The 56,480-nt window shown below is 68.9% G+C and carries 52 protein-coding genes, 1 tRNA gene and 1 pseudogene (1 of these 54 cut by a window edge); 38 read left to right on the forward strand and 16 right to left on the reverse strand.

Translation table 11 applies throughout. The annotated features are described in order from the left end of the window. The 16 genes from AB5G72_RS02770 to AB5G72_RS02845 all read left to right on the forward strand — a co-directional run. On the forward strand, window positions 1-118 hold the 3' portion of the coding sequence (locus AB5G72_RS02770; RefSeq protein WP_440220926.1) for a hypothetical protein. It extends 398 nt beyond the left edge of the window; the window shows 118 of its 516 coding nt (coding positions 399-516); its start codon lies off the left edge, out of view; it ends in the stop codon at window positions 116-118. 31 nt (window positions 119-149) lie between these two features. Continuing rightward, complete coding sequence (locus AB5G72_RS02775) at window positions 150-311, forward strand: hypothetical protein (RefSeq protein ID WP_440220927.1); 162 nt, start codon at window positions 150-152, stop codon at window positions 309-311. Beyond that, complete coding sequence (locus AB5G72_RS02780; RefSeq protein ID WP_440220928.1) at window positions 301-1,491, forward strand: hypothetical protein; 1,191 nt, start codon at window positions 301-303, stop codon at window positions 1,489-1,491. The genes AB5G72_RS02775 and AB5G72_RS02780 overlap by 11 nt, the downstream gene beginning before the upstream one ends. A gap of 65 nt (window positions 1,492-1,556) precedes the next feature. Next, on the forward strand, window positions 1,557-1,820 hold the full coding sequence (locus AB5G72_RS02785) for a hypothetical protein (RefSeq protein WP_440220929.1): 264 nt from the start codon (window positions 1,557-1,559) through the stop codon (window positions 1,818-1,820). A gap of 195 nt (window positions 1,821-2,015) precedes the next feature. Beyond that, a complete protein-coding gene (locus tag AB5G72_RS02790) occupies window positions 2,016-3,944 on the forward strand; it encodes a tape measure protein (protein ID WP_440220930.1) in 1,929 nt (642 codons plus the stop codon). After that, window positions 3,941-4,810 carry a phage distal tail protein gene (locus tag AB5G72_RS02795; protein ID WP_440220931.1) on the forward strand — a complete coding sequence of 290 codons (870 nt, stop codon included), beginning with the start codon at window positions 3,941-3,943 and terminating at the stop codon, window positions 4,808-4,810. The genes AB5G72_RS02790 and AB5G72_RS02795 overlap by 4 nt, the downstream gene beginning before the upstream one ends. Next, entirely contained in the window at window positions 4,807-5,871 is a 1,065-nt protein-coding gene (locus AB5G72_RS02800; RefSeq protein ID WP_440220932.1) for a hypothetical protein, read from the forward strand. Before AB5G72_RS02795 ends, AB5G72_RS02800 begins: the two co-directional genes overlap by 4 nt. Window positions 5,872-5,873: 2 nt before the next feature. Beyond that, window positions 5,874-6,383, forward strand: coding sequence for a hypothetical protein (locus AB5G72_RS02805; protein WP_440220933.1), 510 nt, complete (start codon window positions 5,874-5,876; stop codon window positions 6,381-6,383). Further along, window positions 6,380-6,871: a hypothetical protein gene (locus tag AB5G72_RS02810; RefSeq protein ID WP_440220934.1), complete on the forward strand. Its 492-nt coding sequence runs from the start codon at window positions 6,380-6,382 to the stop codon at window positions 6,869-6,871. Before AB5G72_RS02805 ends, AB5G72_RS02810 begins: the two co-directional genes overlap by 4 nt. After that, window positions 6,868-7,311 (forward strand): hypothetical protein, encoded by a 444-nt coding sequence (locus tag AB5G72_RS02815; RefSeq protein WP_440220935.1) that lies wholly within the window; start codon window positions 6,868-6,870, stop codon window positions 7,309-7,311. Before AB5G72_RS02810 ends, AB5G72_RS02815 begins: the two co-directional genes overlap by 4 nt. Window positions 7,312-7,340: 29 nt before the next feature. Then, window positions 7,341-7,586 (forward strand): hypothetical protein, encoded by a 246-nt coding sequence (locus AB5G72_RS02820; protein ID WP_440220936.1) that lies wholly within the window; start codon window positions 7,341-7,343, stop codon window positions 7,584-7,586. 719 nt (window positions 7,587-8,305) lie between these two features. Further along, a complete protein-coding gene (locus AB5G72_RS02825) occupies window positions 8,306-9,199 on the forward strand; it encodes a hypothetical protein (RefSeq protein ID WP_440220937.1) in 894 nt (297 codons plus the stop codon). Window positions 9,200-9,283: 84 nt separating this feature from the next. Further along, window positions 9,284-10,006, forward strand: a complete 723-nt coding sequence (locus AB5G72_RS02830; RefSeq protein ID WP_440220938.1) for a hypothetical protein — start codon at window positions 9,284-9,286, stop codon at window positions 10,004-10,006. Window positions 10,007-10,015: 9 nt separating this feature from the next. Next, window positions 10,016-10,261, forward strand: a complete 246-nt coding sequence (locus AB5G72_RS02835; RefSeq protein WP_440220939.1) for a hypothetical protein — start codon at window positions 10,016-10,018, stop codon at window positions 10,259-10,261. Between the two features lies 1 nt (window position 10,262). Continuing rightward, entirely contained in the window at window positions 10,263-10,505 is a 243-nt protein-coding gene (locus AB5G72_RS02840) for a DUF7427 family protein (RefSeq protein ID WP_440220940.1), read from the forward strand. Window positions 10,506-10,600: 95 nt separating this feature from the next. Continuing rightward, complete coding sequence (locus AB5G72_RS02845; protein ID WP_440220941.1) at window positions 10,601-10,951, forward strand: histone-like nucleoid-structuring protein Lsr2; 351 nt, start codon at window positions 10,601-10,603, stop codon at window positions 10,949-10,951. A 167-nt stretch (window positions 10,952-11,118) separates the two neighbouring features. On the opposite strand, the gene AB5G72_RS02850 is transcribed toward AB5G72_RS02845, so the two are convergent. Further along, window positions 11,119-12,048 (reverse strand): toll/interleukin-1 receptor domain-containing protein, encoded by a 930-nt coding sequence (locus tag AB5G72_RS02850; RefSeq protein WP_440220942.1) that lies wholly within the window; start codon window positions 12,046-12,048, stop codon window positions 11,119-11,121. Between the two features lie 61 nt (window positions 12,049-12,109). Between AB5G72_RS02850 and AB5G72_RS02855 the strand changes: the two are divergent. The 3 genes and pseudogenes from AB5G72_RS02855 to AB5G72_RS02865 form a co-directional block, all read left to right on the forward strand. Further along, window positions 12,110-12,226, forward strand: a pseudogene (locus AB5G72_RS02855) (DUF4244 domain-containing protein); the annotation flags it as partial. Beyond that, a complete protein-coding gene (locus tag AB5G72_RS02860; protein ID WP_167457848.1) occupies window positions 12,226-12,585 on the forward strand; it encodes a TadE family type IV pilus minor pilin in 360 nt (119 codons plus the stop codon). The pseudogene AB5G72_RS02855 and the gene AB5G72_RS02860, both read left to right, overlap by 1 nt. Next, a complete protein-coding gene (locus AB5G72_RS02865) occupies window positions 12,582-12,986 on the forward strand; it encodes an Rv3654c family TadE-like protein (protein WP_308203071.1) in 405 nt (134 codons plus the stop codon). Before AB5G72_RS02860 ends, AB5G72_RS02865 begins: the two co-directional genes overlap by 4 nt. Before the next feature lie 4 nt (window positions 12,987-12,990). Here the strand turns inward: AB5G72_RS02865 and AB5G72_RS02870 are convergent, their stop codons facing one another. After that, window positions 12,991-15,363 carry a DEAD/DEAH box helicase gene (locus tag AB5G72_RS02870; RefSeq protein ID WP_440220943.1) on the reverse strand — a complete coding sequence of 791 codons (2,373 nt, stop codon included), beginning with the start codon at window positions 15,361-15,363 and terminating at the stop codon, window positions 12,991-12,993. A 199-nt stretch (window positions 15,364-15,562) separates the two neighbouring features. Between AB5G72_RS02870 and AB5G72_RS02875 the strand changes: the two genes are divergently transcribed. The 3 genes from AB5G72_RS02875 (at window position 15,563) to AB5G72_RS02885 (ending at window position 17,306) form a co-directional block, all read left to right on the forward strand. Then, on the forward strand, window positions 15,563-15,766 hold the full coding sequence (locus AB5G72_RS02875) for a cold-shock protein (protein WP_067711447.1): 204 nt from the start codon (window positions 15,563-15,565) through the stop codon (window positions 15,764-15,766). An 88-nt stretch (window positions 15,767-15,854) separates the two neighbouring features. Next, entirely contained in the window at window positions 15,855-16,442 is a 588-nt protein-coding gene (locus tag AB5G72_RS02880; RefSeq protein ID WP_067712074.1) for a hypothetical protein, read from the forward strand. Between the two features lie 78 nt (window positions 16,443-16,520). Beyond that, window positions 16,521-17,306, forward strand: a complete 786-nt coding sequence (locus AB5G72_RS02885) for an NRDE family protein (protein WP_067711449.1) — start codon at window positions 16,521-16,523, stop codon at window positions 17,304-17,306. Between the two features lie 68 nt (window positions 17,307-17,374). Here the strand turns inward: AB5G72_RS02885 and AB5G72_RS02890 are convergent, their stop codons facing one another. Both AB5G72_RS02890 and AB5G72_RS02895 read right to left on the reverse strand, forming a co-directional pair. Then, window positions 17,375-18,445, reverse strand: a complete 1,071-nt coding sequence (locus AB5G72_RS02890; RefSeq protein WP_440220944.1) for a 2-oxoacid:ferredoxin oxidoreductase subunit beta — start codon at window positions 18,443-18,445, stop codon at window positions 17,375-17,377. Window positions 18,446-18,469: 24 nt separating this feature from the next. After that, the gene (locus AB5G72_RS02895) at window positions 18,470-20,473 is read right to left on the reverse strand and encodes a 2-oxoacid:acceptor oxidoreductase subunit alpha (protein WP_440220945.1); all 2,004 of its coding nucleotides are present in this window, start codon (window positions 20,471-20,473) and stop codon (window positions 18,470-18,472) included. A gap of 244 nt (window positions 20,474-20,717) precedes the next feature. On the opposite strand from AB5G72_RS02895, the gene AB5G72_RS02900 reads away from it, so the two are divergent. Then, window positions 20,718-22,424: an alpha/beta fold hydrolase gene (locus AB5G72_RS02900; protein WP_440220946.1), complete on the forward strand. Its 1,707-nt coding sequence runs from the start codon at window positions 20,718-20,720 to the stop codon at window positions 22,422-22,424. Between the two features lie 135 nt (window positions 22,425-22,559). Further along, a complete protein-coding gene (topA, locus tag AB5G72_RS02905; protein WP_440220947.1) occupies window positions 22,560-25,538 on the forward strand; it encodes a type I DNA topoisomerase in 2,979 nt (992 codons plus the stop codon). 10 nt (window positions 25,539-25,548) lie between these two features. Here topA and AB5G72_RS02910 read toward each other — a convergent pair whose 3' ends face one another. Then, window positions 25,549-27,120 carry an adenylate/guanylate cyclase domain-containing protein gene (locus AB5G72_RS02910; RefSeq protein WP_132062762.1) on the reverse strand — a complete coding sequence of 524 codons (1,572 nt, stop codon included), beginning with the start codon at window positions 27,118-27,120 and terminating at the stop codon, window positions 25,549-25,551. A 73-nt stretch (window positions 27,121-27,193) separates the two neighbouring features. Between AB5G72_RS02910 and AB5G72_RS02915 the strand changes: the two genes are divergently transcribed. The 3 genes from AB5G72_RS02915 to AB5G72_RS02925 all read left to right on the forward strand — a co-directional run bounded on the left by AB5G72_RS02915 (window position 27,194) and on the right by AB5G72_RS02925 (window position 29,582). Beyond that, window positions 27,194-28,408 carry a DNA polymerase III subunit delta' gene (locus tag AB5G72_RS02915; RefSeq protein WP_396444101.1) on the forward strand — a complete coding sequence of 405 codons (1,215 nt, stop codon included), beginning with the start codon at window positions 27,194-27,196 and terminating at the stop codon, window positions 28,406-28,408. A gap of 75 nt (window positions 28,409-28,483) precedes the next feature. After that, a tRNA-Thr gene (locus tag AB5G72_RS02920) sits at window positions 28,484-28,559 on the forward strand. Window positions 28,560-28,778: 219 nt separating this feature from the next. Continuing rightward, a complete protein-coding gene (locus AB5G72_RS02925; protein ID WP_440220948.1) occupies window positions 28,779-29,582 on the forward strand; it encodes a crotonase/enoyl-CoA hydratase family protein in 804 nt (267 codons plus the stop codon). Window positions 29,583-29,636: 54 nt separating this feature from the next. Here AB5G72_RS02925 and AB5G72_RS02930 read toward each other — a convergent pair whose 3' ends face one another. Next, window positions 29,637-30,335, reverse strand: coding sequence for an IclR family transcriptional regulator (locus tag AB5G72_RS02930; RefSeq protein ID WP_120285184.1), 699 nt, complete (start codon window positions 30,333-30,335; stop codon window positions 29,637-29,639). Window positions 30,336-30,584: 249 nt separating this feature from the next. Here AB5G72_RS02930 and AB5G72_RS02935 point away from each other — a divergent pair, with 249 nt between their 5' ends. From AB5G72_RS02935 to AB5G72_RS02950, 4 genes are all read left to right on the forward strand, one after another. Beyond that, on the forward strand, window positions 30,585-31,751 hold the full coding sequence (locus AB5G72_RS02935; protein WP_120284726.1) for an acyl-CoA dehydrogenase family protein: 1,167 nt from the start codon (window positions 30,585-30,587) through the stop codon (window positions 31,749-31,751). Continuing rightward, window positions 31,748-32,866, forward strand: a complete 1,119-nt coding sequence (locus AB5G72_RS02940; protein WP_440220949.1) for an acyl-CoA dehydrogenase family protein — start codon at window positions 31,748-31,750, stop codon at window positions 32,864-32,866. Before AB5G72_RS02935 ends, AB5G72_RS02940 begins: the two co-directional genes overlap by 4 nt. A 3-nt stretch (window positions 32,867-32,869) precedes the next feature. Next, complete coding sequence (locus AB5G72_RS02945) at window positions 32,870-34,093, forward strand: CaiB/BaiF CoA transferase family protein (RefSeq protein WP_120284722.1); 1,224 nt, start codon at window positions 32,870-32,872, stop codon at window positions 34,091-34,093. A gap of 70 nt (window positions 34,094-34,163) precedes the next feature. Further along, window positions 34,164-35,036: a DUF1542 domain-containing protein gene (locus AB5G72_RS02950; RefSeq protein ID WP_440220950.1), complete on the forward strand. Its 873-nt coding sequence runs from the start codon at window positions 34,164-34,166 to the stop codon at window positions 35,034-35,036. Window positions 35,037-35,082: 46 nt separating this feature from the next. On the opposite strand, the gene AB5G72_RS02955 is transcribed toward AB5G72_RS02950, so the two are convergent. After that, the gene (locus AB5G72_RS02955; RefSeq protein ID WP_440220951.1) at window positions 35,083-35,928 is read right to left on the reverse strand and encodes an HNH endonuclease family protein; all 846 of its coding nucleotides are present in this window, start codon (window positions 35,926-35,928) and stop codon (window positions 35,083-35,085) included. A gap of 371 nt (window positions 35,929-36,299) precedes the next feature. Between AB5G72_RS02955 and AB5G72_RS02960 the strand changes: the two genes are divergently transcribed. From AB5G72_RS02960 to AB5G72_RS02970, 3 genes are all read left to right on the forward strand, one after another. Beyond that, window positions 36,300-38,243: a hypothetical protein gene (locus AB5G72_RS02960; protein WP_440220952.1), complete on the forward strand. Its 1,944-nt coding sequence runs from the start codon at window positions 36,300-36,302 to the stop codon at window positions 38,241-38,243. Between the two features lie 131 nt (window positions 38,244-38,374). Further along, on the forward strand, window positions 38,375-40,561 hold the full coding sequence (locus AB5G72_RS02965; RefSeq protein ID WP_440220953.1) for a DUF6541 family protein: 2,187 nt from the start codon (window positions 38,375-38,377) through the stop codon (window positions 40,559-40,561). 92 nt (window positions 40,562-40,653) lie between these two features. Next, a complete protein-coding gene (locus AB5G72_RS02970) occupies window positions 40,654-41,592 on the forward strand; it encodes an SDR family NAD(P)-dependent oxidoreductase (protein ID WP_440220954.1) in 939 nt (312 codons plus the stop codon). Window positions 41,593-41,613: 21 nt separating this feature from the next. Here AB5G72_RS02970 and AB5G72_RS02975 read toward each other — a convergent pair whose 3' ends face one another. Genes AB5G72_RS02975 through AB5G72_RS02995 form a run of 5 tightly spaced genes read right to left on the reverse strand, consistent with a single transcriptional unit; the run spans window position 41,614 to window position 45,542 of the window. Next, a complete protein-coding gene (locus AB5G72_RS02975) occupies window positions 41,614-42,417 on the reverse strand; it encodes a hypothetical protein (RefSeq protein ID WP_440220955.1) in 804 nt (267 codons plus the stop codon). Window positions 42,418-42,428: 11 nt separating this feature from the next. Continuing rightward, entirely contained in the window at window positions 42,429-44,057 is a 1,629-nt protein-coding gene (locus AB5G72_RS02980) for an alpha/beta hydrolase (RefSeq protein WP_440220956.1), read from the reverse strand. Continuing rightward, entirely contained in the window at window positions 44,054-44,395 is a 342-nt protein-coding gene (locus AB5G72_RS02985; RefSeq protein WP_440220957.1) for a hypothetical protein, read from the reverse strand. Before AB5G72_RS02985 ends, AB5G72_RS02980 begins: the two co-directional genes overlap by 4 nt. 8 nt (window positions 44,396-44,403) lie before the next feature. Beyond that, the gene (locus AB5G72_RS02990; RefSeq protein ID WP_120284708.1) at window positions 44,404-44,793 is read right to left on the reverse strand and encodes a DUF2304 domain-containing protein; all 390 of its coding nucleotides are present in this window, start codon (window positions 44,791-44,793) and stop codon (window positions 44,404-44,406) included. Further along, on the reverse strand, window positions 44,790-45,542 hold the full coding sequence (locus AB5G72_RS02995) for a glycosyltransferase family 2 protein (protein ID WP_407335608.1): 753 nt from the start codon (window positions 45,540-45,542) through the stop codon (window positions 44,790-44,792). The genes AB5G72_RS02990 and AB5G72_RS02995 overlap by 4 nt, the downstream gene beginning before the upstream one ends. Window positions 45,543-45,605: 63 nt before the next feature. On the opposite strand from AB5G72_RS02995, the gene AB5G72_RS03000 reads away from it, so the two are divergent. Next, window positions 45,606-46,502 (forward strand): glycosyltransferase family 2 protein, encoded by an 897-nt coding sequence (locus AB5G72_RS03000; RefSeq protein ID WP_067711529.1) that lies wholly within the window; start codon window positions 45,606-45,608, stop codon window positions 46,500-46,502. Window positions 46,503-46,517: 15 nt separating this feature from the next. Then, window positions 46,518-46,865, forward strand: a complete 348-nt coding sequence (locus AB5G72_RS03005; protein WP_440220958.1) for a hypothetical protein — start codon at window positions 46,518-46,520, stop codon at window positions 46,863-46,865. A 59-nt stretch (window positions 46,866-46,924) separates the two neighbouring features. Here AB5G72_RS03005 and AB5G72_RS03010 read toward each other — a convergent pair whose 3' ends face one another. From AB5G72_RS03010 to AB5G72_RS03020, 3 genes are read right to left on the reverse strand one after another with little or no spacing between them, the layout of a single operon-like run. Continuing rightward, window positions 46,925-48,901: an arabinofuranosyltransferase gene (locus AB5G72_RS03010; RefSeq protein WP_440220959.1), complete on the reverse strand. Its 1,977-nt coding sequence runs from the start codon at window positions 48,899-48,901 to the stop codon at window positions 46,925-46,927. Beyond that, window positions 48,898-50,199 carry a polysaccharide biosynthesis protein gene (locus tag AB5G72_RS03015; RefSeq protein WP_440220960.1) on the reverse strand — a complete coding sequence of 434 codons (1,302 nt, stop codon included), beginning with the start codon at window positions 50,197-50,199 and terminating at the stop codon, window positions 48,898-48,900. The genes AB5G72_RS03010 and AB5G72_RS03015 overlap by 4 nt, the downstream gene beginning before the upstream one ends. Next, on the reverse strand, window positions 50,177-51,580 hold the full coding sequence (locus AB5G72_RS03020; protein WP_440220961.1) for a M1 family metallopeptidase: 1,404 nt from the start codon (window positions 51,578-51,580) through the stop codon (window positions 50,177-50,179). Before AB5G72_RS03020 ends, AB5G72_RS03015 begins: the two co-directional genes overlap by 23 nt. A gap of 160 nt (window positions 51,581-51,740) precedes the next feature. Between AB5G72_RS03020 and AB5G72_RS03025 the strand changes: the two genes are divergently transcribed. Beyond that, the gene (locus AB5G72_RS03025) at window positions 51,741-52,190 is read left to right on the forward strand and encodes a hypothetical protein (protein WP_185951150.1); all 450 of its coding nucleotides are present in this window, start codon (window positions 51,741-51,743) and stop codon (window positions 52,188-52,190) included. After that, window positions 52,187-52,597, forward strand: a complete 411-nt coding sequence (locus AB5G72_RS03030) for a winged helix-turn-helix domain-containing protein (protein WP_240341232.1) — start codon at window positions 52,187-52,189, stop codon at window positions 52,595-52,597. The genes AB5G72_RS03025 and AB5G72_RS03030 overlap by 4 nt, the downstream gene beginning before the upstream one ends. 13 nt (window positions 52,598-52,610) lie before the next feature. Here AB5G72_RS03030 and AB5G72_RS03035 read toward each other — a convergent pair whose 3' ends face one another. Then, entirely contained in the window at window positions 52,611-56,459 is a 3,849-nt protein-coding gene (locus AB5G72_RS03035) for a Pls/PosA family non-ribosomal peptide synthetase (RefSeq protein ID WP_440220962.1), read from the reverse strand. Between the last annotated feature and the right edge of the window lie 21 nt (window positions 56,460-56,480).

Genomic DNA, 56,480 nt, shown 5'->3' on the forward strand with positions numbered 1-56,480 from the left:
GAGGGTCCAGTACGGCGTGGCCGAGCGGCCTGACTACCAACTGACGACAGAAGGCCACTTGACGCTGACGTACACCTACCTAATGCAGAACCCCCGTGATTCTTTACAAAGTAGCTAAGTTGCATAAGAATTAAAAGAGAGGAACCAATATGATTAAACGCAAGTACAAGAACGTATCCGAGATAGATCAAGCGCTTGTTGGCTTCGGCATTGTCGCTGCAGGCGTCACGATTGAAACTACGGGAGAAATCAACCACCCAGCCTTCAAGGAGGTGAAGTCAGTAAAGGAGAAGAAGAAAGATGGACAATAAGAACGGCATCAGCGGTAACAGCGGCTATCTCAGCATGGTCCGCGAGACGACGCCTGGCGTAGCGGTACGCCCGGTCAACGTCATCCCTATGTACGAAGAGACACTCACCACCGAGCTCAACCCGAACACCGACAATATGGTCTTCGGCTCTAAGGGGGCTCGACTCCTGACTACCCCAGGCAAGCGCTCGCACAACGGCGACATCACCGTCATGGCTGAGCCAAACAGCACGGCGATGTTCTTCGATGGACTGCTCCCGCGTACAGGCGTCACCGACAACCAGGACGGCACGTACGAGTGGGCGTTCAACTCGACATCATTCAACGCCACCAGCAGCTACACAATCGACGTCTCGAAGGGCGTGAGCGTGAGCCGCTTCGCTGGCGTGCAGTTCAGCGAGGTCAGCCCTGCCTGGTCCGAGAATCGTCAGCAGTGGAAGGTCAAAGCTACTGCTCTGCGAGCGTTCCACTCCGTGGCGGTAGCCAGCGTGGACGGCGCAGTCGTGACGCTCTCGACAGAGGGCTACACCGATAAACCTGCTGAGTTGCTGCTCGTTGGGGACAGCGTTGGCATCCGCCGCGCAAACGGCACTCACAGCTCGCACACCATCACGGATGTCACTGACACGACCGTGACGCTAGATGTCGCGCCTTCAACGGTAGCGGCCGGCGACGTCGTGTACCTACGACCAACCACGCCGACCCTCGACGACTTGTTCCCGTTCCTATGGAGCCGTACAGAGTTCCGCTGGGGAGAGACGGCAACTGCTGCGCTTGCAGCCGATCACGTGCCGTCCGAAGAGGGCAGCGAGTACGCGATCATGCACGAGTTCGAGGACGAGAAAGGCGACAGCGCCAGCGGTTCGTTCGACCGTCACATGCTCGTTCGCTCTCAGAGCATCGACGCCACAATCAAGGTCAACAACTACTACGACAACGACAAAGAGGCTGCGGAGTACAACGCGATTCCGAAGAAGGCACTTGTTGTTCGTTCGTTCAGCGTGGACGGCACAGAGGTTCGCTTGACCTTCAACAACCTGGCATGCACAAAGGGTGGCGACAAGCCACTAGTAAAGGCCGATGAGGCGCTCTACTACGAGCGAGAGTACGTGCCGAACTACGACCGCACCGACGGCCAGACCTTCGATGTCAAAGTAATCTGCAAGCTTCCTGAAGCGTAAGGGGGTCTATGCCGGTACTAAAAACTGAATACGAAATACTAACACTGAAAGACTCTGGCGCTAGGGTGACGATCTCAAAGCGACTTGCGGCCGGGACCGCTCTGGCAGCTGCCAAAGCCGAGGATGATGTCGCAGGCGTCCTGGAGATGCTAGAAGACCTCATCATCGACTGGGACTTCACTGACGAAGATCAAAAGAAGCTGACTATCGAAGTGGACGTACTCAAGCAATTGTCGCTTGAAGACTTCACTCAGCTTGCCCAGTACGTAACAGAGCTAGCGACTGACTCGAAGGATGCAAAGCTTCCTGCTGAAGAGGTAAAAGGCTAACCCTGACTCTCACGGCGGCGTATGACGGGCGGAAAGTCAGTCAAGCGCCGTCGCTTGATTACGCTGTATATCGCTGGCGCAAGGAAATGGGTGTCGGGTATCTCGAAGCGATGCAGACCCCGCTTGACATTATATTTAGAGACCTAGAATATATTGGGTTAGAAAGGTCCATAGAACGGGCAAAAAACGAATCTAGTGGCAAATGATCTCACCCTAAAAATTAAAGCAATTGATCAAGCGTCCGCGACGCTAGACGCAGTACGTAAAATGATTGCAGCAACAGGGAACGAGACCACTCAGACCGCTAGTAAGGGCGCGAAGCTCGCTACGGCATTCGCGGCGGTCGGCAAAGTCGTAGGGACCGCAGCAATAGCGGCTGGCGCAGCCGCAGGAGCTGCTGCATCCAAGTTCGTGCTCTGGAACGGCGCAATGCGCGCCCTCAATATCGAGGACGCCCAGGCGAAGCTCAAAGGGCTTGGACACGACGCCAAGTCCGTCGAAGCCATCATGGGCGATGCGCTGACCTCGGTGAAGGGAACAGCCTTCGGGCTAGACGCCGCAGCCACCGCCGCAGCCGGTGCAGTAGCCGCTGGAGTGAAGCCGGGCAAGGACCTAGCCCGCTACCTAAGTCTGGTTGGTGACGCCGCCACGATCGCGGGCGTTGGTTTCGGGGAGATGGGCTCGGTGTTCGGCAAGGTCCAGACACAACAGAAGGCCTACACCCAAGAGCTCAACCAGCTGGCCGACCGGGGCATCCCTATCTACCAGTGGCTCCAGGAAGAACTGGGCGTCACTCAAGAGACGCTGCGCGAGATGGTCGCGGCCGGCGAAGTGGACGCCGAGACTTACTTCAAAGCCATCGAGAAAAACATCGGCGGCGCAGCGCTTGAATCCGGCAAGACTACTCGCGGCGCCTGGGAAAACATGAAAGCCGCCATGTCGCGCGTAGGTGCTGACATAGCTGGTTCGGTACTTCCGAAGCTCCGCGATGCCATGGGTGGCGCGACACAGTGGATAGACAACAACGGGAAGGTTATCTCTGCCTCGGTCATTGATATGGGCACTCGGGTAGCTGAGGGCTTTATGGGCATGCTTCCCCACATCCAAGAGATGGCTACTCAGGTCGGAGAATACCTCGGGCCGAAATTCGCTGAGCTAGTGCGAGTGGTCCGCGATGACCTTATGCCAGCGCTCGGCCGTCTCTGGCGCGAAGTGATTGAACCGCTGCTGCCGGTGCTCGGTGTCGCTTTCGTTGGCGCGGTCGGTCTGGCCATTGATGTCTTGCGAATAATTACGGGGATAGTCAGCGGGGCGGTGGGGGTATTGACTTGGCTGTTCAACGAATTAGAGCGGGGTAACCCGATCGTGTGGACGTTGATTGGCGCTTTTGCTGGATTGAAGGTGGCGATGGCGTTCAATGCGATCTTTAACGCATTAACTCTCGGCTTCGCAACTCTGAGGTTGGTAACGATTCCTAGCGTGATGACCTCTATCGGACTTATGAAGGCGGCAATTCTGGCACCGATTGTGATGCCTGCAATCGTTATTGGTGCAGCCATTGCGGCACTGGCTGCGGTGATCAAGAAGCATCAGGAAACGCAGCAGGTGATTGAAACAACCAATGACGCGATTCGGCGCAATGACCGGCTCGGAGCTGACCTCGACGCGGCGATGAAACAACGGCTAAAGGATGGAAAGATCACCCAGGAGCAGTACCAAGAGTATATGCGCACGAGTACTCGGGTAGCTGAGCACGAATCACAGCAGATCGAGAACACATATTCAGGAGCTATTGGCACCGTCCGTCACTGGCTCGACAGCCTTGCGGGTTCCGAGTCCGCCCGAAAGTACAGCGAGATGAAGCGCAAGAGCGGTGGTGGCGGTGGACTCGCTACTGGTACCAACTACGCCGCTGGTGGCATGACATGGGTTGGTGAGCGCGGTCCAGAGCTGGTCAACCTCCCGCGAGGATCACAGGTTCTAACGAACAGCCAGAGCCGTCACAAGATGAGCAAGAGCGGTGGTGGCAGTGGTGTCGTAGTGAACGTTGCTGAGCAGCACATCCACAACGAAGCCGACGCGAAGTACTGGGCACGCAGCCTGGGAGCGAGGCTCAAGATATGAGGGCTTGGATCAATGACTTCCCTCTAAACGACCTCGATACGGCGGTGTTTATTCACGACCGCATCGAAGGACTGTCGGTCCCAGCCATCCGTCGCCCGACGGGCAAGAACATGGGCCAGAACGGCGCATGGCACGGCAAGGCGCTGTTTGACTCGCGCAACATCGGGATTCCAGTGACGATCGGGGCTCGCAGCATTCCAGAGTTCGAGACTGCTCGTGATGGGCTCTTGGAGGCGCTGCTCGAACGCGATGGCGAGGTGACGCTTCGCCTCATCCGCAACGACGGTGCTGCCCGCATCCTCTACTGCTACGTGCGCGACCCTGACATCCCATACGGCCCTAATCCGGTCTACACGCAGTTCAGTCTCGAGCTGGTGGCAGACAATCCAATCATCTACGACGACACGCCTGGGGCGAGCTTCACCACGGCACTCGTGAAGCGCAAGGGCGGTGGCGCGTACACCTCACCCGCTACGTTCCCACTCGTCTTCTCGCCTGGGGTCACCACTCCCGTGGTGGTCAATAGCGGGACCGTCGAGGCCTACCCGGTCATCAAGCTCACTGGCAGCATGACGTCACCGACCATCCGGAACAACACCACGAGCGAAGTCATCAGCCTGGGGCTCAACACAGGTCCGAGCGACGTAGTTCTGATCAACAACGCGCCTCACGACATCGTGATGGACAACGGGATCAAGCTGGCACCGCACAGCGTGATGCTCAATGGGTACAGCATCTACGGCAGCAAGTCGGGTGACTGGATCACCCTGACACGCGGAGCGAACGACCTTGAACTCTTGACTGGCTCAACGAGCGACAGTGTGGTCGGGGAGGTGAGCTGGAGAAGCGGGTACCAGAGCATATGATCGGCTCGAAACCGCCGTTCTACCAGTTCGAACTATTCGACAATACGGGCACTGCGCTGGCTGACATCACTCCCTACGTAGAGAAGCCGCACTACTCCATGGAGCTCAATGAGTCCGAGGAGCTCACCTTCTCGCTCGACCTGTTCAAGTTCCAGGACATCGCTGAACGCCTCGGTGTCGCTGACCCTGAAGTGCTGCTCGCTGAGTACGCCACCGACGTGAAGATCAAGCGCAACGGCGAGTACCTACTCGGAACGCACGTTGATTCCATCGGCATAGATATTGGCCCAGATAGCGCCACGCTATCCGTGACGGCGTTTGGGTACCTGGAGTTCTTTGACAAGCGGCTTATCACGAAGAAGTACCCGCTGACCTTAGACTCGACCTCCATCGCCCGCGACATGATCATGAACACCCAGAGCCGGCCGCGGGGGAGCTTTGGGGTGCAACTTCAGCCGAACGGCTACTCAAGCGGCGTGCTGCGCGACATGAACTACCAGGACGCCGAGATCAAGCGCGAGATCATTGACCTAGCCGAGAGTGGCTATGGCCCGTTCGAGTTCCGCTTCTCACCTGACAAGAAGTTCCAGACGTACCAACGGCTAGGCAGCGATGACGGGCTGATCCTGCGTCACGGGGACAATCTGACGGGCGTCACGCTCGACAGGCTCGGCTCACGGCGCTACAACTTCATCCACGGCCTCGGTAGTGGGTTCGGCTCAGACATGCTCCGGAAAGTAGCTGAAGACGCGGTTGATCAACAGCGGCACTACCTGCGCGAGAAGTCGGTGCAGTTCAACGGTGTCACGAACCCCAACACCCTCCTGCAGAACACCATCTCCGAACTATTGCTTGCGACCTCTCCCGCCATCCCTATTGTCGAAACGAACACCACCAAACTCGGCGGGGTGATGCCTCACTTAGGGGACACGGTTGGTCTTGACCTGACTGGCGTTCCCTACGTTGCCGAGTATTCGGGGATGTATCGAGTAATCAAGCTCGACGTTGGGCTGGATGAAAACGCGCATGAGGCTATAAGCATCTATCTGGGGGCTGCCTAGTCATGGTCAGCTACCTGCGACAGATCGAGACGAAGAACGATCCGAACGCCAGGTTGCTGTGGATCATGGAGCAGATCGACAGGAATATCGACGAGTTCAAGTCGAAGCAGGCGCTTTCAGGGGCGTCGGGGATGAAGGCGTACAACACGGAGAACCCCGGTACGGACTACGAGCAAGTCGTCACCTCTCCAAGCTCTACTTACGGCCGCTCGGTTCGTCTCACTACGGATTGGCAGGCCGATGGGTCGCAGGAGTTTCCGTTCACAAGCCCGTTCGTCAACTTCTTTGCCAATGGCGAGAAGATCGACTCACGCACCTGGTACTGGACTAACGGCAGCTCATCAGTTCGCCTGCAATCCCTCCTTGTGATGGACGGAATGAACCTAAACACTTCGTACTCACGAAGGTGGACATCGGAAGCGGTGGTGTTTGGCTCTGTGACTATTGGCATTAAGTCGTGGGTGTTCGGCACGAGCCCTGGAACACTCACCACCGAGGTGACGCTCATATGACCCGCGTACTACGACGATCACCGGATGAGAGCTTGAGCGGGTGGATACGAAGCCGCCAGGAGATATTGCAGCAACGCAAAGTGAACCCGCAGCCCATCGGTGATGCCGGGGTGATCATTCGCTCTGTCGATCTGGGGACCGCCTGGAGCGGAAGTCTTGTGTCAGGTGGTCAAGGTGGGGGCTCTGCGGGGCGCGTGCTGCGCGTGACGGCCATTGCTGACAACATGGAGGTCTTCTATGCGACCGCCTTCGGTCACTTGTACGTAGGCGGAAGCAGGTACCGGCCATCTGACTACCTCGCGGCAATGAAAGCCGGGCAAACCAACCCGTACTCGCTCAGCACGTATGCCGAGATGCCGCCAGACAATTCACCCAACAAGCGCGTGTGGCTGTTCAATATCAGCGGTCCCAGCGGAGGGAGCTGCTCGCTACGGCTCTTCGTCAACGCACCGGACACCTTTAGTCACACGGTGGAGGTGGTCGCATGAGGGAGCTACGTGATCTACCAGAGAACGCTTTCAGTAGTGCGCTGGAGGAGCTGCTTCGTATTAGCTCTGAGCAGAAGACCAGCATTCAAGCGTTCGGTAGCGATTCTGTCCTAACAAACATCGTCACGAGCGGAAATAGCTACGACATTCAGGTCAACAACGTCGGGTTCAACAACCGCGTTGTGGAGGTTTCCTATACCCCGAACGATTCGACGTTTGAAGGTCAAGGCACCGTGTTGAACTTCTACCTATACGCCGAGTGGCACGACCTCTATAACACCGGACAAGTCATGATCGAGCGGGAGGCGCCGGGGCCGTCTCCTGTTCAAAAGTGGAGGGTCTATCTAATCGGCAATGATTCTTCCCCGCCCCAGTGGGCACGTTTGACCTTCTACTTTGAAACGATCGGCTCTGGAACATTCACCGGGACTACATTATGATAAGAAAAAAGACCCAATAGGAATATTAAATGTCAGAGTTTACAAAACTAGAGATCCAGGAGATGGTAGACAGTAGAATCGAACGCTTTGCCGATAAGGAGCTAGACAAGCTCCTTGAGCTCATGTTTTATTCCAAGCTCGCACCATTGCTTGATCGCCTTAACAAGGTGGAGCAGGTAGTGGCGATGGTGAAGTGGTTGGCACTTGCCGTGGCAACACTTCTAGTCGGAACGATTTACCAGCTGCTTGTTGGCCTCGTGGGGGCGCAAGGATGAGCGTTACGCGCCGACAGCGAGTGTTCAATGTGGCGATGGCACTGACCTTGCTTCTCATGGTCGTGCTGTACTCGGTGGCCGTCTGGACTAACTGGCACCGCGCTCCAAGTGAACCGCGGGTTGCGACGACGACAGCCCTGCCTAAGCCAGTCCCAGGCCGCGAAGTAGAGAACGTCGAGATCAATGCTGAGGGCGAGTTGGTCCTCACCTTCTCTGATGGCGATGTCTCCAACGTCGGTCGCGTAATCGGCAACGCCGGATTGCGTGGTGCAGCTGGTGCTCCTGGGCGTGATGGCGAGCGTGGATCAGAGGGTGAGCAAGGCGAGCAGGGGGATCGTGGTGAGCCGGGGCCTCAGGGTGAACCCGGTCCGCAAGGTGTCCCAGGACTAAGTGGAGAAGATGGCGAACCTGGTCCCGAGGGGCCAGAAGGCGAACGCGGGCCGACAGGGCCAGCCGGCAGTGACGGCACACCTGGTTCAGATGGCGAGTCACCTCAACTGCGCTGCGTCGGCACCCTGCGTGGGTCGACCATCCAGTTCAAGCTACCCAGCGAGACGGAGTGGACTGACCTACTGACGATCAGCGGGAGGTCCGCATGCGTATAGCTACACCAAAAGTGGCAACCGCCGCGATCGTAATTCTCGAGCTGCTGCTAATTGTTTCGTTTGTGCTTGTAATTCTATTAAGGAAGGAGATATAGAATGTCTAGATTAACCCTAATGGGTGACACCATCGACGAGATGGGGTTCATGATCCCGCTCAGTCGACTGTTTAGTGGAGAAGTTATTGAGGGACTGAAGGTGGTCCCTACAACGCCAACAAGCACGAGCGTTGTCGTGCAGCCTGGGTCCGCGTTCATTCGCACGGGTGCACCCCCGAGTCATTACGCGTACCCCATCTGCCTGAATACGACCGGGGGGGAGGTGGTGGCACTGCCGCCAGCTCAGTCCCTACCAATGATCGTGGACATTGTTGCAGCGCTCGACATCCCCGCCATCGGTGCGGTTTCAGATACGAACAATCCAGGGACGTGGGAGCTTGTCGCCGTCGCGGGTACGCCAAACGCTTCACCGTCGGCTCCAACTGACGGGCAGGTACAGACGGCTGTGAGCAACAAGCCTTTCATTCGACTGGGGCGAATGACACACGACAGCACTACGCAGTCTAGTGGCGTGACTGTGTTAACAGACATGCGAGAAATGGCAAGTGGCTCTCTTGCTGGAGGCGTGGTGACACCGGAAAAGCGGAGCGGTGGTTTCAAGATGGGCGTAATGCCTGGCTCCACATTTAGTAGCACTGGAAACAAGTCCATCACGGGAGTGGGTTTCAGGCCTAAGTTGGTGAAGTTCACGGTTCTCTTTTCGACCAATAGCGACTCGGGCAACGAGGGGTCAGGTGTTATGACGACGACTGATCAGTACGCCGTCGCTTCGTACTCAACGGCAACTGCGGGTGGTCGTTATCACTCGATGAGCAATTGTATCGCTTGGATTAGCGGATCAACGGTACCGGGAATTTTAGCAAGTTATGTAAGTATGGACGCAGACGGTTTCACGATAAATGTAACGAGCTCAAATGGCATATGGTCCGTTGCGTACGAAGCGTATGCATAGGTCGTTACTATGAACTGGAGATTAGCAAAAAGTTTGATAACACTACGCAGCCAAGTCAACGCTGCCTATCCAAACAGGAGCAAGGTGAGCGACGGCACGATTGGTGACGCTGCTCATGCTGCAACCGCCAGCGACCACAACCCGAACCCCGATGGCGTGGTGTGTGCCTTGGACATAACGCACGATCCAAAGAACGGTCTTGACGCACACAAGTTCGCGGAGCATCTGCGTACTCACCGTCACCCGAACCTGCGCTACATCATCAGCAACGCTCGGATCGCTGGGGCGCACACAGGCTGGCAGTGGCAACCGAGTGTCGGGCACACACAACACGTTCACATATCAGTCGGCAATGCTGACGTAGGCGATGGGCAAACCACCTACAACTACGACAGTGCCAAAGCATGGGACATTAACCATAAAGGAGGTGGAATGATTGGCAAGACAACACTCACGAAAATTATTCGGGGCGTACTAAACCGCGAGCCTACAAAAACCGAGCTAAGTTGGGTCGGCAAGAAGACTGCCGACCAGGTAGTCGGGGAGCGCTACTCGTGGGCGGTGAAGAACAACCGCGATTATCGAAGCGCAATGCAAAAAGCGAACAGGGACATCGGCGCACTCAGCAAGCAGCTCTCGGACGTGAAAGCGGCTCTCGCTAATGAGAAGTCGAAACCGCCGATGCAAGTCGTAAAAGAAGTCGAAAAGATCGTAGAAAAAGAAGTCTATGTCGACCGCCCTGTTGGCGAAGAGGAAGCCGTGCGCGGGTTCTTCGGTCGCTTGCTCGACATGGTGTTTAAGAAATAAGGAGGTGATATGAACGACACAGCAACTGCATACATTAGGACATACGCGCCACTCTTGGCGGGAACAATAATTGGTCTGGCGGCACAAGCTGGCCTAGACATCTCGGCCGGGCTGGAGCATCTAACAGGATTGATCATCGTGGTAGCTGGTGCGGCCTACTACGCGCTGGCTCGACTTATTGGCCGTCGCTACCCAAAGGTCGAAGCCATCATGCTTGGATCGAGCAAGAAGCCTAGCTACAAGGCTGAGCGCTGACGTGGAACGTCCTAGGCCAAGTACGGCGGCGTGGGGCGTTTTAGCTGGCGGAGTGCTGGCCTACGACCTGCTCTCGCCTAACGGTGAGACGTTAAGTGAACGGTGTGATGATTGGATCGAGAGTCATCGCGCCGCTACATATGCGGCGATTGGTGTGACGGCGCTCCACCTGGCGAACTTGCTTCCCCAACGAGTCGACCCGTTCTACCGCCTTACATCGTTTAAAAACAACCGCGGAGACTAGACGCCATCCTCATGTTGAATCGCTCAGGGTTTTGCGTGGGTCTTTGTGTATCGTGAGGCGAACACGAACGTTATTCGCACTATTCAGGGGGCATCATGGCACAGCGTTACCAAGTCATCCGCATCAGCGACTTGTCGGGTGAAGAGCTCGGCGAATCCGGCGAGAGCATCCAGTTCTCTATCGGCTCCGACCAGTACCAGGTCGACCTGTCCGATGACGAAGCCGCAGCGTTCCACGAGGCGCTCCAGCCATACATAGACGTTGCGACTAAGACCGCCGGGCGCGGTGTGCGTAAGTCGGGTGGAGGCCGTCAGTCGAGTGGAACCGGCATGAGTAAGGACGAGCTCCAGGCCATCCGAAACTGGGCGAACGAGAATGGTTACGAGGTTTCGAACCGCGGCCGTATTAAGCAGGAGATTGTGGACGCGTACCGCGCTGCGAACTGATTTTGCTGCTCCGAACCCCTTCTCCGCTTGCTTCATTGCGGGGGAGGGGTTTTTGGCCTAAACGCTATATATCCAGTCCCCTACCGCCCTCGGGACACTATGCGTAGCGTTTATGGGCAGTTTTGCGCGTAGGAGTCCGGAGTAGGGGAGTGGTGGCTACGCGTGGCTCAGAACGGGGCCTCGGCTGCGAGGGCCTTAGCATCCACTGGCGGCCATGTGCGGCCGTGGCTTTGGTAAAATGGCCTAAGCGCGCCGGTCGGCAGTATGCCGTCGTGGACTTGGTTGTTCTCGTGGTAGATCTCGTCAAGCTCAGTCCACTGGTCTTCGGAGAGGTTCGTCAGGCGCGCGATTTGACGTGCCGTTGCTCCCGCGCTTTCATAGTTGGTTGCTTTACGTAGCGACGTGAACATGCCTTCTGTAACGCTTTCGCCAAGGCCAGGCTGGTTGCCAATCCACTCGCTGATTTCATCCGCAATCTCGCGCGGCCTATCTCCTTGCCTGCTGTTCCACTGATCGTTGGCTGCAAGTGCCTTCGGGTTCGCGCCCATTCGGATCGCATAGAACGGGACGTGTCGACCCTTCGCCCATCCGATCTCCTGCTGGCAGTAGGCGCTCTCGTTGAACTCAGTGTGCACGAGGGCAACGAACGCATCCATCGTGGCGAGGGCCTGTTCGATCTGTGCTTGGAATGGCTTCGATACCTCCATGGCGTCGTGTGCCACGAAGCCGTGAATGCCAACTACCGCGAGCTCCCTTGCGACCCCGCCAACGAACTCCTTGTGCACCGCAGAGTGCGAGATGAACAGTCTGATCATCCCTGGCTGCCAGTTGCCTATCTGCGTCTCAAGCGCCTTGTTTGTCAGCTCGTCCGGTTCCTGGCCTGCAACGATCGTGTACAGCTCGATCAAGTCCGCGTCCGAGGCGTCACTGATGGCGTCACCGAAAGTCGACCCGTTGTAGTCGTCATCGAGTAGGTCGAGCTTGAACTCGCCGAGCAGCATGTTTTGGCGTTTCAGATCCCAGTGATCGAAGTCCTGGTTGATCAGATCCACCAGCGCTGACTTGATTTTGAACCGCTCGGCACGTGTCAAACCCATGCCGCAATCGTAGCTGACGGTCCTGACCTGCATGTTTCTAGGCAGGGATTGACAAAACATCGTCGGGACGATCGCCGCCGCCGCGTTCGGCGCGGTGCTCTACACCGTGGTCAGCGGCGACTCGATCCCCGATGCGCTCGGCGGGATCATCGAACAAGCCCTCAACACCTCGGTGTGATGGCGCTGCGGCGGCTCCGGACCGCGTCGGCCCGCGACGACGGTTCGGTGACCGTGGAGGCGGCCCTCGGCATCGCCTCCCTGGTGCTGGTGTTCGGCGTCGCCGCCGCCGGGGCCGGCGCGGCGCTCACGCAGATCCGGGTGGTCGACGCGGCGCGGGAGGCCGCCCGGGTGGCGGCGATGGCGGGCCCGGGCGACGGGGTCGCGGCCGGACGGGCGGTGGCTCCCGGGGCGGAGGTGTCGGTGGACGGCGGCGGCTCGTTCGTCACGGCCGCGGTCGTGGCCCCGGCGCGGGGCCTGCCCGGTGTGGAGCTCCGTGGCCGGGCGGTCGCGCGGACCGAGCCGGGGGTGGTGGGATGACGCGCCCCGTACCTGACCGATCCGGTGCGGCCGCGCCCCGTTCGCCGGGGTGGCGGCGGGTGGTCGACGACGACGAGGGCGCCATGACCGTCATGACCGCCTTCGCCGTCGCCGCGGTTCTGGCACTGACGGTGGCGGTTCTCCTGGTGGGACGGGCCGCGGTGGCCGCGCATGCGGCCCGGGCCGCCGCGGACCTGGCCGCGTTGGCCGGCGCGCACGCCCTGCGCGCGGGGCAGGACGCGTGTGCCGCGGCGGCCGGGATCGCGGCCTCCAACAGTGCGGAGTTGTCGGTCTGCCGGGTCGACGGCCACGACGTCGTGGCCCGCGCCGAGGTGCGCGTGGATCTCGGGGTGTTCGGCGTGCGGTCGGGCTCGGCGGTGGCCCGGGCGGGGCCGGCCTGACGGGTCAGCGGGGACCGGCGGCGGGCCCGGCCGGCGCGGGCTCCCCGACACCCACGCCGCCCAGCTGTCCCACCACCTCGGTGAGCAGCGCGATCGCGCCAGGCTTGGACAGTGGGTCGTTGCCGTTGCCGCACTTGGGGGACTGGATGCAGGACGGGCAGCCCGATTCGCATTCGCAGGAGCGGATCGCGGCCAGCGTCGCGCCGAGCCACGCGGTCGCGCGCCGAAACCCGCGTTCGGCGAAGCCCGCGCCGCCCGAGTAGCCGTCGTAGACGAACACCGTGGGCAACCCGGTGTCCGGGTGCAGGGCGGTCGACACGCCGCCGATGTCCCAGCGGTCGCACGTCGCGACCAGCGGCAGCAGCCCGATCGCCGCGTGCTCGGCCGCGTGCAGCGCCCCCGGCCAGTCCGCCTCCTCCAGCCCGGCGACCCGCAGCAACTGCGGGGTGAGCGTGTACACCACGGCCCGCGTGGCCAGAGTGGTCTCGGGCAGATCGAGCGGGGTGACGTCGAGGATCTCGCCGCCACGCAGCCGCCGCTGGTAGCCGGTCACGCGGGTGGTCACCTCGACGTCGGCCAGCGAGAGGGTGACGGGACCGGCGGGTACCGACTCCAGGGTCTCGATCAGGTCGATCGACACCTGCTCACGTGCGCTGGTCGTCCAGTCCGGCACCTCGGGGTGGCACAGTGCCAGGCCGTCCTCGAGGTTCAGCTCGTCCACGACGAACGACTCGCCCTGGTGCAGGTACAGCGCCCCCGGGTGGACCTGGGAGCGGGCCCGGACGGAGTCGATGGTGCCGAGCATGCGGCCGTCCACGGCGTCGACGATCACCACCTCCGCCCCGCCGTTGCCGCGAATGTCGACCTCGGCGTGCGGGGTGTGGTCGTCGGCGGCCGGGTACCAGCCGGCCGGTCGGCGCCGCACCAGTCCGTCGGCGGCGAGCCGTTCCAGCACGTCGGTCGCGCCCCACGCGCGGGCCTCGTCGTGCGACATGGGCCGCTCGCTCACGGCGCACCTCAGTTGCCCGGCCAGCAGGACGGGGTTGCGCGGGTCGGTGACGGTGGCCTCGACGGGGCGGCCCAGTAGCGCCTCGGGATGGTGGACGAGGTAGGTGTCGAGCGGGTCGTCGCGCGCGACCAGCATCACCAGGGCGCCCTGTCCTCGGCGTCCGGCGCGTCCGGCCTGCTGCCAGAACGAGGCGATCGTGCCCGGGAAGCCGGCGCTGACCACGGCGTCGAGCCCGGAGATGTCCACACCCAGTTCGAGCGCCGAGGTCGAGGCCACGCCCACCAGCTCGCCCTCGGCGAGGCCGCGTTCGAGTTCGCGGCGGTCATCGGCCAGGTAGCCGGCGCGGTAGGCGGCGATCCGTCCGGCCAGCTCGCGGCCGCGTTCCCCGTGCTCGGAGGCGAGCCGCTCGCGGGCCCGCAACGCGGTCGACTCGGCACCGGCCCGCGACCGGACGAAGGTCAGGGTCCGCGCACCCTCCGCGACGAGGGAGGCCATGAGGGTGGAGGCCTCGACCGGGGCGGGCCGCCGGACCGGCGCGCCGTGCTCCCCGGACAGGCCCTCCATCAGCGGTGGTTCCCACAGTGCGACGGTCCGTCCGCCCTGCGGGGAGGCGTCCTCGGTGACCTCCACGCACTCGCGCCCGACCAGCGTGGTCGCGGCGACGCCGGCGTCGGAGGTGGTGGCGGAGGCCAGGATGTAGGTCGGTGCGGCGCCGAGCGCCCGCGCGAGACGGTCGAGCCGGCGCAGGACGAGGGCGACGTTGGAGCCGAACACCCCCCGGTAGGAGTGACATTCGTCGACGACGACGAAGCGGAGCCCCCGCAGGATCCGTGTCCACTGGCGGGCCCGGCCGAGAAGTGACAGGTGGAGCATGTCGGGATTGGTGACGATCCACCGGGAGTTCTCCCGGATCCAGGGTCGGGCGTCGGTCGGGGTGTCGCCGTCGTAGGACGCAGGTGCCACGTGGGAGAGCTCGGGCACGGCGTCCACCAGCGAGATGACGGACGACAGCTGGTCCTGCCCGAGTGCCTTGGTCGGGGCCAGGTAGAGCACGCAGGCGCCCGGGTCCGCGGCGAGCGCGCTGAGTGCGGGCAGCTGGTAGCCGAGGGACTTGCCGGACGCCGTCCCCGTCGCGACCACCACGTTGCGGCCCGCGTGTGCGTGCTCGGCGGTGGCCACCTGGTGGGCCCACGGGCGCTCGACCCCGCGGCCACGCAGCTCGTCCACCAGACCGGGGTGCGCCCAGGCCGGCCAGTCGGCGTGCCGGGCCTCGCGCGCCGGCAGGTCGACGGCGTGCGTGAGCGGCGACGCCCCGGCCGGCAGCTGCTCGAGCAGGTGGCCGAGGAGTTCGCGTCCGTAGGTCGTCACCCCTCGACCGTAGAGGGCTGATCACCCCGCGCGCCGGATCGGCCTGCCCCGGATCTGTTCTCCTGGCGCCGCGGTCGTGATGTACTGGACCCGGTCGTCATCATCGTCCACGGGAACCCCGTGGTCGGGGGCGCCGGCCCGACACGCGTGGCCATCCCGCGAGTCGCACCTGGCAGTACGGAAAAGGAACACATCAAAAATGGCACAGGGCACCGTCAAGTGGTTCAACGCGGAGAAGGGCTACGGGTTCATCGCCCCTGAGGACGGTTCGGCCGACCTCTTCGTCCACTACTCCTCCATCGAGGGCTCGGGCTTCAAGTCGCTCGAGGAGAACCAGCGCGTCGAGTTCGAGGTCGGCGAGGGCCAGAAGGGGCCGCAGGCCCAGGAGGTCCGCGCCATCTGAGGCGCTCCGCTCGATCACGGCGAGGCCCCCACCGCACGCGCGGTGGGGGCCTCGCGATGTGTCGGGGGTCGACCGTAGGCTCTGGACCGTGACGCAGCTGTCGTTCTTCGCCGCGGACGACCACGTCCCCGAGCCCTCGGACCTGGAGGGGGCGCTGGCCGCCCGGGGTCAGTCCACCCTCGCCGGCGAGCTCGCGCAGGTCTCTGTGGCCCTCGACGCGGCCTGGCGGGCGGACGCGCTGGAGTCCCTCCTGGCGGAGGCGGGACTCGATCCGATCCGCTCGGAGGCGGGCCCGGACGGCCGCTGCACGGTGTCGACCGCGCGGACCCCGGCCCTGGTACCGGTGGTGCGCCGCTGGCGGCGGGGCGCGGTCACCGCGGTGCCCGAGGGGTGGACGCCCTCCGCCGGTGCGCTGCGCGTCTGGGTGCTCACCGCCGGCCACGTCACCGACGGGGGAGCGGTCGAGCTGGGCATCGACGCCGCGATGGAACACCATGCGCCTCGACGGGACGCCCTGCGCGCGGCGCTGGACCGCGTCGGGATCCGGACCACCTACGTCGGCTCCAAGGGTGGCGGGCCGCTGCTGCGGCTCGGGACGGCCCGAGCTCGCACGCGTCTGGCGCAGAGCATCGGGCCCGCGCCCGCCGGGGTCCCGCCGCAGCACTGGCCCGGCTAGCTGGACCTCATAGTTGGCGCCGTCGCGCCGGACGTCGGCCCTGCGCTGCGCGGACGCCGCCCGAAGTACCGTGGGGGTATGTGCATGCTGGTCGTCGCCCGTCGGGTCCACCCCCACTACCCGCTGATCGTGGTGGCCAACCGGGACGAGGTCCTGAGCCGGCCCACCGAGCCGTTGCACGAGTGGACCGCCGACGCCGGTGGCGCCGAGGGCATCGTCGCCGGCCGGGACGTCACCGCGGGCGGGACCTGGCTCGCGGTGGCCCCGGGCGGACGGTTCTCGGCGGTGACCAACGTGCGCGAGCCCGGACCCGTGCTCCCCGCAGCCGCCTCCCGCGGCGAGCTGCCCATCGACGCGCTCACCGGGCCGGTGCCCGTCGCGGAGTTCGCCCACCACGTCGTCGACGACCTCGATCGCTACGGGGGCGTCAACCTCCTGGCCGGCGACCTCGACCGGATGTGGTGGGCGTCCAACCGCTCCACCCGCGGCCCGGTTGCGCTCGGCACCGGCGTCCACGGGCTGTCGAACGCCTCGTTGGACACCCCCTGGCCGAAGGTGGTGGGCGCGGTCCACGACGTCAGAGCGCTCATGGGCACCGACGTCATGACAGGCCCGGACTGGTCCGGGGCGCTGCTGGACGTGTTGGCCGATCGTCGCCCGGCGACACCGTGGACGATGCCGCGCACGGGCGTGCCGCTGACGCACGAGTGGCGGCTGTCGTCGAGGTTCGTCCGCATCGGCCGGCGGTACGGCACCCGGTCGACCACCGCCGTGCGCGTCGACCAGCACGGCGTGGCCGACGTGGTCGAGCGCACGTGGGACGCCCGAGGACGGATCACGGGGACGGTCACCAGGCGCATCTGAGCCGGTGACCGCCCCCGCGGGCGGCTGGTTCCGACGCCGCTGACGCGGCGCGGGTGGTGCCTTCGGCCCTAGCCGACGGTCCAGGTGTTGCTGCCGTCGAGCAGCGCCTGCAGGTCCGTGGGTGAGGTCTCCTTGGCGGCGGCGACCTGCCCGCGGGCGAGGTCGTCGTAGGTGTCGCGGCGAACCTGCCGGATGATGCCGGTGACCGTGTACTCGAGGTCCTGGCTGGACAGGTTGGCCAGGGCGTGGGCGTAGGTCGGGTCGTCGGCGTGGGCGTCGTGGACGACGATGTCGGCCTCGTCCACGTCGGCGGTCGCCGCCACCGCGAGGGAGAAACCGCGGCGCACGACGCAGTGCTGGCCGTCGTCACCGAAGATGATCTTCTCGCCGTGGCGCACCGGGATCAGGTGGTCGCCGGCGTCCTCCTTGCGGAGCAGGTCGAAGGAACCGTCGTTGAAGATCGGGCAGTCCTGCAGGATCTCCACGAAGCTCGTGCCGCGGTGGCGTGCGGCCGCGTCGAGGACCTCGGTCAGGCCCTTGCGGTCGGAGTCCAGGGCGCGGGCGATGAAGGTGCCCTGGGCGCCGATCGCCAGCGACAGGGTGTTGAACGGGTGGTCCAGCGAGCCCATCGGGCTGGACTTAGTGACCTTGCCGGGCTCGGAGGTGGGCGAGTACTGGCCCTTGGTCAGCCCGTAGATCCGGTTGTTGAACAGGAGGATGTTCAAGTTCACGTTGCGGCGCAGCGTGTGGATCAGGTGGTTGCCGCCGATGGACATGGCGTCGCCGTCACCGGTGACGACCCAGACCGACTGGTCGGGGCGCGCGGTGGCCAGGCCGGTCGCGATGGCCGGGGCACGGCCGTGGATCGAGTGCATCCCGTACGTCTCGAGGTAGTACGGGAAACGGCTCGAGCAGCCGATGCCGGAGATGAAGGTGATGTTCTCGCGCTTGAGCCCGAGCTTGGGCAACAGGGCGCGGATGGTGGCCAGGATGACGTAGTCGCCGCAGCCGGGGCACCAGCGCACCTCCTGGTCGGAGGTGTAGTCCTTGGGCTTCTGCGGAGCATCCGTCTTGGGCACGGACGCCAACGCATCGAGCGGCAGTGCGCTGCCGACGAGGCCGGATTCGGTGGTGGTCATGGGGTTCCTCTCCTCGCTCGCAGGTCAGCGGGTTCGGTTGGCGGTGGTGGTGCCGGTGGCGGTGTGCCCGATCCGCCGGTTGCGGGCCGCGGGCTCGCCGGTGGTGGTGATGACCCCGTCGAGCGCCAGGCGGTACTTGTCGTGCTCGGTGTGGGCGAGGCGGCCGGCGAACTCGGACTCGATGGCGGTCTGCAGCTCCTCGGCCGAGAACGCCATACCGTGCACCTTGGTGATGGGCTGGATGTCGGCGGGGAAGCGGGCCTTGAGCAGCATGGCGAGCTGTCCCAGGTTCATCTCCGGGACGAGGATCCGACGGTACCGCTCGAGCACCTCACCGATGTTGTGCGGCAGCGGGTTGAGGTGACGCACGTGGGCGCGGGCCACGCGGTGGCCGTTCGCGCGGGCGCGGCGTACGGCCTCGCCGATGGGCCCGTAGGACGAACCCCAGCCCACCACCAGCACGTCGGCCTCACCGGACGGGTCGTCGACCTCGAGATCGGGCACGTCGATGAGCGCGATCTTCAGGGCCCTGGTCCGGGTCATGAGGTCGTGGTTGTCGGCGGTGTAGGAGATGTTGCCGGTGCCGTTGGCCTTCTCCAGTCCGCCGATGCGGTGCTCGAGTCCGGGCTCGCCCGGGATGGCCCAGTCGCGCGCCAGCGTCTCCGGGTCACGGGCGTAGGGGAGGTACTCGGAGGCGAACTTGCCGTCGTCGCCCTCGCCCTCGGCCTCGGGGGCCGTGGCGAAGTTCTTCTCGATCGCAGGCAGGGCGGCGACGTCGGGCAGCAGCCACGGCTCGGAGCCGTTGGCGATCGCGCCGTCGGACAGCACGATGACCGGGGTCCGGTAGGTGACCGCGATCCGGGCGGCCTCGCGGGCGATCTCGAAGCAGTCCGCGGGGGACTGCGGGGCGATCACCGCGACGGGGGACTCGCCGTTGCGCCCGAACAGGGCCTGCAACAGGTCGGACTGCTCGGTCTTGGTCGGCAGGCCCGTCGAGGGGCCGCCACGCTGGACGTCGATGACCACCAGCGGCAGCTCGGTCATCACGGCCAGGCCGATGGCCTCGGACTTGAGGGCCAGACCGGGACCGGAGGTGGACGTGACACCGAGGGTTCCTCCGTAGGAGGCGCCCAGTGCCGCGGCGACGCCGGCGATCTCGTCCTCGGCCTGGAAGGTCGTGACGTCGAACTGCTTGAGCTTGCTCAGCTCGTGCAGGATGTCCGAGGCCGGGGTGATGGGGTAGGTGCCCAGGAAGACGGGCATGTCGGCGGACCGGCCCGCGGTGACCAGGCCGTAGGCCATCGCCGTGTTGCCGGTGACCTGACGGTAGCGGCCCTCGGGCAGCTTGGCGGGGGCGATCTCGTACTCCGAGGCGAAGGCCTCGGTGGTCTCGCCGTAGTTCCAGCCCGCGTGCAGGGCGAGGATGTTGGCCTCGAGAATGGTCGGCTTCTTGCCGAACTTGTCCTTGAGGAAGTTCTCGATCGAGTCGACCGTGCGCCCGTACATCCACGTGAGCAGCCCCAGGGCGAACATGTTCTTGCAGCGCTCGGCGTCCTTCTTGCCGAGGTCGACCGACTCGACTGCACCGATCGTCAGGGTGCTCATCGCGACCTCGTGCACCTGGAACGCCTCGAAGGCCGGCGACCCCAGGGGGTTGGACTCGTACCCGACCTTGGTGAGGTTGCGCTTGGTGAACTCGTCGGAGTTGACGATGAGGATGCCGCCCGAGGGCAGGTCCTCGATATTGGCCTTGAGCGCCGCCGGATTCATCGCCACCAGCACGTCGGGACGGTCACCGGCGGTGAGGATGTCGTAGTCCGCGATCTGGATCTGGAAGCTCGAGACCCCGTGGATCGTGCCCTGTGGGGCCCGGATCTCGGCGGGGTAGTTGGGCTGGGTCGCCAGGTCGTTGCCGAAGGCGGCGGCTTCGGAGGTGAACTGGTCACCGGCGAGCTGCATGCCGTCGCCCGAGTCACCCGCGATGCGGATGACCACCTTGTCCAGCTTGGTCTTGGACGAGTTGCCCACCGGTGCTGACCTCCAGAAAGTCGTGATGAATCGAGGCTTGTCGCGGCTCCCGTTCAGCCCTCGACGGTACGCCGATTCCGGCGCAGCCCGCGGCCACGACCGTGTGACCGGGACTGTAACAGGTTCCAGTTCGGCGACGTGGCTTCTTCCCTCACCCTAGACCGATCTGTCTATTGCTGCCAGTCGGGCGGTCCCCCCGCAGGAAAACCCCCCGGAACGCAGCGGAGATGAAAAACTCGTCATCATGCCCCACTTCTCACGACGCCTGGTCGCGTCCGCGACCGCAGCCCTCGTCGTCGTCGTAATACCACCCGTCGCCCCGGCCACGCCCACACCCACCTCCACCCTGACCGGGGTTGACGTCGTGACCTGGACCCCGTGCCCCGCGGAGTCGGCGGCCGACGTCCTCCACCGCCTGCCCCGCCCCGACGTCCTGTGCGCCTCCGTCACGGTCCCCGTCGACCACGCCGACCCCGACGGTCGCACCGTGGGGATCGAGGTCCGCAGGATCACCGCCACGGGCGATCGTCAGGGGGCACTGTTCTCCAACCCCGGCGGGCCGGGAGGCGACGCCCGCACCCTCTGGTACACCGCACTCGACAGGGACGACGACTCCGCCGTCGACGAGATCCGTCGCACCCACGATCTGGTGATCGTGCAGCCCCGGGGCCTGGCGGGATCGGGCGCGCTCGAGTGTCTCCCCGGGCCGGAGGTGGAGGCCCCGGACCGTTCCGACCCCGACGACGACGACGACCTCAACGAGCAGGCCGCGCGGTGCATGGCCACCGACCCGGAGTTCGTGCGGTCCATCACCACGGAGAACGTCGTGCGCGACCACGAGGTGGTCCGCGAACGCATGGGCCTGGAGCGCATCTCCTTCCTCGGGTACTCCTACGGCACCGCGATCGGGATGATGTACCAGACCCTGTTCCCGCAGCGCCTCGACCGGATGGTGCTGGACTCCTCGGTCGGACCGTCCGAGACGTGGTGGTACGAGTTCCACCAGCGGCAGGCGGAGAATCGGCACCGGGCGCGCGACTACGTCCTCGCGTGGATCGCCGAGTACGACGACGTCTACGCGTTGGGGGACACCGCCCTGAAGGTGTACCGGCGGATCCACGAGCTCGACCTGTCGGAGGGGGCGGCCGCGGGCCGGTTCCTTCCGCCCCCCGCCGTGCCGGGCGATGACGCCCCGGGGTCGGTTCCCACCGGATCGCTGGCGGCGGGCTCCCTCGACGCCCTCAACACCGGGTCGGTGCGGGCGGAGAACGCCGCCGTCGCGTCCACCGGCGGGTTCGACTCGACGCCGGACGACGCCGTGGGCTACTTCCGGGTCCTCGACTTCTACAGCCGGTCCCCCGACGCCTGGCCCGACATCGCCTGGGCGATCTCGGCGAAGGTGCACGGCACGGCGCCCGACGTCGAGACACCGGAGGAGCTGGACGAGCGGATCGAGGAGGAGGCCGAGGAGCGCACCGGCCGGCCCCCGGTGACGTCCGACCAGGCCACCTACCTGAAGATCATCAACTGCAACGAGACCGCGCCGCCCCGGACGAACCTGGCGGCCCCGGCCCTGATCGGCAGCAGCGACCCGGCGGGTAGCACCGGCGAGGACGTGTGGGCGTTGACCGAGCAGACCCGATACTGCCTCTACCCGCCCTCCGCGGTCCCGCCGCGCATCGAGGCACGCGAGATGGCCGCGCCGCCCCTGATCATCCAGTCCGACCACGACCCCAACACCCCGGGGATGTTCGGTCCGGCCACCGCCGACGCGACGGGAGGCACACTCGTCCGGATCCGGGGCACCGTGCACTGCCATTTCGACACCGGCAACGAGGCGGTCGACGAGATCGTCCTGCGGTATCTCGAGACCGGTCAGGCGGAACCCGGGCAGTATCTGGACACCCCGCGCCCCGCGCCGGGAAGCCCACCGTGGGTGCCGGAGGGGTGACTCGACGGTTCTCGTGGAGGGCATCCCGCCTGGTATGAATTCCTATAGAAGGGCCCCGGCACGCGTACCGTAGCCGGGACCGGTGGTCGGTGAAGGGCGTCGACGACGGAATCAGCGCAGGTTGGGAGCACTCCAGTGGCGAGCAAGAAGGCAGCATCGGGCGGCAAGCGGAGCCTGGTGATCGTCGAGTCCGCCACCAAGGCACGCAAGATCCAGCCCTACCTGGGGTCCGACTACGTGGTCGAGGCGTCGGTCGGACACATCCGCGACCTGCCCAAGGGCGCGGCCGACATCCCGGCCAAGTACAAGAAGGAGCCGTGGGCGCGGCTCGGGGTGAACCCGGACGACGACTTCGAACCCATCTACGTCGTCAGCGCCGACAAGAAGAAGAAGGTCGCCGAGCTCAAGAAGGAACTCGCCGGCGTGGACCAGCTTCTGCTGGCGACAGACCCCGACCGTGAGGGCGAGGCGATCGCCTGGCACCTGCTCGAGGTCCTCAAACCCAAGGTCCCGGTCAAGCGGATGGTGTTCCACGAGATCACCAAGCCCGCCATCCTCGCCGCCGCCGAGAACACGCGCGAGCTCGACACCGACCTCGTCGACGCCCAGGAGACCCGCCGGATCCTCGACCGTCTCTACGGCTACGAGGTCTCCCCGGTGCTGTGGAAGAAGGTCATGCCGCGACTGTCCGCCGGCCGCGTGCAGTCGGTGGCCACCCGCGTGATCGTTGAGCGTGAGCGCGAGCGCATGGCGTTCGTCGCCGCGGACTACTGGGACATCACCGCGACCCTGGCAACGAAGGGATCCGCCGGCGGGGACGCCGGTGAACCCCGCAGCTTTACCGCCCGCCTCTCCGCCGTCGACGGCGCCCGGGTCGCGCAGGGCCGCGACTTCGGCCAGGACGGGCGTCTGAAGTCCACCGGCGCGGCCAAGGACTCCGTCGTCCTCGCCGAACCGGCGGCCCGGGCGCTGGCCGACGCGCTGACCGGTGCCGACTTCGTCGTCGACTCCGTCGAGTCCAAGCCGTACACACGGCGCCCCTACGCGCCGTTCATGACCTCCACGCTCCAGCAGGAGGCCGGCCGCAAGCTGCGGTACACGTCCGAGCGCACCATGCGGATCGCGCAGCGACTGTACGAGAACGGCTACATCACCTACATGCGTACCGACTCCACGACCCTGTCCGAGGGCGGCATCGCAGCCGCCCGCGCGCAGGCCACGGAGCTGTACGGCAGCGACTACGTCTCACCCACGCCCAGGCAGTACACCCGGAAGGTCAAGAACTCGCAGGAGGCCCACGAGGCCATCCGGCCCGCCGGCGAGACCTTCGCCACCCCCGGGCAGCTCCACAGTGCCCTCGACGCCGAGGAATACCGGCTCTACGAGCTCATCTGGCAGCGCACGGTCGCCTCCCAGATGGCCGACGCGCGCGGCACGACCGTCAGCATCCGCATCAGCGGTGACGCCGGCGACAACGCCTCCGGCTACGAGCGCGCCACCTTCGCCGCCTCGGGCCGCACCATCACGTTCCCCGGCTTCCTCAAGGCCTACGTCGAGGCGACCGATGACCCGGCCGAGGGCTCGGAGAAGCAGATGGCGGACGACGCCGAGCGGCGCCTGCCCCGCCTCGACGAGGGACAGCAGCTCACCGGTACCGACCTGGTCCCCGACGGGCACACCACCAGCCCGCCCGCCCGCTACACCGAGGCGAGCCTGGTCAAGGCGATGGAGGAGATGGGCATCGGCCGCCCGTCGACCTACGCCAGCATCATCCGCACCATCCAGGACCGGGGGTACGTCTACGTCCGCGGCAACGCGCTGGTCCCCAGCTGGGTCGCCTTCGCCGTGGTCGGACTGCTGGAGCAGAACTTCGGCCGGCTCGTCGACTACGACTTCACCTCGCTGATGGAGGACGAACTCGACGCGATCGCCGAGGGACGCGAGAACCGGGACGACTGGCTGCGGCGCTTCTACTTCGGTGCCACCGAGGGCTCCGGTGACGAGGACAAGGCCAACTACGCCGTGGGGTTGAAGAACCTCGTCGACGTCAACCTCGAGGCGATCGACGCCCGCAGCATCAACTCGATCCGGGTGTTCGACGACTCCGAGGGCCGCCCGGTGCACGTCCGGGTCGGTCGCTACGGTCCGTATCTCGAGCGCATGGTCGCCGGCGAGGACGGCGCCGAGGAGTCCCAGCGGGCCAACCTGCCCGAGGGGATGAGCCCGGACGAGCTCACACTCGAGGTGGCCGAGAAGCTCTTCTCGACCCCTCAGGACGGCCGCCCGCTGGGCGTGGACCCCGAGACCGGACACGAGATCGTCGTCAAGGACGGGCGCTACGGCCCCTACGTCACCGAGAAGCTCCCCGAGGCCACCGACGCCGAGAAGGCGGTCTGGGCCAAGAAGGTGCTCGCCGACGCGGAGGCGGAGAAGAAGCGGATCGACGCCGAGCGCGACGCCGCGATCGCCGCCGCCAAGGACGACGACGCCAGGGCCGAGGCCAAGAAGGCCGCGACCAAGGCCAAGGCCGCCGTGACCCGCCGGGCGAAGAAGGAGGCCGACAGCCCCACCGGGCCGAAGCCCCGGACCGGGTCGTTGATGCAGTCCATGGAGCCGGCGACGGTGACGCTGGAGGACGCGCTCAAGCTCCTGTCGCTGCCGCGCGTGGTGGGCGTCGACCCCACCAGCGGTGAGGAGATCACCGCCCAGCTCGGTCGCTACGGGCCGTACCTCAAGAAGGGCACCGACTCCCGGACCCTGGAGTCCGAGGACGCGGTGTTCACGGTGACGCTCGAGGACGCGGTGAAGATCTACTCCGAGCCCAAGCGTCGGGGCCGGCAGGCCGCCGCCCCCAAGGCGCTGCGTGAGATGGGGGTCGATGAGGTCTCCGGCAAGCAGATGTTGGTCAAGGACGGTCGCTTCGGCCCGTACGTGACCGACGGCGAGTCCAACGCCTCCCTGCGCAAGGGCGACACCGTGGAGAGCCTCACCGACGCCCGCGCCTCCGAGTTGCTCTCGGAGCGGCGCGCCAAGTCGCCGCCGAAGAAGGCGCCCGCGAAGAAGGCCCCGGCCCGCAAGTCGCCCGCGAAGAAGACGGCCGCGTCGCGCCGCTGAGGCCCGCCGGTCAGTGCGCCGGGTCGTCGGCCGGGCGCAACGCCACGGAGCCGGCCTGCCACCGGTCCGCGAGGGTGGGGCGCAGGGGTCGGGCGAGCTGGGTCATGATGCCCCGGCCGCGCAGTTCGACGCTGCGGCCCAGCACCCACCTGGCCGCCTCGGGTGCGTCGGCCCGGTGGATCGTGGCCGCCGACGCCAGAACGTGTCCCTGCTCCATCTTGGCCAGCGTGGTGAGGCGGGCGGCCTCGTTGACCGGGTCGCCGATGACCGTGTACTCGAACCGCTTGGCATGGCCGATGTGTCCGGCGATGACGGTGCCGTAGGAGACGCCGATCCCCGCCGTGAGCGGGGCCAGGTCGGCGAGTCGGCTCTGCAGTGCACGCGCGGCCCGCAGCGCACGGCCGGCCTCGTTGTCCACCTCCAGCGGCGCCCCGAAGACCGCGAGCAGGGCGTCGCCCTGGAACTTGTTGATGTACCCGCCGTTGGTGTCGACGGACTCGACGGCGATCCGGAAGAAGTCGTTGAGCACGGAGACCACCTCGGCCGGCTCGTGGGCCGCAGCGAACTCCGTCGAACCGGTGAGGTCGACGAACAGCACCGCGACCTGGCGTTCCTGCCCGCCCAGTTCGGTGCCCCGCTCGAGCGCGTTGCGTGCGACGTCCTCGCCCACGTAGCGACCGAAGAGGTCCTGGATGGCCTCACGTTCCTGCAGGCCCGTGACCATCTCGTTGAACCCCTGGGCGAGCTGGCCGATCTCCGAGCTGTCATAGATCGTCACGCGGGTCTCGAGATCGCCCTGCTTGACGCGACTGACGCCCGCCTGCATCTCGCGCACCGGGTCGGCGATCGAGTCCGAGACCAGCCCCATGCCGATCGCGCCGGCGATCACGGCGACACTCGCCAGCACCGCGAGGGCGACGAGGATCAGACCGGGGTCGTCGCCGAACAGGCCGAACCAGTGTCCGGTGAGGATGAGCAGGATGCCGGCGATGGGGATGACCGTGGTCAGTGACCAGCCGAGGAAGATGCGGCGACGCACGCCGGGGACATGGCGGCTCTCCGGCACCCCCCTGGACAGGGCGCGGACCGTGATCGGTCGCATGATCCGCTCGGCCTGCAGGTAGGAGATCAGGCAGGTGGTGCTGCCGCCGAGCAGGCTGGTCACCGCCACGATGAGAGCCAACCTGGGGGAGTGGCCCACGTTGACGGCGACGAACAGCAGCGTCCCGGTCACCCACATGGCGCCGGAGATGAGCGCCTGGTGGAACGGCAGGCGCAGGGTGCGCCGGCGGATCGCGCCGTCGAAGTCCGCCCCCGACCGGTCGACCCGCAACACGGGCAGGAGGAGCAGCGTCGAGGCGATGACGCCGCCGACGAAGGCCAACACGAGATAGCCGATGAACAGGTACTGGTTGAGGAAGCGGAATTGGTCGAGGTCGAGGAACCGGTCCATCGGCAGGACGAAGCGCAGGAACGAGAACACGAAGACCGCGCCGATGATGTTCGCCTGCACCATCGTCAGGGCATAGACGGGCCAGGGGGTGGCCCACAGCCACCTGAACAACCTGACCCATCGTTCCATCGGCCCAAGCCTAGTTCGCGCCGGTGATGCCGGGAACGCAGGTGTGTCGGTGGGCGGGGATAAGGTGGGGGCCATGCCCGGGGTGTTCGATCGGTTGGCCGGACAGGCCGACGTCGTGGCGGAGCTGACCGCTGCCGCCACGGCCGCTCGTGCCCGCGTGCCGGGGCAGGGGTGGGATGCCTCGGACGCCCGGATGGTCCACGCCTGGCTGTTCACCGGTCCGCCGGGTAGCGGCCGCAGCGTGGCGGCCATGGCGTTCGCCGCCGCCCTGCAGTGCGAGGACCCGGACGTGGTGGGCTGCGGGGAGTGCCGGGCGTGCCACACGGTGCTGGCCGGCACCCACGCGGACGTGCACCTGCTCGCCCCGCAGGGCGTCAACATCCTGCTCAAGGACGTCAAGGAGACCATCCACCGCGCGGCGAGCCGCCCCGGCACCGGGCGCTGGCAGATCGTGGTGGTCGAGGAGGCGGACAGACTCACCGAGCAGTCCGGGAACGCCCTGCTCAAGGTGGTGGAGGAGCCGCCCAGTCGGACCGTGTTCCTCCTGTGCTCGCCGACCACCGACCCGATGGACATCATGGTGACCCTGCGGTCGCGCTCGCGGAACGTCGCACTGCGTCAGCCGGACGCGGCGGCGGTCGAGCGTGCGCTGCTCGCCGGCGGGGACCCGATAGACCCCGATCTGGCCCGGTGGGCGGCGTCGGTCTCCTCGGGCCACGTGGGTCGTGCCCGGTGGCTGGCGACCGACGAGGCGACCCGGGAGCGGCGGGACGTCGTCCTCCAGCTGCCCATGGTCATGCACAATCCGGGCCGGGCGTTCCCTCTCGCGGACCGGCTCGTCAGCGCCGCTGAGCAGGAGGCGTTGGCCCGCAACAGTGAATCCGACGAGCGCGAGGTCGAGGAGCTGCGCACCGCGCTGGGGGCGGGCGGAACCGGCAAGGGCACCGCGTCGGCAGGGCGGGGTGCGACGGGCGCGGTCAAGGAGCTCGAGAAGGCCCAGAAGTCGCGACGGACCCGGTCCACCCGCGATTCACTGGACCTCGCGCTGGTCGACCTGGCGGGGTTCTACCGGGATGCGCTCATGTCGGCGCTCGGCGCCCGCGAGGTCGACCCGGTCCATCCGGACAAGGCGGAGGAGGCCGCGAGGCTCGGCGGCCACTACCCGGCTGCGGCGATCCTCCGCGCGATCGAGGCGATCCAGGAGTGCCGGGCGGCGATCGAGGTCAACGTCAAACCCAAGTTCGCGGTGTCCGCCATGGTGGGCGCGATCCGCGAGGCACTGGGCTGACAACCGGGGCGGGGGCGGGTCGTTTTCCGGCGACGGGGGTCCGTCGGATATAGTTGCGTCGCCCCACAAGGGCTCGCCGCGTTAGCTCAGTCGGTAGAGCATTTCACTCGTAATGAAAAGGTCGTCGGTTCGATTCCGACACGCGGCTCCATCGGAACGCCGAACGCTGTCAACCCCCGCCCTCCCAGGTCCGGGGTTTTCTGTCGTCCGGTCCGCTTCCCGGGGGCGACATGATGCCTGGCTCCCGGGGCCCGCCCGAATGTCCTGCGCTCGCGATCATTGACGGTGACGACGATCACTCGCTACTGTCAGGTAACAGTTTACGTAGTTGCATATCGTCGGCTGTTCGCCCCTCGATCAAAGGACTCCCATGACCACTGCGCCCCTGCTCGTCGAGCGAGCGGACCACATCGAGACGTGGACGATGAACCTGCCGGACTCCCGGAATCCCATCTCCGATCCGGCGATCGTCGACGCGCTGTGTGATCAGGTCGCCACGGTCAACGGGGATCATGACGTCCGGGCCGTGGTCCTGACGGGTGCCGGTTCCGCGTTCTCCGCCGGCGGGAACGTCAAGGACATGGTGGACAGAGCGGGGATGTTCGGCGGCAGCCCGTATGAACTGCGTGACGGGTACCGCCGGGGTATCCAGCGGATCCCGCGCGCCCTGTATCACTGCGAAGTGCCGGTGGTCGCCGCGGTGAACGGGCCGGCCGTCGGTGCGGGATGCGACCTCGCCGTGATGTGCGACCTGCGGGTGGCGTCGACGAGGGCGTGGTTCGCGGAGAGCTTCGTCCAGCTGGGGATCATCCCGGGCGACGGCGGTGCATGGCTGCTGACCAAGGCGATCGGCCCGGCGCGGGCGGCCGAGATGGCGCTCACCGGCGACCGGGTCAAGGCCGAGCAGGCCGCCGCGTGGGGGCTGGTGAACGAGGTCGTGGAACCCGATCAGCTGCTGGAGGCGGCCCACACTCTCGCCGCGCGGGTGGCCAAGAATCCACCGCACTCGGTGCGCATGGCCAAGAAGCTGCTCCGCGAGTCACAGCACCAGTCGCTCGAGTCGCTCCTCGAGCTGTCGGCGGCGATGCAGGCGCTGGCGCACCACGCCGAGGATCACCGCGTGGCGCTCGCGGCGTTCGGGGACAAGCGCGCCGGCGAGTACACAGGTCGCTGATCTCCGTCTCTCGGCCGGGCCGGGGCTGGGTCTGGCTCCGACACGCGACCAGGCTCAGCGCAGGCCCCATTCCGTCGCGTGGCGGAGGCAGATGCGGGCCAGTTCCTCGCTGCGTTCGACGATGAGGTCGCGCGCGGCGATGACCCCCACGGTCGCGATCGTGCGGCCCCTCTCGCGCAGGGCGACTGAGACGCCGTCCCCGCCGTCGACCGCCACGCCGGGGGCGGTACACACCCCGGTCTCGCGGAGTTCCTCCAGGGAATCGAGAAACCTGTCCACGAACTCGGATTCCGCGGACGGCCGGGCGTTGAGGTAGGCCCAGATGTCGCGCTTCTCGCGGTCGGCGAGCAAGAGCCAGCCGGACGAGGTCCGCAGCAGTGAACGCCGCAGGCGGTTCTCCGCGATGTACGAATAGTGCGGGTCGTTGGAGACGTGGTCCACGTAGAACAAGTCGTCACCGACATCGGTCGACAGGGCGGTGGTGAGCCCTGTCTCCGCGTGCAGGGCCAGGAGCTGGTCCCGCGACACGGACGTCACGGGCGGGCGACCAGCGATGACGTTGAGTAGATACGGTGCCGTACCCAGGGTGTATACGCGGTTGCGCTCGTCGAGGTATCCCACCGCCACGAGCCCGTTGAGCAGGCCCTGCGTGGAGCTGATCGGGGCCTCGAGCGCTTTTGCCACCGCGGTGAGCGTCAGGCCGGATCCCGATCGGGCGACGAGTTCCATGATCGCCGCGACCCGGTCGACCATCCGGTGCCGGGGACGCTCGGGGACCTTGTCCATGCGGGGCACGTCCACCGCCCCGTCGCCTCCCACGTCCGCTTGCGTCATGGGGTAAGACTATCCGCCCCTGCGGGACGACCGGGCGAATACGAGAGAGCGTAGTGGAATCCCCTATTGCGTAAAAGCGCCGACCGTGCGATTCTCGAACACGTGGTCCGGGTCACCCTTCGGCCCCGATCCGGCAGCCGACACCCCAATCCCCTTCGAGGAGGCCCGATGAGGTCCGCACTCGCACCACCGACCACCCTGGCGTCGGCGGACATGGACGCCCTACGGGCGGAGGTCCGCGACTTCCTCGGCGGCGAGATCGCCGCCGGCCGTCTCACACCGTGGATCGACACCTGGCTGACCCGGTGGGACGAGGACTTCACCCGTCGTCTCGCCGAGCGCGGCTGGGTCGGCATGGCGATCCCCACCGAGTACGGCGGCCGAGGACGCACGCACCTGGAGCGCTTCGTCGTCACCGAGGAACTCCTCGCTGTCGGGGCGCCCGTGGCCGCGCAGTGGGTCGCCGATCGGCAGATCGCCCCCTCGCTCCTGCGGTACGGCACAGAGGAGCAAAAGCGCGAGTACCTGCCGCGCATCGCGGCGGGAGAGTGCTGTTTCGGCATCGGGATGAGTGAACCGGACTCGGGTTCCGATCTGGCCAGTGTGCGGACGAAGGGTGTGAGGGTCGACGGCGGCTGGGCCGTCTCCGGCACCAAGGTGTGGACCTCCGGTGCCCAGCACGCGGAGGCGTTCATCGCCCTCGCCCGCACCGAGCCGCTGGACACCGCCCACCGGCACGCGGGGCTGAGCCAGTTCATCGTCGACCTGCGCAGCGAGGGCGTCACCATCCGCCCGATCGTCTCCCTGTCCGGCGACCACCACTTCAACGAGGTCGTGCTCGACGAGGTGTTCGTCCCCGATGCCCGCGTGTTCGGTTCCCTGGGCCGGGGCTGGGAGCAGGTCAATTCCGAGCTGGCCTTCGAGCGCAGCGGCCCCGAGCGGTTCCTCTCCTCTTTCCGCCTGTTCGCCGCCGAGATCGGCGCGATCGCCGAGGGGACATTGCCCGCCCGCACCGACCTCGGCCGCTCGGTCGCGCGGATGGCGGGGCTTCACGCCCTGAGCCAGAACATCGCCGGGGCGCTGCAGCGCGGCGAGCCCGCCGACAACGCCGCGGCACTGGTCAAGCTCCTCGGAACCACCACCGAGGGCGACATCGTCGACGTGGTCTCCGCCAGGCTCGGCGACGAGTTCGCGCCGGGCGAGGCGGACGCGGCCGCGTCCGAACTCACGGATCTGCTCCGTGCCGGACTCCATCAACGCCCCGGCTTCACGCTGCGCGGCGGGACCAACGAGATTCTGCGCGGCGTGATCGCGCGGGGAATGGGGATGAGATGAACGGGCGCACCGCTTCCGACCGGACCATCGAGGCCGTCGACCTGGCCGTTGACGAGGACCTCGAGTCGATGATGGCGGGTGTCCTGGCGCAGTTCTCCGGGCCCACCGTCGACCCCGACGCGACTGCGGTGTGGCGGGCCCTGTCCGAGGTGGGGATCGGCCGGCTCACCGGCCCGGAGGAGACCGGGGGCAGCGGGGCGGGCTGGGCGGAGGCCGCCACGCTGCTGAGATTGGCCGCCGCCGCCGGGGTCGCGGTCCCGTATGCGGAGACCGACCTCGTCGTCGGGCCGCTGCGCCGCGCGGTCGGCCTGGACGACTCCGCCCCGGGGACGGCGACCCTCGCCGTCCTCGGGTCCGACTCCCGCGCCCGGCGCGTGGCCTGGGCCGGGTCCACCGATTCCGTGCTGTTCGTACGCCGGTCCGCCGCCGACGACGACGGGCGACCCCGCTTCGAGGTCGCGGACATCCCGACCGACCGGGCGGCGGTCACACCCGTCGACGGGACCTCCGCGGTGGCACTGGGCGACCTCAGCGCGCCCGACGACGCCGCGTGGACCCCGGTCGACGCCGCTCCCGTCGAAGCGGCGGTGCTCCGAGGCGCCCTCGCCCGGGCCGTCCAGTCCGTGGGCGCCGCCGAGGGGATGCTCGACGCGGCGATCGCCCACAGCACCGAGCGCAACCAGTTCGGTCGGGCGCTGGCCGAGTTCCAGTCGGTGCAGAACCTCGTCGTCGACATCGCGGCCGAGACCGTCCTCGCCCGCGCGGCGGTCGACCAAGCGGTCGCCGACGCGCTCGACACCGACCTCGGGGGGCCGCTGTCGGGATTCCGCGTGGCCGTGGCCCGCAGCGTGGCCTCGCAGACCGTCGCCGTCGCCGTGCGCAACACCCATCAGGTGCACGGCGCCATCGGCACCACGCACGAGCACACCTTGCACCGCCTCACCCTGCCCGCTCTGCAGTGGCGCGGTGAGTTCGGCTCCGCGGCGTTCTGGGAGAGCCGACTCACCGACGTCGCACTCGCGGGCGGGATGGACGGGGCATGGCCCATGGTCGTCGAGGGCGCTCGGGTCGAGGGTGCGGCCGCCGGTTGGCTCGACCGTGTGACGGGCCCCTGAGTCGTGGCCGCCACGCCGTACGCGGATACGCCGCGGACCGGGGCTCTCACCGACATCCGTGTCGTGGACCTGTCCCGGGTCCTGGCCGGACCTCTGTGTGGTCAGATGCTCGCCGACCACGGTGCTGATGTCGTCAAGGTGGAGCCACCGGGCGGGGACGAGACCCGGGGCTGGGGTCCGCCGTTCGTGCGGGAGGACCACAGCGCCTACTTCGACGGTCTGAACCGCAACAAGCGGAACATCAGCATCGACCTGCGCAGTGAGGAGGGGCAGTCACTCCTGGCGAGGATGCTCGCGGAGGCGGACGTCGTCATCGAGAACTTCAAAGCCGGGACCCTGGAAGCGTGGGGATTCGGCGACGCCGAGCTCGCCGTGCGGTTCCCCCGCCTGGTCCACTGCCGCATCACCGGGTACGGCGTCGACGGTCCGCTGGGCGGCGCACCCGGTTATGACGCCGTCCTCCAGGCGCTGTCGGGGCTCATGAGCATCAACGGGGAGCCCGACGGGCCGGCCATGCGCATTGGTATCCCCCTGGTGGACATCGTCACCAGCCTCAACGCGATGACCGGCATCCTCATGGCGTTGCACGTCAGAGAAACCACCGGGCGCGGGCAGCTCGTCGACCTCGCCCTGCTCGATAACGCCGTGTCGATCCTGCACCCACACGCCGGGAAGTGGTTCGCCACGGGCGAGCCCCCGGCCAGGACAGGCGTCGCCCACCCGACGATCTGCCCCTACGAGACCTTCACCTGCTCAGACGGCCCCTTCTTCATCGGCGCGGGCAACGACGGGCAGTTCCGCTCCCTCGCCGTCGCGCTGGGTGAACGCGCACTGGCCGAGGATCCGCGGTTCCTCACCAACTCGGACCGTCTCGCGCACGCCGGAGAACTCCGGTCGCTCCTCGGGGAGCTCGTCGGCGGCATCGATCGCGCCGACCTGGCGGACCGCCTCCGTTCGGCGGGGGTTCCCTCCGGCGCGGTCAACGATGTGGGGGAGGCGCTCGCGATGCCGCAGGTCATGCATCGGGGCATGGTGGTCGAGCGGGAGGGATACCGCGGTGTCGGGATCCCCGTCACCTTGTCCGACACGCCCGGATCCGTACGCTTCGGACCGCGCCCCCGCGGAGCGGACACCGATGCGGTGCTGGCCGGGTTCGGGATCGGCCCGGCCGAGGTGGCCCGCCTACGGGAGGCGGACGTGGTGAGCGGCGCGGACGACCGTTCCTGACCCCGCCGCACCGCGCGCCACGGGCCGCGATCTCGGTACCCTCGACACCAGTACCGAGAAAGGTCGTGTCGTGGAATTCCTCCTCATCGCCGCAGTGATCGCGGTGGCCGTCGCCGTGGTCTCCCGCAGCCAGAACAAGGGCCAGACCCAGCTGGAGGCGCAGCACAATCACCACCTCGCCGACCACCGGGCCGAGGCGGCCCGATGGGTCGAGCGGCTCGGGGGCCAGGTGTTCAACCTGGATGGCACCGACGAGGCGTCCAAACAGGCCATGGCCGACGCGTCGGAGCGCTACACGGCGGCGGTCTCCGAGTTGGAGAATGCCCGCACCCCGGTACAGGCGCAGCTGGCCAAGGACACCGCGCTGGAGGGTCTGTACTACGTGCGTGCCGCCCGCTCGGCGATGGGCCTGGACCCGGGCCCCGAGCTGCCCAAGACCCCCGGCCAGGACCGCGCCGGCCGCGTGACGGAGGACCGCGAGGTCGAGGTCGAGGGCCGGACCATGAAGGCCGCGACCGATCCGAGCGACGAGACCCCGCACTACTATCCGGGCGGCGTCGTGGCCGGTCGACCGGTCCCCGCCGGCTGGTACTCGGAGCCCTGGTGGGCGTCGGCCCTGACCACGGGCGTGTGGATGATGGGCTCGATGATGATGTTCAACATGATGTTCGCCGGCATGTCGGGCATCGGGTACTCCGGTGAGGACTTCGCGTCCGGGGTCGGCGAGGGCGGCGCCGACGTCAGTGACATGGGCGGCGGCGACGGCGGCGAGGGGTTCTTCGACGGCGGACTCATGGGCGGGGACGGCGGCGATGGCGGAGGCGACGGCGGAGGCTTCTTCGACGGTGGCCTGTTCGGCGGCGACGGCGGGGGAGACGGCGGCGGCGGGTTCTTCGACGGTGGCCTTTTCGGCGGCGACGGCGGCGGCTTCTTCGACTTCTGACCGGGCCGCGGTGCGCCCTGCCCGGTCGCGGTGCGCCGCGGCGGGTTCAGCAGCCGGCCAGGACCCGGTCCATCGCCTCGCGCTCGGCCGGCGTCACCCACAGGCCGTACCGGTCCTTGACCAGCACCTGGCGCGAGACGTACGAACACCGGAACTCGCGACGGGGCGGGAGCCAGGTGGCGGTGTCGCCGTCGCCCTTCTGCTGATTCGCCCACCCGGCCACGGCCAGCAGGTTGAGCGGGTCGTTGGCGAAGTCACGCCGCTGCTCCTCGGTGAGCTGCTGTGCGCCCTTCTGCCACGCGTCCGACATCGCCACCACGTGGTCGATCTGGACCTCCGATGACGTGTCCTGCCCGCGGACGAAGTCGATCCGCTCCCCGGTGTACGGCCCTTCCAGGACGCCGGTGAGGACCACGCAGTCCCGCGTGCCGGGCCGGAAGGTGATGTCCCGGAGGTCGCGCTGGAGGATGTCGTTGCGGGTGTCGCAGCCGTTGCGGCCGAACTCCACGGACACGTCGTCGGTCCACGACTGCCCGAACAGGTCGCGGTCGTACCCCGTCTTGGGCGCCCGGCCCTTGACCTCGAGTTGCGGCAGGGCCCCGCGGGCCGCCGCGACCAGGGGATCTACGGGCTCGCCGGCGTCGGGGTCGACCGGGGGCGCGGGCTCGGCGGGGGGCGCCGGCTGCGCGTCGACGGGCGGGGGCTCCACCGGCGACGACGGCGAGGCGTTCCTCTCCGGGTCGACCGCCGACGTCGCGGGAGTGCCGACCGTGCCCGGAGCGCCGACCGTGCCCGGGGCGCCCTCCTCGGGTTCGGCGCACCAGCCGATCCCGGCCAGCACGGCCACCCCGAGGACGACGGCACCGATTGCACGAGGGGTTCCGGAACTCATGCGGGGCACCCTATCGAGGGCCTCCGACACCCCCGCCCGCGGCCGAGCATCGTCGCAGGCCGGAGCGCACCCACGGGCGCGACTGTGCCCATGATCGTCGTGGCGCCCGTACACCTGCATCGCAGCCGCTCCCCGGGGTGGTGTCTCGCACCCGCTTCGGGGCAGGCGAGACGCCATGTTGACGTGCGGCTGTGGCCCGGGCGTACAGCCGCGCGAGCGAGACGCCAGGCGCGGGAGCGGCTGCGCGGCGATGCGGCGATGCGGCGATGCGGGTCTGCGGGGGCGCAGGCGTAGCGGCCATCGTTCCCGAGCGCCCTGCCGCTCAGGGGAGTGCACGTGCGCTCCCGCCGGGCCGACTAGCGTGGCCCGCGATGCCCCCCGCCACGTCCAGCCGCCGACCCGCCCCGGGCACGCCCGACGACCGCACCCCGGGCACGCCCGACGTTCCCGCGCGGGCCCGGCCGACGAATCGCGGTCGGCTCGTCCTGGCGGCCTGCGCGCTGGTGGTGGTGGCGGCCACGGCGGTGCGCACCTGGGTCGCCGCGGCGGGCTGGTTCTACTGGGACGATCTCCTCCTGCACGGCAGGGCGGCCGCGCAGGCGTTCCCGGATCCCGCGTTCCTGTTCGCGGACCACGACGGTCACCTCATGCCCGGCGCGATGGCCCTGACCTGGGTCGCGGCGCACGTCGCGCCGCTGGACTTCCGCGTGCCGCTGGTACAGATCGCGCTGCTCCAGCTGGTCGCGGGCGCCGCGCTCGCCCGGATGCTGTGGGTCCTGCTGGCGGGCCGGGCGATCCTGCTGGTCCCACTCGTGGCCACGCTCGCGATCCCGCTCGGCCTGCCGTCGGCCACGTGGTGGGCGGCCGCCCTCAACGCGCTGCCGCTCGCCGCCGCGATGGCGTGGACGGTGGCGTCGATAATCCTGCTCGCCCGCTCGGGTCGCCGACGCCATGCCGTGGGTGCCGCGGTGGCCACGGCTCTGGGGTTGCTGTTCGTCGAGAAGGCGCTCATCATCCCGGTGGTGGCCGCGGCGGTGCTGCTGGGGTCGTGGTGGACGGGCGGCGGAACACGCAGTGAGCTGCGGGCCCTGTGGCGTCGGACCCGCTGGGCCTGGTCGGCACTGGCCGCGATCGTCGTGGTGTGGGGGGCGGTGTTCCTCGTCGTCGTCGGCCGTCTCGGGGGAGGATCGTCGGGCGGGTTCCCGGCCGGGACCGAGGGCGGGGACGACACCGGCGGCACCGGCGCCGGGAGCCCGGGGCCCGGATTCGTCGACCTTGTGGACCACACCTACCGGCTGACGGTCGTGCCGACGCTGGGCGGGGGACCGTGGAGCTGGGAGCGCTGGCACCCGGGACCCCCGATGGCAGACCCGTCGACGATGGCCGTCGTCGTGGGCGCCCTGGCGGTCGCGGCGGTCCTGGCGTGGTCCGTTCTCACCCGGCGGCGCACCGGTGCGATCTGGGTGGCCGCTGCGCTGTACCCGATGGTGACGGTGGTCCTGGTCGCGGTGGGGCGCACCGGCCCGGACACCGCGACGGAGATCGTGCAGACCCTCCGGTACCACTCCGAACTGCCGGTGGTGCTGGCTGCGGCCGCCGCTCTGGCGATCGCCGCACCGCGCCTGCCGGACGCCGCGCCCGAGGGGGACCCCGCACCGCGGATCGGCCGCGCGGGGATCTGGTTGCCGATGGCGGGCGCGCTCGGCCTGGCCGCGCTGCTCGCCTCCTCCGCCGTCTCGACCGTCTCGTACCGCCAGGTGTGGTCGGAGCAGCCGTCCCGCGACTACACCGAGCCGCTGCTCGCGGCGCTGCGCGAGCGCACCGAGCCCCTGCTCGACAAGGAGGTCCCGCTCGAGGTGCTGCTCCCCCTGACGACGCCCGCCAACCGGCTGTCCGCGCTGCTCGCCGGGGTGCCGGGGGTCCCGGCGGTGGGGGCGTGGACCCGCGACCCGGTGGCGATCGACGCGCACGGGGCGCTGCATCCCGCCGACGTGGTCCCGGGCCGCACCATCCCGCAGGGGCCGGCGCCCGGCTGCGGCCACCGGGTCGGTCCGGACGGCGCCCGGATCGCCCTGGACGGGCCGCTGATCGGGCGCGACTGGGTGGTGCGGCTCCACCTCCTCGCGGACGCGGACGGTCACGTCGTGGTCCGCCTCGACGACGGCGACGAGGTGACGGCCCCCGTCCAGGCCGGGCCGGGGACGGTGTACGTCCGCCTCGAGGGCGGGGGGACGGGCCTGACCGTCTCCCCGGGCGGGGGCGCCTCCCAGCTGTGCGTGGGCAGCGGACCGGTCGGCGTGCTGGTGCCGCGCTGAGGTTTCACGGTCCGGTGGACCATAATGGGCGGGTCGGACGGCGGGGCCGCGGACGCCGAGAGGGACACGGACAGGGCCACGGACACGGGCAGGACTAGGAACGGAGGCGGGTCATCGACATCGCGTTGGTCATGATGACCCTCACCGCGCTCCTGGTGGTGCCCGGCGCGATCGTGGGCGCCGCCGCGCAACTGCCCCTGCGTCTCGCGCTGGGCACGTCGATCCCGGTCTCGTTCGGGATCGCCGCGATCGCCGGCTACGTCTACGGCCGGGTCGGGGTGCCGTGGTCGCTCGGCGCCTACGTGGTCGCCACGGCCGCGACCGCCGCGGTGGTCGGCGTGGTGGGGCTGCTGATCACCGGGGCGACATGGGTGTGGCGACGACGACGACGAGGCCGCGACGCCACGCCGGCGGACGGGCGACGCCGTCGCCGGCGCCGCCGAACCGGTCGGGTCGGCCGACTCCGCAGGGTTCGCGGGACCGCCGGGGTCGAGCGCCCCGGCGGGGTGGACGGTCGGCCCGGGCGGCGCTCGTGGTGGTGGCTGCTGCCGGGCGCGGCGATCCTGGCGAGCGCCTGGCTGATCGGCCAGATGATCCTCACCGAACTCTCGGCGACCCCCGGCGGCACGGCGAACATCTTCCAGGGCTGGGACGCCCACTGGCACGCCAACTACATCCGCTTCATCCATGACCTCGGCGTGGCGTCGCCCGACCTCGCCGGGGAGCTGCGTTACCCGGAGAACGGTGCGACGCTCTACTACCCGAGCACGTGGCACTCGATCGCCGCCCTGGTCATGGGCCTGCGCGGGATCGGCGCCGTCGAGACGTACAACCTCGTGCAGATCGGCAGCGTCGCGCTCGTGTTCCCGCTGGGCGTGGCGGCGTTGGCGTGGCTGATCACCCACCGCCGGTTCTCCCGGCCCGTGGTGGCCACCTCGGCGGCCGTGGCCGCGATGGCCACCCCGCTGTTCCCGGGTCTGCCGTTCGTCGAGGTGATGGTGGCCGCCACCCCGTCGGCCGTGGCCAACGGTATGGCCGGTCTGGGGGCCGCGGTCGTGGTGGCGGCCCTGGCCGATCGGCGGTTCATCCCCGCCGCCGCGCTCGGGCTGGTCGGTATCGGCGGCGTCCATCCGTCGGCCATGGTCACCGCGGCCGTGTTCGTGCTGTTCTGGTGGCTGTTCGACGGGCTGTGGCGGCCGGTCCGCGGCCGCGTGCGCGACTTCGTGGTGTTGGCCGGTATCGGGCTGGCCGGGGTGCTCACCTTGTTGCCGCAGGTGCTCACGGTGTCCGAGGAGGCCGACGACATCTCGGCCTTCGAGTTCCAGATCGACGCCGACCGCGCCGCCACCTGGGGCAAGGCGGTAGCCCTGCAGGTGCGTCATGTGGAGGACTGGGGCGTGCGGTGGGTGCTGTTGTCCCTGGCCGCGCTGGGCCTGGTGGTGATGCTGCGCCGCAAGGTGTTCTGGCCGCTGCTGCTGTGGGGCGGGCTGCTGGTGGTGTGCGTCAACTCGATGAGCGTGTTCGGCAACTGGACCGGCGGTGTGCTCCGCGGGATCGGCAGCATCTACTACAACGACCCCCGCCGGATCGGGGTGGTGCTGGCCGTGGTCGTGGCCGCGGCGGTGGGTGTGGGCGTCGGGGCGACCGTCCAGGCGCTGGCGGGATGGTTGGGCAGGCTGGTCGATCCCCTCACCGACCCGGACGGTGGCGGCGTCCGGCTCGCCCGGGTGGCCGTGGCGCTGGCCGCCCTGGTGGGGGTGGGGTCCTGGGTGGTGCAGGCCTCGCCCGAGTACGCGGTCGCGGCCGGGGTGAATCAGCGGTGGAACCGCATGGTCGACGAGCACGACCTGCGCGCCTTCCGCTGGTTGTCCGAGCAGCCGCAGGCCTACTCGGGTCTCATCTACACCAATCCCGACGAGGGCTCGGGCTGGATGTACGCCACTGACGGGTTGCCCTCGACCTCGCGGCACTACCTGCAACCCGGTGCGACGGCCCCGCTGACCACCTATCTGTTCTCCCGGATGGACGAGGCCGGGGTGAACCCCCGGGTCGACCGCGCGTTGGCGGAGCTCGGTGTGACGTACGTGTACGTGAGCCCGCCCAACTACTGGGGGTTCCAGAAGCCCAACGAGCACCTGTTGCGCCTCGACGGCACGCCCGGCCTGGCCAAGGTGTACGCCGAGTCGCAGGTGCGGATCTACGCGGTGCGGGGCGCGTTCACCGACGCCGAACTGGCGCAGATAGTGGAGGACTCCCCGTTCCCGCCCGAGCGGCGGTCCCCGCTCACCCGGGCGACCGGGACATACGGGCCGGAGTGACCTCGCCACCGGTCCCACGGTCGTATCCTGTGCACGGGCCTGAAGGTGAGGGAGCCGCGGCGGTGTCGTCGCAGACGAGGGGAGGGCATCACATGCGCGCGTTGGTGACGGGAGGGGCCGGGTTCATCGGGTCGACCCTGGTGGACAGGCTGCTCGGTGAGGGCCATGACGTGACCGTGGTGGACAACCTGTCCCGCGGTCGGCTCGAGAACCTCGCGGCGGCCCGTGAGGCCGGTGACCGGTTCGAGTTCCGCGAGCTCGACCTGACCGACCCCGCCATCGAGGACGTGGTGGCCGCCGCCCGGCCCGAGGTCATCTTCCACCTGGCCGCGCAGATCGACGTGCGGCTGTCGGTGGAGGATCCGGTCCACGACGCCCAGGTCAACGTCGTCGGCACCGTCCGGCTGGCCGAGGCGGCCCGCAAGGTCGGGGTGCGCAGGATCGTCTTCACCTCCTCAGGCGGGTCCATCTACGGGCCCGTGACCGAGCTGCCCGTCGCGGAGACCCGACCGGTGGACCCGCTGAGCCCGTACGCCGCCGGGAAGGTGGCCGGGGAGATCTACCTGGAGATGTTCTCGCGCCTGTACGGGATCGAGTGGGCGGGCGTGGCGCCGGCGAACGTGTACGGGCCGCGGCAGGACCCGCACGGCGAGGCCGGGGTGGTGGCGATCTTCTCCCAGCGGTTGCTGGCCGGTCAGCCCACGCGCGTGTTCGGCGACGGAGGCAACACGCGCGACTATGTGTTCGTCGACGACGTGGTGGACGTCTTCGTCCGCGCCGCCGAGGTCCCGGCCGCGGCGGGGCTGCGCTTCAACGTGGGCACCGGCGTGGAGACCACCGACCGTGGGCTGCACACCCTGGTCGCCGAGGCCGCGGGAGCGACGGATGATCCCGAGTACGCTCCCGCCCGCCTGGGGGATGTCGCCCGCTCGGCCCTCGACGCCGAGCGCGCCGCCGAGGTGCTCGGCTGGACGCCGCGGGTGACGATCCGCGAGGGCGTCGCCCGGACGGTCGACTACTTCCGCGACTGACGTCCTTCAGCGACTGACGCGCTAGTTCTCGTCGGCGCCGGCGGTGCCGTCCCCGCCAGCGTCGCCGTCGGCGCGAGCAGTTCCGTCCTCACCCGCGTCGCCGTCGGCCCCGGCGGCGCCGGCGGTCCCGACCGCGTCGGCGCCCACGGCAGCGGCGCCGACGGTGTCCTGCTGCGGGGCGAAGTTCGGCCGGGGCAGGAACGGGCGGAGCAGGTCCGGGAATCCGGGCGCGGGCCGGGCGCCGTCGGGCGCGGTGACCTCGAGTTCTCCCTCGCCCTGACCGGCGTCGTCCGCGCCGCCCGTGGCGTCACCCGTGGCGTCACCCGCGGTGCCGCCCTCGGCTCCGCCACCGGCGACACCGTCGCCCTCCGCGGGCGCCGCCGGCGCAGCGGGCGCCACCGGGGCGGGGGCTGCGGGCGCGACCGGGACAACCGGCGCCTGACGGACCGGCTGGACGGCGGCGGCCCGCGGAACCGGCGCGACGGTCGGCACGCTGGTCACGGGGGCCACCGGGGCGACCGCCTGTTCGGCCCGGTCGTCGGCGGGCTCGGTCTCCTCGGAGACCTCGGCCGACTCCTCGCTGGTGGGTTCCGCGGTGCTCGACTCGGTGCTGGTCTCCGAGGCCGTGCTCGCGATCGGCTCGGCGGTGGGCCCGGTGGTCTGCGCGGATTCGACCTGCGCGCGGGCCCGCTCGACGGCCTCGGCGCTGCGGTGGGAGTCGTACCAGAGGCCGGCGGAGATCAACCCGACCGACAGGACGCCCAGGGCGCCCATCCCCACGGTGGTGAGAGACGGTGGGGTGAACCGGGTGTCGAGCGAAGCCATGGGCCCCAGTATCAGACAGCGTCCGTGGGAACGCCAACCTCTTCCCTCGCCGCGCGCGTCGCCGGAGGGACCGTCGTCAGTCGCTCGGGCCCCTCCCAGAGCACGGCCGCCTCGCCGTAGGGGTCCTGATCGCGACGGAGCAACAGGCCCACGGCATGTCGGCGCAGGACGGGCAGGACGCGCCCCTCCTGACCGCGGTCCACGCCGGTGTGGCGCGCCCGGATCCGCCGTTCCCGCCACAGGGGCACCTGTCCGCCGAGCATCACGGCGAGCATCGCCCGGAACGCCCCGCAGTCCCGGTCGAACACGCCGCCGTGACCGCGCGTGCCGTAGACGGGCGTGCCGTCGGCGAAGTAGCCGGTGTCGAGTCGGACGGCGCCGCCGCCCAGGTCGGAGTGGGACCAGCGCTGTCGCAGGCCGAACCGGATCTGCAGCAGCTCCACGGGGTCGCCGGGTGCGGTGAGGGAGTACCTGCGTACCGGTCCGGGGGCGCGCCAGTCCGACGGCCCCGCGACGCCCACCCCGAGATCGGGCGACTCGGCGTAGATCACCCGGTCGGCGCGCAGGCCGAGCCGTTCGGCGGTGCCCACGATCCGCCCGCCGTACGAGTGCCCCACCACGGTCAGTGCCGCACCGGGGCATTCGATCTCCATGACCCGGTCCACCTCACGACAGAAGCGGACCAGGCGCGGCGCCATGGCGTCGGCGAACCGGGGATCGCCGGCATCGGCCATGATGTCCTGCGGGAACTCGCCGTCGAGGAACGTCACCACGGCCAGTCGCCCGCCGCCGGACTCTACGAGGTCCACGGCGACGTCGGTGTTGACGTGGGACATGTCCAGGTTGGTGCCGGTGCCGGGCACGTACACCGCCACCGCCTCGATGTCCGGGCCGAGCTCGCCCACCACCTCGATCATCCGCCCACCGCGGCGCGGTGAGAACGCCGGGAAGGAACGACGACGACGACGAGCATCACGCCGCGCCATCGTCTCCAGACGCCCGATGCGCGGACTCCACGGCGTACCCGCCAGCTGTTCGCGGTGGAGCGCGGCGCGCACGGCCACCGCGTTGGCGCGGGCCCGCACCGGCCAGGGCACGCCGTACGTCCCGCCCACGGCCTCGGTCTCGGCCAGCGCGAGGAGTCGCCGGTCGGCGACGGGCATGTGCTCGATCGTCGCGTACACATCGGAGGGGTCGGCAGGATCGGGTTCGGCCGGGTCCGGGTCCCAGGCGGCGACGGTCGCGGCGGTGTCGAGGCCGCCGGATCCGTCCGTCCCACCCGCCGCGACCCCGGCGAGCCTGGCCAGGTCGGCCAGCGCGTTGTCCGCCGCCCGGTCCAGCGTCGCCCTCAGGGCCGCGCGCCCGGGCTCGGGAAGCGGGTCCGGCCCGTCGAGGTCGTCCCAGGAGTCCTCGGCGAGCTCGACCAGCCGGTACACGCCCGCCAGGATCTCGGTCAGGCCGCGGGCCTCGCCGCCGACGGCGTCGGCCAGCGCGTCCAGGGCGGGGGAGCGGGTCGTGGAGGTGAGGAGCGCGTCGCGCGCGGTCGCCAGGGCATCCCGCGCCGAGACGAGGCCGGCGGCCAGGTCGAGTAACCGGATCACCCGGGCCGGCGGCGGGGTCTCCGGCAGTGCGCCGGTCACCGCGGCCGCCGGAACGGCTGGGTGTCGGCGACCGCCCGGGCCGCGTCGCCAGCCGGCGCCTCGGACAGCGTGCCGTCCGCGAGACCGTCGGTCAGCTCGAGCAGGCGCGCGATCCGATCGGAGGCGGGGCGCAGGAGGGCGCGGACCTCGTCGTCGTCGTCGATCCGGGCGAGACCCCCGCGCGCCCCGGCGTACACACCGGCGGCGTCACCCACCCTGCTCGTTCCGGGCTGGTCACCGGCATGGAGGACCGCGTCGAGTCGTCCGCGCGCCAGCTTGAGGCGGCGTCGCAGGCGCGCGGCCTCGCCGCGGACGTCCTCGTTCGCGCCCTCGTCCACGGCTGCGGTCAGGACCGCATCGGGTCGTCGTCGTCCGGGGCCGGCTTCATGACCACCGCGTCGACCTTGTCATCGGGCCGCACCGCGTGCTGCAACGCGATCGTCCGCGCCAGGCGCGAGTACCGCAGTTCCTGCTCGCGGAAACGAACGTAGGTGGACACCGTCACGAACGCGAAGCCCATGACCAGCGCGTACAGCACCAGGTCCGTGCCGCGCTGCACCCCGAGCGCGTTGGCGACCACGGTGAGGTCGTCGGGGCGGATCACGGCGTACACCATGAACACGACGAACAGCACGAAGCCGATCTTCACGCCGGCCTTCGCACGCGCCTTGCGGCGGTTGGCCAGGAAGAACACGACCAGCGCGGCGCCGGCCAGCAGGAGCAGGACCTTGATCATCGGGGCAGCCTCTTTCCCACGAACCCGTCGGAGAGGATGTTGATGCCGTTGAGCAGCGACTGGCCCTTGGACATCGAGTACTCGGTGTAGAGGATGTCGACCGGCTGCTCGGCCACCCGCCAGCCGCGGCTGTCCATGAGCTCCACGAATTCGCTGGCGTGGCTCATCCCGTTCATCCGGAGGTTGAGGTCCTCCGCGACGCGACGGTTGAACACGCGCAGACCGTTGTGGGCGTCGGTCAGGCCCAGTCGGCGGGTGCGGGGGCTGAGCAGCACGACCGTGCGCAGGACGAGCCGCTTGATCAGCGGCACCTGGTCGTCGTCGCGGCGGGGGCGCCCGAAGCGCGTGCCCACGACGATGTCCACCGGCTCGGACCGCAGCCGTCCCACCATGGCCAGCACGTCCTTGACCTGGTGCTGCCCGTCGGCGTCGAAGGTGACGAAGTAGCGGGCCCCCGGCTGGGCGCGGGCGTACTCCACACCGGTCTGGATGGCCGCGCCCTGGCCCAGGTTCACCGGATGGCGGACCAGGTGCGCACCCGCGCGGTGGATCGCCGCGGCCGAGTTGTCCGCCGACCCGTCGTCCACCGCCACGATGTTGGGGAACGTCCCACGCGCCGAACGCAGCACCTCCTCGATCACGGTGCCCTCGTTGAAGCAGGGGACGATCAGCCACACGTCGTGGTTACCGACGGTCGAATCTCCGCCCGCCACACTCGGCCCCGTATCCCGCACGCTGTCACTGCTCATCGGAGGTCGATACTATGCGACCGGACGGACAATCCGGTGACGAGAAGGACGGCGGTTCCCCTGATGGCCATCGACGTGATGCTCCCCTACTACGGGGACGTCGACCACTTCAAGAAGGCCGTGGACAGTGTCCTGGCGCAGAGCTACCGCGATTTCCGGTTGGTCGTGGTGGACGACGGCTACCCGGATCCGGAGCCGGCCCGCTACATGGGCGAGATCACCGCGCGCGACGAGCGGGTGACCTACGAGAAGAACGAGACCAACCTCGGCGCCAACGGCAACTACCGCAAATGCGTGGACATGGTCACCGCGCCGACCGTGGTGATCATGGGCGCCGACGACATCATGCTGCCCAACTACCTGCAGGTCGTGGCAGACGGGTTCGCCGCCGTGCCGGACGCCGCCGTGATGGAGGTGGGGGTCAGCGTCATCGACGAGCACGGCGCGCCCGTCCGGGGGCTGTCCGACTCGGTGAAGGCGTTCACCCAGCCCAAGGCGCAGGGCCGCACCGTGCTGCACGGCGAGAAGCTCATGACCTCGCTCATGCACGGCAACTGGACCTACTTCCCGTCGCTGGCGTGGAACTCCGAGTGGGTCAAGCGGATCGGGTTCCGTGAGGGTCTGGACGTGGTGCAGGACCTCGCGCTGCTGGTTGACGTCATCACCGGGGGCGGCCACATGATCTACGACCCCACGCTGGCGTTCCTCTACCGCCGGCACTCGGCGTCGGACTCGTCGGTCCGCGCCCTCGACGGTCGGCGGTTCGACGAGGAGGCCCGCTTCTTCGCCGGTGAGGCCGACGCGTTCGCCGCCCGCGGCTGGAAGAGCGCCGAGCGTGCCGCGCGCCTGCACGTCACCTCGCGGCTCAACGCGCTGTCGCTGATCCCGACCGCGGCCAGGGCTGGCAAGCTGACCGAGGGCGGCAAGAAGCTGCTCGGGCACACGTTCCGCAAGTTCTGACGAGGCGCGTGGCGCGTGATCCCCGAGACGTGGATCCCGCACCGTCGCGACGACGGCGAGGTGGTCGGCTGGGTCGACACGACGGTCGCCGAGCCGGCCCTCGTGCCGATCGACAGGCTGGGCCGGCCGATGAGCCCGGTCGACGAGTGGCACGAGGCGGAGGCCGCGCTCGACGGTGTCGGCCTGCGCTTCCTCATGGACCGGTACGTCGTCCACGACGACGGGCGTGACACCGAGGTCCGCATCGCCCACGTCTACGACGACCGCATCGTGCTGACCACTGCGCTCACCCACGCGGTGGAGGACGTGGGTCGCGAGATCGTCGTGCCGTTCCCGGCGCAGGCATCGCTGCGGAGGGCATAGCGACTCTCTGCTGCCGGGGCCCGGGTGGGCCCGTGCTCCCCGGCGCGCCCGCCGGGGCCTCAGCGTCGCACGATCACCATCCGTTCCCCGACTTCCCGGACGTCGAAGCGGGCGGGATCGTCGAACTGCCGCGGCCGGAAGACGATCTCCTCGCGCGCGTTGTTCTGGACCCGGGGCATCTGGTTGACGATCGCGGGGAAAACCCAGCGGCGGGACCCCTCGCGGGTGAGGACCAGAACGTCGGGGCTGCGGAACTCACTCGAGTCCAGCGCGGCGGTCAGCTCTCCGGGGGTCTCGGTGTCCGCCCAGCTCCGGATCTCGTCGAGGCGCTCCTCGTACCGGCCGGCCGGCGTGGCGTACGCCTGGGCCGGCGCCTGGAACGAGAAGTACGGCCGGTAGGCGTAGAGGGTCGGATCCGAGGTCAGCAGGACGAGGTCCGAGGGTGCCCGGTCGCCGGTCATGTCGTCCACAGCGTCCAGCACGTCGCGGGGGACCGCGGGGAACGCGCGGGCTTCGGCGGCGAACTCCGCATCCTCCCCGGAGACGTGCTGCACCATCTGGACGGCAGCGAGGCCCGCGACCACCACCGCCGCGGCGGTGACGCGGCCACGGGACCGGTCGGGAGAGGTCCGCACGGCCCACCGGGCCAGCGTCAGCGCGCCGACCACGCCCGCCAGGGCGAGGACGAGGGTGATGATCGGGATCATCCGGAACGGCAGCAGCGTGCTGCCGGTGACCGCCCGCAGCCCCGAGAGCACGTACCACCCGAGGACGGTCACCGCCGTGAGGCCCAGGGCCTGTGCGAGGACGAGCCGTCGATCGGCCGGGGGGAGAGCGCCGTCGGCGTCGGTGTCGGCGACGTGGTCCGTGTCGTGCTCGGTGCCGATCCGCGTTCGCAACGTCGCCGCCGCGCGCTCGGAGGCCCGGCCGGCTCCGTCGGGCCAGACGGTGACGACCAGCCACACCACGCCGATCAGGCACAGTAGCCCGACGGCGGACACCTCGAGCATCGGCAGCGGCCACCGCGAGGCGATCTCGGGCGCGAAGTCGTTGGCCACCGAGGGTTCGGTGTCCGCGCCGCCGAGGGCGGCCAGCAGGAATCGGTGCCAGAACAACAGTGCGATCGCCGCGGAGATCGCCGCCATGGCGGCCAGGCGGCCGAGCAGGGCGAGGACCACCGCACGATCGGTGCGGTATCGCCAGGAATGGATGACGACGACGAGGCCCACCAGCAGCGCCGCGACACCCGCGATGAGGGTGTAGCCCAGCGCAGCCCAGCCGAGGTACAGGCCGGTCGTCGCGACCAGCGGCCACGTGGGTCCGCGGCTCGTCCGGGATCCGGCTGCGGCGGCCACCCGTGCGCAGAGGAGGAACGTCGCCACGACGACCTGCGGGAGCAGGCAGATGAGGATCCACGAGTAGGGCTCGTAGGCGTTGGTGTGCCCGCCGATGACCGAGGTGACGAGACCGAACACGACGGCAAGCCGCGCGGGGACGAGCCATCGCCAGGCCACGAACGCGATCGCGCCGGCGATGGCCATGGTGACGATGGCGTACGGCTTGTAGAACTCCCAGCCGTCGATGCCCGTGATCCGGGACAGCTGCCCGCCCACCCAGAACCACTGTGGCGGGTAGAAGGGCGCGGCGTCGGCGTAGAAGGGGTCGGCGAGGGCGGGGGAGTCGGCGAAGCGGGTGACGTAGGCGACGCGGTTGAGCTGGTCGCCGCCGAGGCCGAACAGGTAGTGCGGCGTGCCGTTCAGCAGCAGTCCGAGGTGGGAGGAGGCCAGGAAAGCCGGCCCGGCGGTTCCGAGCAGCCACAGGGCCCGGCCGCCAGTGGCCCTGCGCAGCAACAGCCACCCGGCGAGGATGACGACCCCCGCGGCGAGGGTCGCGCCGAAGGTCTCGGGCAGCCAGCTGGGTTCGACGAACGGCAGCGCGTCGACTCCCTCGAACGTGAGGGCACCGACCACGGCCGCGACCAAGAGGGCGGCGAGGAATTCGCCGCCCCGGCGGGCGAGCAGACGGACGTCGGTCATGCGTCGGTTTCCGGGTGGCGCGCGGTCACGGCCAAGCCGGTGACGTGGACCGCGACCCCGATGCCGGGGCCGGCGAGGAGCGCGATCGCGGCGCGCACGTCGAGTGGTCCGGGCACGGCGACGAGAAGCGCCGCCGCGGCGACGACCGCGACCCACCACCCGGCGTTGTAGAGCAGGTGGCGGTCGAAGGCCAGCGCCGCGTTGCCCGTCACCATCAGGGCGGCGGTGCCCACGGACGCGGCGGTGAGGGCGGCCAGTACCGCACCGGGCAGTTCGAAATCGCCTCCGAACAACACGCGGATCAGCCACGGGCCGACCAGCCACGCGGCCCCCGCTCCCACGATCCCCACCGCCGTCACCAGGCCGAGCGGGGCGGCCAGCGACCGCGGTCCGCGGGCGCGGCGCTGGACGAAGTAGACGATGATCGCGCTCTGGAAACTGGTGAGCGGCACGAGCAACGGCGCGCGGGTCAGAGTGATGGCGAGGATCACCGCGCCGACGAGTGGGGCCGGATCGTCCGCGCGGACGGTGGCGGTGACGAACAGCGGGAACCCGGTCACCAAGGCCGAGGTGCCGGCGGAGGCGAGCATGGCTGCCCCGGTGTTGCGCCAGAAGCGCCGGCGACCGGCGTCGACGGCGGAGGCCAGCGCGTCGCGGGTGGCGGGGGACAGGGCGATGAGCAGCGCCCACGTGACGGCGCCTGCGACCGTGGCCACGGCGAATCCGAGACCGGCGTCGCCGAGCCACCACGCGACGCCCGCCACGGCCAGGCGCACCGCCGCGTCGACGGTGAGCAGGACCGCGTACAGGCCCCAGCGTTCGGTTCCCGACAGGGCGCCCGCGGTGGCGGCCTGGAGGGTGAAGCCGAGGATGCCGAACGCCATGACGGCGACGCCGACGCCGGAGAACGTGGGCAGGCCCAGCGCGGGCCAGGCCGGCGCGCTCACGGCCACCGCGGCCGCGAGGACCAGGCCCAGCGTGAGCCCGGCCGGCAGCAACCGGACCGCCGACCGCGGCGGCCGCGCGCCGACCGTGCCGGTCCCACCCCCGCGGGCCGAGCGGACGGCGCGGGTGACCTCCTGCATCAGCCCGTTGGCGACGCCGCCGAGGGCGAAGAACGCTCCCCAGTAGGTGGCGAACAGCGGATAGTCGGCCGGGCCGAGCGCGCGGCCGGCCACCAGCATCACCAGGTACCCGGAGGCCGCGGCGAACAGGGTCGCCAGCGTCAGTGCCCGCATCCCGCCCGCGGCCGACCGGCCGGTGGTGGGTGTCGGCTCAGTGGCTGCCGGTGTCGTCATCGGGCATACCGAGGGTCGGCGGCAGGGGCTCGGAGAACAGCCAGGCGTTCCACAGCGGCCGCAGGTCGACGGGGGAGTGGTCGGCGGCCAGGTGGAGGAAGTCGTCGGTGGTGACGGTCCTGCCGGAGTACGTCGCGACCCACGCGCGGAGGAGATCGAAGAAGCGGTCGTCGCCGATCGTCAGGCGCAGCGCGTGCAGGGTCAGGGCGCCGCGCTTGTAGACACGGTCGTCGAACATGTCCTCGGGTCCGGGGTCCGACAGGAGGAGGTCCTGCGGGGAGTTCTGCAGCTTGGAGTAGTAGCGCAGGGCGTGACTTCCGGCGTCGGCGCCGCCGGAGAACTCGGTCCACAGCCACTCGGCGTAGCAGGCGAACCCCTCGTGCAGCCAGATGTGCTTCCACTCGGCGATGGTGACGGCGTTGCCGAACCACTGGTGGGCCAGCTCGTGGGCGATGAGTCGCTCGTCCGAGTCCGGCCGGCCCGCGGCTTCACACGTGTTGCGTCCGAACGTCGACATGCCCATCGCCTCGAGCGGGATCTCGAGTTCGTCGTCGGTCACCACGACCTTGTAGCTGTCGAACGGGTACGGGCCGAAGAGATCGGAGAACACGGTGATCATCTCGAGTTGCCGGGCGAAGGCCTCCCGGAATCCCCGCTTGAGGTCGGCGGGGACGAAGGCGTGGAACGGCACCGGCCCGTCGGTGGACTCGAGGTGGTCGTACTGACCGAGGTTGACGGTGACCAGGTAGGGGGAGGTGGGGTGCGGGAGGTCGAAGTCCCAGGCGGTCGTGCTGCCACTGCGCTTCTTGCCGACCAGCGTGCCGGTGACGACGGCGCGGTACGGCGAGTCGGTGGTGAGCCTGATGCGGAACGGGGCCTTCGCCGAGGGGTGGTCGTCGCAGGGGAACCAGCTGGCGGCACCGTTGGGCTGGCCCGCGACGAGGACCCCGTCGGTCAGTTCCTCCCAGCCCACCTCGCCCCACGGCCCGCGGATCGGCTTCGGGTTGCCGGAGTAGCGGATGGTCAGGGTGAACGCGGATCCCACGGCGAGCGGTTCGGCGGGGGTGATCGAGAGCTTGCCGCGGGGCCGGGTGTAGCGGGCGACGCGGTCTCCGTCGAGAAGGACCTTGGACACGGTCAGGTGTGGGGAGAGGTCGAGCCGGATCGTCTCCAGCGGCTCGGTGGCGGTCGCGGTGATCACCGCCTCGCCACGGAGGTTGTTGGGGCTCACCTTGTAGCTCAGGCCCAGCTCGTAGCGCGTGACGCGATATCCGTGGTTGCCCGCGCCGGGCAGGTAGGGGTCGACCGGATCGGCGCCCGACGGCGTGCGTGGGGACGCGATCCTGGCGACGAGGTCTGACTTCACTGCCTTCAATTCCATGACCTGCGCGAGTCTAGAGGACCCGCGTCCGGCGACGCCCTTCTCGACGCGAGACGTGGCCGATCCCGAGAAAGTTGTTGCCAAACTGGAAAGTAATTGCCTACTATCAAGACTACTCCGCGGCGGAAACTCCCCCGGGGCACCGACGGAAGGCAGACCCATGGACCCGCAGAACTCCAGCACCGGCGAGGTCGATCGAGCGGAGGCCGCCCGCATGCTCGCCGAGGCCGAGGGACGCCCACCGGTCAGCTCCCGGCACGACGCCCGCCTGTTCGCGGCGTTCGCCGCGGCCATCTCGCTTCTGATGGGGATCGGGACAGTCGCGCTCATGTTCTCCAACTGGGCGCTCGTGCCGTACGTACTGCTGCTCTTCGTGGCGATCTTCTGGCAGCGACGTGCGATCAAGGCGGGCCCCCGCGGATCGGGACGGACCTACACGTGGGGCGTCGCGGGATCGGGGGTGATGATCCTCGTCGTCGTCACCGGCCTCAACGTCATCCGCACCACGATCGGGCTCACCGCCTGGTGGTACCTCCTCGGGGTTCTGTTGGTCGCCCTGCCCGGCCTGGTGGCCGCCGCGATCATCGACCGGCGGGGATCCGAGCGGTGAGCGGAGAGAAGATGGGCGGCGAGACGACGGGCGGTCATATGACGGGCGACGAGACGACGACGAGCACCCCGGCTGCATCGGGGGGCTCCGCCCCGGGGGCGGGCGGCGGATCGGGAGGGCACGCCCGCCACCGGTTGGACGAGGTCATCCACGCGCCCGTCCGCTTCTCCATTGTCGCGGCCCTGGCCGGCGTCGACTACGCGGACTTCGCCACCATCCGCGACGCGGTCGAGGTCACCGACTCGACACTGTCCAAGCAGGCATCGGTGCTGGAGAAAGCCGGATACGTCAAGGTCAGCAAGGGGTACGTCGGCAAGCGACCGCGGACGTGGTTGTCGCTCACCCGCGACGGACGCAGGGCCTACGAGTCCCACCTGGCGGCGCTGCGGGCCATCGCCGGCGGCTGACCCGCCCACCGGTTCACCCTCGCCAGGGTGCGATCGGATTGCCCTGCCAGCGGGTGCCGGGCGGGATGCGGTCGCCGCGCATCACCAGCGAGGCCGGGCCGACGGTCGAGCCGTCACCGATCGACGACGCCGGCAGCGCGACGCAGTGGCACCCCAGCGTGGCGCCGGCCTCGATCGTCACCCGGTCGATCTGCATGATGCGGTCGTGGAACAGGTGGGTCTGGACCACGCACCCGCGGTTGATGGTGGCGCCGTCCCCGAGGGAGATCAGGTCCGCCTCGGGCAGCCAGTACGACTCGCACCACACGCCTCGGCCGATCCGTGAGCCCAGCAGGCGCAGCATCGCGTTCATCACCGGTGTGCCCGACGCGGGCCGGGCCATCCACGGCGCGGCGAGCAACTCGATGAACGAGTCGGCGACTTCGTTGCGCCACACGAACGACGACCACAGCGGCTGCTCGCCCGCGCGGATCCGGCCCACGAGGATCCACTTGGCCAGCGCGGCGACCACCAGGGCGACCAGACCCGCGTAGGCGAGCGTCAGCCCGGAGGTCAGTGCCGCCACGCCGAAGCCCCACTCCAGGTGGATCTCCTGCATCACCACCAGGACACTGACCAGGAGCAGGAACGACATCCAGACGGGGACCAGTCGCAGGGTCTCCCACGCCGCCCGGGCGACCTTGAGGCGTCGCGGCGGCTGGTAGGTGCGGACGTCGTCGGTGTCGGCGACGGCGCGAGGCAGTTTCTGCGGCGGCGACCCCAGCCACGACGTGCCCTTCTTGGCCTTCTGCGGGGCGGACGAGAGCACGGCGACCAGGCCGCGCGCGGGCACCTTCCGCCCGGCGGAGGCGATCCCGGAGTTGCCGAGGAAGGCGCGCTTGCCGACCTGGGCGTGCTCCAGACGCATCCATCCGGAGCCCAGTTCGTACGGTGCGACCATGGTGTCGTCGGCGAGGAACGCCCCGTCGCGGACGGTGGTGAGCGCGGGGATGAGCAGCACGGTCGAGGCCTCGACGTCCTTGCCGATCCTGGCTCCCAGCAGGCGCAGCCAGACCGGGGTGAGCATGGACGCGTAGAGCGGGTAGAGCCAGTTCCGGGCGGCGTCCATGAGGCGTTCGCTGCACCAGGCCTGCCAGGCGATCCGCGAGTGGACCGGGTGGAAGCCGGGGTCCAGGCCGATCGACAGCAGCCTCACCGCCCCGAGGGTGGCCGCGGCGAAGAGTGCGAGCGCGAGGAGGGTGGCGGGGACCGACCACAGTGCGGCGAGCAGGACCATCTCGCCCGGGCTGCCCGCGCCGCGGGCTCCCCAGGCCACCAGCGCGAGGCCGGCGAGCAGGGCCGCCAGCGGCATCGCACCGAGCGCGACGGCGGAGAACTGGTAGACCAGGCTCCAGAGCCGGTTGTGGGGCGCGGGCTCGGCCGGCCAACTCGATCCGCGCTTGCCGCGCTTGAGCGCGGGCGAGCCTGCGTAGCGCTTACCGGCCTTGACCGTGCCGACCACCGCGGACCCGATCTCCACGTGGGCCCCGCGGCCCACCACCGCGCCGGGCAGCAGGGTGGACCGGGCGCCCACCACCGCGTTCTCGCCGATCTCCACGGAGCCCACGTGCACGAGGTCGCCGTCGATCCAGTACCCGGCCAGGTCCACCTCGGGTTCGATCGAGGCCCCGTCGCCCACCCGGAGCAGGCCGGTGACCGGTGGGAGGGTGTGCATGTCCACACCGTGTCCGATCTGCGCCCCCAGCAACCGGGCGAAGTGGGTGAGCCACCCGGCACCCTCGAGGTTGGCGGCCCCGGAGACCTCGACCAACCGCTCGGCGGCCCAGATCCGCAGGTGCACCGACCCCGCCCGTGGGTACGTCCCCGGCGCCACGCCGGCGGTGAGCACCCGGCACAGGCCGGCGGTGACCAGCATGCGGCCGGCGGGCAGCAGGAGCAGAGCCACCATGATCCCGAGCACCCACCACGACACCGGCCGCGCCCAGGGCAGCCCGAGGCCGACGGCGACGTTGTTGGCGATACCCACCCAGGTGAGCCACTGCAAGCCGGTCAGGGTGAGCAGCGGGATCGTGGCGAGCATCTGCAGGAGCTGCGCGCCGCGGCCGACGGGTCGGACGTGTCGCGGTTCGACCTCGGCCTCGGGCTCGAGCTCGTCCAGGAACCCGGCGAAGTCGCCCAGGCGTGAGCGGTCGTAGATGTCGCCGACGGTTACCGCGGGGAAGCGCTCCCGGACGCGGGCCACCACGTGCGCGGCGGCGAGCGAGCCGCCCCCGAGGGCGAAGAAGTCCTCGTCGACCCCGGAGACGTCGGCTCCGAGGGCGGCCGACCACAGTTCGGCGACCCACGCCTCGATACCGTCGAGTTCGGACTCGGCGGCCGACGTCTGGGCCAGCGGCCACGGCAGGGCGGCGCGGTCGACCTTGCCGGAGGTGCGGGTCGGCAGCTCGTCGACCAGGGCCAGGCGCGGGACCACGCCGGCGGGCAGGTGCTCGCGCAGGCGCCCGGCCGCGTCGGCGAGGTCGAAGCGGCCGGGGTCCTCGGCGACGAGGTAGGCCACGAGCACGGGCTGGCCGGCGTCGGTCTTCTTCACCGCGGCGGCGCCGGCGCTGACCCCGGGCAGGGCGGACACGGCGGTGTCGACCTCCCCCAGCTCGAGACGGCGGCCGCCGATCTTGACCTGGTCGTCGACGCGGCCGTTGAAGTACAGGCCGTCGGCCTCGAGTCGGACCACGTCGCCGGAGCGGTAGGCGCGCTCCCAGCCCAGGGTCTGCATGGGCGCGTACTTCTCGGCGTCCTTCTCGGGGTCCAGGTATCGCGCCAGGCCGACTCCGCCGATCACCAGCTCGCCGGACTCCCCGTAGCCCACCGGATCGCCCGCCGCATCGACCACCGCGAGGTCCCAGCCGTCCAGCGGCAGCCCGATCGACACCTCACCGACGCCGTCCAGCCGGACCGCGCAGGCGACGACGGTCGCCTCGGTGGGGCCGTAGGTGTTCCACACCTCGCGCGCCTCGCCGACCAGGCGTTCGGCCAGCTCGGGCGGGCACGCCTCGCCGCCGAGGATCACCATCCGGATGTCGCGGAGCATCGAATCGGGCCACATCGAGGCCAGGGTCGGCACCGTGGAGATGACGGTGATCCGCCGATCCCGCAACCACGGGCCGAGGTCGAGGCCGGACTTGACGACCGAGCGCGGCGCGGGCACGAGGCACGCCCCGTGGGCCCAGGCCAGCCACATCTCCTCGCAGGAGGCGTCGAACGCCACGGACAGCCCCGCCAGGACCCGGTCGCCGGGGCCCAGCGGCGCGCCGGTGAGGAAGAGCCGGGACTCGGCGTCGACGAACGCCGCGGCGCTGCGATGCGTCACGGCCACACCCTTGGGCAGGCCGGTGGTCCCGGAGGTGAAGATGATCCAGCAGTCGTCGTCCACCGTCGGGCCGCGGTGTCGCGAGGGTGCGGTGGTGCGGCCGGGATCGGTGACGAGCATGCCGTCGGCGGTGTAGACGGCCGCGACCTGCGCCTGACCGAACACCAGCTCGGCGCGCTCGGCGGGGTCGTCCACGTCGACGGGCACGTACGCCGCGCCGGCGGCGAGGGTGCTGAGGATTGCCAGGTAGAGGTCCGCGGAGCCCGAGGGCATGTGGATGCCGACCCGGTCGCCGGCGACGACGCCCTGGTCGTGCATCCACCGGGCGGAGGTGTGGATCGTCCGCGCCACCTCGTCGTAGCTCAGGACGCGGGTGCCGTCGTCGATGCACGGCGCGTCCGGGTGGCGGGTCGCCGCGGCGTCGAACACGTCGAGGAGTGTCCGGGGTTCCGCGGCGTGTGAACTGCGAAGATACTGCGCGGGAATGGTGGCCACCCGCGGATCGTATCCCGCGTA

Origin of the sequence: Dietzia sp. MNB45 (genome assembly GCF_051994785.1) — a bacterium.
Classification (GTDB): domain Bacteria; phylum Actinomycetota; class Actinomycetes; order Mycobacteriales; family Mycobacteriaceae; genus Dietzia; species Dietzia kunjamensis.

What these genes read in the sequence shown, in the direction of transcription:
- AB5G72_RS02775 (WP_440220927.1), top strand. Translation starts at nt 150, where the DNA reads ATGATTAAACGCAAGTACAAGAACGTATCCGAGATAGATCAAGCGCTT.
- AB5G72_RS02780 (WP_440220928.1), top strand. Translation starts at nt 301, where the DNA reads ATGGACAATAAGAACGGCATCAGCGGTAACAGCGGCTATCTCAGCATG.
- AB5G72_RS02795 (WP_440220931.1), top strand. Translation starts at nt 3,941, where the DNA reads ATGAGGGCTTGGATCAATGACTTCCCTCTAAACGACCTCGATACGGCG.
- AB5G72_RS02800 (WP_440220932.1), top strand. Translation starts at nt 4,807, where the DNA reads ATGATCGGCTCGAAACCGCCGTTCTACCAGTTCGAACTATTCGACAAT.
- AB5G72_RS02805 (WP_440220933.1), top strand. Translation starts at nt 5,874, where the DNA reads ATGGTCAGCTACCTGCGACAGATCGAGACGAAGAACGATCCGAACGCC.
- AB5G72_RS02810 (WP_440220934.1), top strand. Translation starts at nt 6,380, where the DNA reads ATGACCCGCGTACTACGACGATCACCGGATGAGAGCTTGAGCGGGTGG.
- AB5G72_RS02815 (WP_440220935.1), top strand. Translation starts at nt 6,868, where the DNA reads ATGAGGGAGCTACGTGATCTACCAGAGAACGCTTTCAGTAGTGCGCTG.
- AB5G72_RS02820 (WP_440220936.1), top strand. Translation starts at nt 7,341, where the DNA reads ATGTCAGAGTTTACAAAACTAGAGATCCAGGAGATGGTAGACAGTAGA.
- AB5G72_RS02825 (WP_440220937.1), top strand. Translation starts at nt 8,306, where the DNA reads ATGGGTGACACCATCGACGAGATGGGGTTCATGATCCCGCTCAGTCGA.
- AB5G72_RS02835 (WP_440220939.1), top strand. Translation starts at nt 10,016, where the DNA reads ATGAACGACACAGCAACTGCATACATTAGGACATACGCGCCACTCTTG.
- AB5G72_RS02845 (WP_440220941.1), top strand. Translation starts at nt 10,601, where the DNA reads ATGGCACAGCGTTACCAAGTCATCCGCATCAGCGACTTGTCGGGTGAA.
- AB5G72_RS02850 (WP_440220942.1), bottom strand. Translation starts at nt 12,048, where the DNA reads ATGGGTTTGACACGTGCCGAGCGGTTCAAAATCAAGTCAGCGCTGGTG.
- AB5G72_RS02860 (WP_167457848.1), top strand. Translation starts at nt 12,226, where the DNA reads ATGGCGCTGCGGCGGCTCCGGACCGCGTCGGCCCGCGACGACGGTTCG.
- AB5G72_RS02865 (WP_308203071.1), top strand. Translation starts at nt 12,582, where the DNA reads ATGACGCGCCCCGTACCTGACCGATCCGGTGCGGCCGCGCCCCGTTCG.
- AB5G72_RS02875 (WP_067711447.1), top strand. Translation starts at nt 15,563, where the DNA reads ATGGCACAGGGCACCGTCAAGTGGTTCAACGCGGAGAAGGGCTACGGG.
- AB5G72_RS02885 (WP_067711449.1), top strand. Translation starts at nt 16,521, where the DNA reads ATGTGCATGCTGGTCGTCGCCCGTCGGGTCCACCCCCACTACCCGCTG.
- AB5G72_RS02890 (WP_440220944.1), bottom strand. Translation starts at nt 18,445, where the DNA reads ATGACCACCACCGAATCCGGCCTCGTCGGCAGCGCACTGCCGCTCGAT.
- AB5G72_RS02900 (WP_440220946.1), top strand. Translation starts at nt 20,718, where the DNA reads ATGCCCCACTTCTCACGACGCCTGGTCGCGTCCGCGACCGCAGCCCTC.
- AB5G72_RS02910 (WP_132062762.1), bottom strand. Translation starts at nt 27,120, where the DNA reads ATGGAACGATGGGTCAGGTTGTTCAGGTGGCTGTGGGCCACCCCCTGG.
- AB5G72_RS02915 (WP_396444101.1), top strand. Translation starts at nt 27,194, where the DNA reads ATGCCCGGGGTGTTCGATCGGTTGGCCGGACAGGCCGACGTCGTGGCG.
- AB5G72_RS02925 (WP_440220948.1), top strand. Translation starts at nt 28,779, where the DNA reads ATGACCACTGCGCCCCTGCTCGTCGAGCGAGCGGACCACATCGAGACG.
- AB5G72_RS02930 (WP_120285184.1), bottom strand. Translation starts at nt 30,335, where the DNA reads ATGGTCGACCGGGTCGCGGCGATCATGGAACTCGTCGCCCGATCGGGA.
- AB5G72_RS02935 (WP_120284726.1), top strand. Translation starts at nt 30,585, where the DNA reads ATGAGGTCCGCACTCGCACCACCGACCACCCTGGCGTCGGCGGACATG.
- AB5G72_RS02940 (WP_440220949.1), top strand. Translation starts at nt 31,748, where the DNA reads ATGAACGGGCGCACCGCTTCCGACCGGACCATCGAGGCCGTCGACCTG.
- AB5G72_RS02955 (WP_440220951.1), bottom strand. Translation starts at nt 35,928, where the DNA reads ATGAGTTCCGGAACCCCTCGTGCAATCGGTGCCGTCGTCCTCGGGGTG.
- AB5G72_RS02960 (WP_440220952.1), top strand. Translation starts at nt 36,300, where the DNA reads ATGCCCCCCGCCACGTCCAGCCGCCGACCCGCCCCGGGCACGCCCGAC.
- AB5G72_RS02965 (WP_440220953.1), top strand. Translation starts at nt 38,375, where the DNA reads ATGATGACCCTCACCGCGCTCCTGGTGGTGCCCGGCGCGATCGTGGGC.
- AB5G72_RS02970 (WP_440220954.1), top strand. Translation starts at nt 40,654, where the DNA reads ATGCGCGCGTTGGTGACGGGAGGGGCCGGGTTCATCGGGTCGACCCTG.
- AB5G72_RS02975 (WP_440220955.1), bottom strand. Translation starts at nt 42,417, where the DNA reads ATGGCTTCGCTCGACACCCGGTTCACCCCACCGTCTCTCACCACCGTG.
- AB5G72_RS02990 (WP_120284708.1), bottom strand. Translation starts at nt 44,793, where the DNA reads ATGATCAAGGTCCTGCTCCTGCTGGCCGGCGCCGCGCTGGTCGTGTTC.
- AB5G72_RS02995 (WP_407335608.1), bottom strand. Translation starts at nt 45,542, where the DNA reads ATGAGCAGTGACAGCGTGCGGGATACGGGGCCGAGTGTGGCGGGCGGA.
- AB5G72_RS03000 (WP_067711529.1), top strand. Translation starts at nt 45,606, where the DNA reads ATGGCCATCGACGTGATGCTCCCCTACTACGGGGACGTCGACCACTTC.
- AB5G72_RS03010 (WP_440220959.1), bottom strand. Translation starts at nt 48,901, where the DNA reads ATGACCGACGTCCGTCTGCTCGCCCGCCGGGGCGGCGAATTCCTCGCC.
- AB5G72_RS03015 (WP_440220960.1), bottom strand. Translation starts at nt 50,199, where the DNA reads ATGACGACACCGGCAGCCACTGAGCCGACACCCACCACCGGCCGGTCG.
- AB5G72_RS03020 (WP_440220961.1), bottom strand. Translation starts at nt 51,580, where the DNA reads ATGGAATTGAAGGCAGTGAAGTCAGACCTCGTCGCCAGGATCGCGTCC.
- AB5G72_RS03025 (WP_185951150.1), top strand. Translation starts at nt 51,741, where the DNA reads ATGGACCCGCAGAACTCCAGCACCGGCGAGGTCGATCGAGCGGAGGCC.